The organism is Patescibacteria group bacterium (assembly GCA_041660565.1).
Lineage (GTDB): Bacteria > Patescibacteriota > UBA1384 > CAJBMM01 > CAJBMM01 > JBAZWC01.
On record JBAZWC010000001.1, the window covers coordinates 230686 to 287659 of the forward strand.

Annotated in this window: 66 protein-coding genes, 1 tRNA gene and 1 pseudogene (2 of these 68 running past the window's edge); 12 read left to right on the plus strand and 56 right to left on the minus strand. The window is 42.6% G+C overall.

The window, feature by feature from the left end:
* Window positions 1-370, plus strand: partial view of a serine hydrolase gene (locus tag WC773_01115; GenBank protein ID MFA6082002.1) — the 3' end only. 590 nt of this gene lie to the left of the window's left edge; 370 of the gene's 960 nt are visible here — the last part of the coding sequence; its start codon lies off the left edge, out of view; the stop codon is at window positions 368-370.
* Window positions 371-480: 110 nt separating this feature from the next.
* On the opposite strand, the gene rnc is transcribed toward WC773_01115, so the two are convergent.
* Genes rnc through WC773_01135 form a run of 4 tightly spaced genes read right to left on the minus strand, consistent with a single transcriptional unit; the run spans window position 481 to window position 2457 of the window.
* Window positions 481-1191, minus strand: a complete 711-nt coding sequence (gene rnc / locus WC773_01120) for a ribonuclease III (protein MFA6082003.1) — start codon at window positions 1189-1191, stop codon at window positions 481-483.
* A gap of 4 nt (window positions 1192-1195) precedes the next feature.
* Window positions 1196-1705: a transcription antitermination factor NusB gene (gene nusB, locus WC773_01125; protein ID MFA6082004.1), complete on the minus strand. Its 510-nt coding sequence runs from the start codon at window positions 1703-1705 to the stop codon at window positions 1196-1198.
* A gap of 20 nt (window positions 1706-1725) precedes the next feature.
* Complete coding sequence (gene rpmF / locus WC773_01130) at window positions 1726-1947, minus strand: 50S ribosomal protein L32 (protein MFA6082005.1); 222 nt, start codon at window positions 1945-1947, stop codon at window positions 1726-1728.
* 42 nt (window positions 1948-1989) lie between these two features.
* Entirely contained in the window at window positions 1990-2457 is a 468-nt protein-coding gene (locus WC773_01135; GenBank protein ID MFA6082006.1) for a DUF177 domain-containing protein, read from the minus strand.
* A gap of 125 nt (window positions 2458-2582) precedes the next feature.
* On the opposite strand from WC773_01135, the gene WC773_01140 reads away from it, so the two are divergent.
* The 3 genes from WC773_01140 (at window position 2583) to WC773_01150 (ending at window position 4919) form a co-directional block, all read left to right on the plus strand.
* Complete coding sequence (locus WC773_01140; GenBank protein MFA6082007.1) at window positions 2583-3359, plus strand: hypothetical protein; 777 nt, start codon at window positions 2583-2585, stop codon at window positions 3357-3359.
* A gap of 74 nt (window positions 3360-3433) precedes the next feature.
* A complete protein-coding gene (locus WC773_01145; GenBank protein MFA6082008.1) occupies window positions 3434-4198 on the plus strand; it encodes a C39 family peptidase in 765 nt (254 codons plus the stop codon).
* A gap of 127 nt (window positions 4199-4325) precedes the next feature.
* Window positions 4326-4919, plus strand: coding sequence for a hypothetical protein (locus WC773_01150; GenBank protein MFA6082009.1), 594 nt, complete (start codon window positions 4326-4328; stop codon window positions 4917-4919).
* A 2-nt stretch (window positions 4920-4921) separates the two neighbouring features.
* On the opposite strand, the gene leuS is transcribed toward WC773_01150, so the two are convergent.
* Window positions 4922-7408 (minus strand): leucine--tRNA ligase, encoded by a 2487-nt coding sequence (gene leuS, locus WC773_01155; protein ID MFA6082010.1) that lies wholly within the window; start codon window positions 7406-7408, stop codon window positions 4922-4924.
* A 96-nt stretch (window positions 7409-7504) separates the two neighbouring features.
* Here leuS and WC773_01160 point away from each other — a divergent pair, with 96 nt between their 5' ends.
* The gene (locus WC773_01160) at window positions 7505-8293 is read left to right on the plus strand and encodes an alpha/beta hydrolase (GenBank protein ID MFA6082011.1); all 789 of its coding nucleotides are present in this window, start codon (window positions 7505-7507) and stop codon (window positions 8291-8293) included.
* Complete coding sequence (locus WC773_01165; protein MFA6082012.1) at window positions 8286-9632, plus strand: Mur ligase family protein; 1347 nt, start codon at window positions 8286-8288, stop codon at window positions 9630-9632. The genes WC773_01160 and WC773_01165 overlap by 8 nt, the downstream gene beginning before the upstream one ends.
* Here the strand turns inward: WC773_01165 and WC773_01170 are convergent.
* Entirely contained in the window at window positions 9629-10732 is a 1104-nt protein-coding gene (locus tag WC773_01170; protein MFA6082013.1) for a D-alanine--D-alanine ligase family protein, read from the minus strand. The genes WC773_01165 and WC773_01170 overlap by 4 nt on opposite strands.
* A 189-nt stretch (window positions 10733-10921) precedes the next feature.
* On the opposite strand from WC773_01170, the gene WC773_01175 reads away from it, so the two are divergent.
* Both WC773_01175 and WC773_01180 read left to right on the plus strand, forming a co-directional pair.
* Window positions 10922-11821 carry a hypothetical protein gene (locus WC773_01175; GenBank protein MFA6082014.1) on the plus strand — a complete coding sequence of 300 codons (900 nt, stop codon included), beginning with the start codon at window positions 10922-10924 and terminating at the stop codon, window positions 11819-11821.
* Window positions 11822-11827: 6 nt separating this feature from the next.
* On the plus strand, window positions 11828-13201 hold the full coding sequence (locus WC773_01180) for a HAMP domain-containing sensor histidine kinase (GenBank protein ID MFA6082015.1): 1374 nt from the start codon (window positions 11828-11830) through the stop codon (window positions 13199-13201).
* 37 nt (window positions 13202-13238) lie between these two features.
* On the opposite strand, the gene WC773_01185 is transcribed toward WC773_01180, so the two are convergent.
* The 9 genes from WC773_01185 to WC773_01225 all read right to left on the minus strand — a co-directional run bounded on the left by WC773_01185 (window position 13239) and on the right by WC773_01225 (window position 26290).
* Window positions 13239-13565, minus strand: coding sequence for a hypothetical protein (locus WC773_01185; GenBank protein ID MFA6082016.1), 327 nt, complete (start codon window positions 13563-13565; stop codon window positions 13239-13241).
* Between the two features lie 72 nt (window positions 13566-13637).
* Window positions 13638-13713 (minus strand) — tRNA-Ala (locus tag WC773_01190).
* A gap of 79 nt (window positions 13714-13792) precedes the next feature.
* Window positions 13793-15820: an immunoglobulin domain-containing protein gene (locus WC773_01195; protein MFA6082017.1), complete on the minus strand. Its 2028-nt coding sequence runs from the start codon at window positions 15818-15820 to the stop codon at window positions 13793-13795.
* 177 nt (window positions 15821-15997) lie between these two features.
* Window positions 15998-20029, minus strand: coding sequence for a DUF2341 domain-containing protein (locus tag WC773_01200; GenBank protein MFA6082018.1), 4032 nt, complete (start codon window positions 20027-20029; stop codon window positions 15998-16000).
* Between the two features lie 186 nt (window positions 20030-20215).
* Window positions 20216-21130: a phosphotransferase gene (locus tag WC773_01205; GenBank protein MFA6082019.1), complete on the minus strand. Its 915-nt coding sequence runs from the start codon at window positions 21128-21130 to the stop codon at window positions 20216-20218.
* Window positions 21131-21162: 32 nt separating this feature from the next.
* Entirely contained in the window at window positions 21163-22587 is a 1425-nt protein-coding gene (gene aspS / locus WC773_01210; GenBank protein MFA6082020.1) for an aspartate--tRNA ligase, read from the minus strand.
* A 3-nt stretch (window positions 22588-22590) separates the two neighbouring features.
* Window positions 22591-24861: a phenylalanine--tRNA ligase subunit beta gene (gene pheT / locus WC773_01215; GenBank protein MFA6082021.1), complete on the minus strand. Its 2271-nt coding sequence runs from the start codon at window positions 24859-24861 to the stop codon at window positions 22591-22593.
* 57 nt (window positions 24862-24918) lie between these two features.
* Window positions 24919-25908: a phenylalanine--tRNA ligase subunit alpha gene (pheS, locus tag WC773_01220; GenBank protein ID MFA6082022.1), complete on the minus strand. Its 990-nt coding sequence runs from the start codon at window positions 25906-25908 to the stop codon at window positions 24919-24921.
* 1 nt (window position 25909) lies between these two features.
* Window positions 25910-26290: a hypothetical protein gene (locus tag WC773_01225; protein MFA6082023.1), complete on the minus strand. Its 381-nt coding sequence runs from the start codon at window positions 26288-26290 to the stop codon at window positions 25910-25912.
* A 102-nt stretch (window positions 26291-26392) separates the two neighbouring features.
* Between WC773_01225 and WC773_01230 the strand changes: the two genes are divergently transcribed.
* Entirely contained in the window at window positions 26393-26659 is a 267-nt protein-coding gene (locus WC773_01230; protein ID MFA6082024.1) for a GIY-YIG nuclease family protein, read from the plus strand.
* 39 nt (window positions 26660-26698) lie between these two features.
* Here WC773_01230 and WC773_01235 read toward each other — a convergent pair whose 3' ends face one another.
* From WC773_01235 to fusA, 36 genes and pseudogenes are all read right to left on the minus strand, one after another.
* The gene (locus WC773_01235; protein ID MFA6082025.1) at window positions 26699-27022 is read right to left on the minus strand and encodes a ribosome-binding factor A; all 324 of its coding nucleotides are present in this window, start codon (window positions 27020-27022) and stop codon (window positions 26699-26701) included.
* Window positions 27023-27125: 103 nt separating this feature from the next.
* Window positions 27126-27533 (minus strand): 30S ribosomal protein S9, encoded by a 408-nt coding sequence (gene rpsI / locus WC773_01240; GenBank protein ID MFA6082026.1) that lies wholly within the window; start codon window positions 27531-27533, stop codon window positions 27126-27128.
* Window positions 27530-27955 carry a 50S ribosomal protein L13 gene (gene rplM, locus WC773_01245; GenBank protein MFA6082027.1) on the minus strand — a complete coding sequence of 142 codons (426 nt, stop codon included), beginning with the start codon at window positions 27953-27955 and terminating at the stop codon, window positions 27530-27532. Before rplM ends, rpsI begins: the two co-directional genes overlap by 4 nt.
* Entirely contained in the window at window positions 27952-28368 is a 417-nt protein-coding gene (gene rplQ, locus WC773_01250) for a 50S ribosomal protein L17 (protein ID MFA6082028.1), read from the minus strand. The genes rplM and rplQ overlap by 4 nt, the downstream gene beginning before the upstream one ends.
* The gene (locus WC773_01255) at window positions 28368-29261 is read right to left on the minus strand and encodes a DNA-directed RNA polymerase subunit alpha (GenBank protein MFA6082029.1); all 894 of its coding nucleotides are present in this window, start codon (window positions 29259-29261) and stop codon (window positions 28368-28370) included. The genes rplQ and WC773_01255 overlap by 1 nt, the downstream gene beginning before the upstream one ends.
* A 21-nt stretch (window positions 29262-29282) precedes the next feature.
* Entirely contained in the window at window positions 29283-29876 is a 594-nt protein-coding gene (gene rpsD / locus WC773_01260) for a 30S ribosomal protein S4 (protein ID MFA6082030.1), read from the minus strand.
* A 23-nt stretch (window positions 29877-29899) separates the two neighbouring features.
* Window positions 29900-30298, minus strand: coding sequence for a 30S ribosomal protein S11 (gene rpsK / locus WC773_01265; protein MFA6082031.1), 399 nt, complete (start codon window positions 30296-30298; stop codon window positions 29900-29902).
* A 21-nt stretch (window positions 30299-30319) separates the two neighbouring features.
* Window positions 30320-30706: a 30S ribosomal protein S13 gene (gene rpsM / locus WC773_01270; protein ID MFA6082032.1), complete on the minus strand. Its 387-nt coding sequence runs from the start codon at window positions 30704-30706 to the stop codon at window positions 30320-30322.
* 7 nt (window positions 30707-30713) lie between these two features.
* Window positions 30714-30827 carry a 50S ribosomal protein L36 gene (rpmJ, locus tag WC773_01275; protein ID MFA6082033.1) on the minus strand — a complete coding sequence of 38 codons (114 nt, stop codon included), beginning with the start codon at window positions 30825-30827 and terminating at the stop codon, window positions 30714-30716.
* A 104-nt stretch (window positions 30828-30931) separates the two neighbouring features.
* Window positions 30932-31144 (minus strand): annotated as a pseudogene (infA, locus tag WC773_01280) (translation initiation factor IF-1).
* Window positions 31145-31336: 192 nt separating this feature from the next.
* Window positions 31337-32119, minus strand: coding sequence for a type I methionyl aminopeptidase (gene map / locus WC773_01285; protein ID MFA6082034.1), 783 nt, complete (start codon window positions 32117-32119; stop codon window positions 31337-31339).
* Window positions 32116-32796, minus strand: coding sequence for a nucleoside monophosphate kinase (locus tag WC773_01290; protein ID MFA6082035.1), 681 nt, complete (start codon window positions 32794-32796; stop codon window positions 32116-32118). The genes map and WC773_01290 overlap by 4 nt, the downstream gene beginning before the upstream one ends.
* A 101-nt stretch (window positions 32797-32897) precedes the next feature.
* Window positions 32898-33551, minus strand: a complete 654-nt coding sequence (locus WC773_01295; GenBank protein ID MFA6082036.1) for a LysM peptidoglycan-binding domain-containing protein — start codon at window positions 33549-33551, stop codon at window positions 32898-32900.
* Between the two features lie 275 nt (window positions 33552-33826).
* A complete protein-coding gene (gene secY, locus WC773_01300; protein MFA6082037.1) occupies window positions 33827-35122 on the minus strand; it encodes a preprotein translocase subunit SecY in 1296 nt (431 codons plus the stop codon).
* 46 nt (window positions 35123-35168) lie between these two features.
* Window positions 35169-35591, minus strand: coding sequence for a 50S ribosomal protein L15 (rplO, locus tag WC773_01305; protein ID MFA6082038.1), 423 nt, complete (start codon window positions 35589-35591; stop codon window positions 35169-35171).
* Window positions 35584-36066, minus strand: a complete 483-nt coding sequence (rpsE, locus tag WC773_01310; GenBank protein ID MFA6082039.1) for a 30S ribosomal protein S5 — start codon at window positions 36064-36066, stop codon at window positions 35584-35586. The genes rplO and rpsE overlap by 8 nt, the downstream gene beginning before the upstream one ends.
* 7 nt (window positions 36067-36073) lie before the next feature.
* A complete protein-coding gene (gene rplR, locus WC773_01315) occupies window positions 36074-36409 on the minus strand; it encodes a 50S ribosomal protein L18 (GenBank protein ID MFA6082040.1) in 336 nt (111 codons plus the stop codon).
* A 9-nt stretch (window positions 36410-36418) separates the two neighbouring features.
* Window positions 36419-36955 carry a 50S ribosomal protein L6 gene (rplF, locus tag WC773_01320; protein MFA6082041.1) on the minus strand — a complete coding sequence of 179 codons (537 nt, stop codon included), beginning with the start codon at window positions 36953-36955 and terminating at the stop codon, window positions 36419-36421.
* 14 nt (window positions 36956-36969) lie between these two features.
* Window positions 36970-37368, minus strand: coding sequence for a 30S ribosomal protein S8 (rpsH, locus tag WC773_01325; GenBank protein MFA6082042.1), 399 nt, complete (start codon window positions 37366-37368; stop codon window positions 36970-36972).
* A gap of 9 nt (window positions 37369-37377) precedes the next feature.
* Window positions 37378-37563 carry a type Z 30S ribosomal protein S14 gene (locus WC773_01330; GenBank protein MFA6082043.1) on the minus strand — a complete coding sequence of 62 codons (186 nt, stop codon included), beginning with the start codon at window positions 37561-37563 and terminating at the stop codon, window positions 37378-37380.
* Complete coding sequence (rplE, locus tag WC773_01335; protein ID MFA6082044.1) at window positions 37563-38120, minus strand: 50S ribosomal protein L5; 558 nt, start codon at window positions 38118-38120, stop codon at window positions 37563-37565. Before rplE ends, WC773_01330 begins: the two co-directional genes overlap by 1 nt.
* Complete coding sequence (gene rplX / locus WC773_01340) at window positions 38117-38434, minus strand: 50S ribosomal protein L24 (GenBank protein ID MFA6082045.1); 318 nt, start codon at window positions 38432-38434, stop codon at window positions 38117-38119. The genes rplE and rplX overlap by 4 nt, the downstream gene beginning before the upstream one ends.
* 100 nt (window positions 38435-38534) lie before the next feature.
* On the minus strand, window positions 38535-38909 hold the full coding sequence (rplN, locus tag WC773_01345) for a 50S ribosomal protein L14 (protein ID MFA6082046.1): 375 nt from the start codon (window positions 38907-38909) through the stop codon (window positions 38535-38537).
* Complete coding sequence (gene rpsQ / locus WC773_01350; protein ID MFA6082047.1) at window positions 38906-39202, minus strand: 30S ribosomal protein S17; 297 nt, start codon at window positions 39200-39202, stop codon at window positions 38906-38908. The genes rplN and rpsQ overlap by 4 nt, the downstream gene beginning before the upstream one ends.
* Window positions 39192-39401, minus strand: a complete 210-nt coding sequence (rpmC, locus tag WC773_01355; GenBank protein ID MFA6082048.1) for a 50S ribosomal protein L29 — start codon at window positions 39399-39401, stop codon at window positions 39192-39194. The genes rpsQ and rpmC overlap by 11 nt, the downstream gene beginning before the upstream one ends.
* Window position 39402: 1 nt before the next feature.
* Window positions 39403-39810 carry a 50S ribosomal protein L16 gene (gene rplP, locus WC773_01360; GenBank protein MFA6082049.1) on the minus strand — a complete coding sequence of 136 codons (408 nt, stop codon included), beginning with the start codon at window positions 39808-39810 and terminating at the stop codon, window positions 39403-39405.
* On the minus strand, window positions 39788-40429 hold the full coding sequence (gene rpsC / locus WC773_01365) for a 30S ribosomal protein S3 (protein MFA6082050.1): 642 nt from the start codon (window positions 40427-40429) through the stop codon (window positions 39788-39790). The genes rplP and rpsC overlap by 23 nt, the downstream gene beginning before the upstream one ends.
* Window positions 40429-40779, minus strand: coding sequence for a 50S ribosomal protein L22 (gene rplV, locus WC773_01370; GenBank protein MFA6082051.1), 351 nt, complete (start codon window positions 40777-40779; stop codon window positions 40429-40431). The genes rpsC and rplV overlap by 1 nt, the downstream gene beginning before the upstream one ends.
* Before the next feature lie 2 nt (window positions 40780-40781).
* Window positions 40782-41063, minus strand: coding sequence for a 30S ribosomal protein S19 (rpsS, locus tag WC773_01375; GenBank protein MFA6082052.1), 282 nt, complete (start codon window positions 41061-41063; stop codon window positions 40782-40784).
* A gap of 1 nt (window position 41064) precedes the next feature.
* Entirely contained in the window at window positions 41065-41892 is an 828-nt protein-coding gene (rplB, locus tag WC773_01380; protein ID MFA6082053.1) for a 50S ribosomal protein L2, read from the minus strand.
* Complete coding sequence (locus tag WC773_01385) at window positions 41882-42169, minus strand: 50S ribosomal protein L23 (GenBank protein MFA6082054.1); 288 nt, start codon at window positions 42167-42169, stop codon at window positions 41882-41884. Before WC773_01385 ends, rplB begins: the two co-directional genes overlap by 11 nt.
* Complete coding sequence (gene rplD, locus WC773_01390) at window positions 42162-42857, minus strand: 50S ribosomal protein L4 (protein ID MFA6082055.1); 696 nt, start codon at window positions 42855-42857, stop codon at window positions 42162-42164. The genes WC773_01385 and rplD overlap by 8 nt, the downstream gene beginning before the upstream one ends.
* Window positions 42854-43471: a 50S ribosomal protein L3 gene (rplC, locus tag WC773_01395; protein MFA6082056.1), complete on the minus strand. Its 618-nt coding sequence runs from the start codon at window positions 43469-43471 to the stop codon at window positions 42854-42856. The genes rplD and rplC overlap by 4 nt, the downstream gene beginning before the upstream one ends.
* Window positions 43472-43556: 85 nt before the next feature.
* On the minus strand, window positions 43557-43865 hold the full coding sequence (rpsJ, locus tag WC773_01400; GenBank protein ID MFA6082057.1) for a 30S ribosomal protein S10: 309 nt from the start codon (window positions 43863-43865) through the stop codon (window positions 43557-43559).
* 38 nt (window positions 43866-43903) lie between these two features.
* Window positions 43904-45088, minus strand: a complete 1185-nt coding sequence (gene tuf, locus WC773_01405; GenBank protein MFA6082058.1) for an elongation factor Tu — start codon at window positions 45086-45088, stop codon at window positions 43904-43906.
* A gap of 71 nt (window positions 45089-45159) precedes the next feature.
* Window positions 45160-47232, minus strand: coding sequence for an elongation factor G (gene fusA / locus WC773_01410; protein MFA6082059.1), 2073 nt, complete (start codon window positions 47230-47232; stop codon window positions 45160-45162).
* Between the two features lie 147 nt (window positions 47233-47379).
* On the opposite strand from fusA, the gene WC773_01415 reads away from it, so the two are divergent.
* From WC773_01415 to WC773_01425, 3 genes are all read left to right on the plus strand, one after another.
* Complete coding sequence (locus tag WC773_01415) at window positions 47380-47802, plus strand: hypothetical protein (GenBank protein MFA6082060.1); 423 nt, start codon at window positions 47380-47382, stop codon at window positions 47800-47802.
* A gap of 120 nt (window positions 47803-47922) precedes the next feature.
* On the plus strand, window positions 47923-48333 hold the full coding sequence (locus WC773_01420) for a hypothetical protein (protein MFA6082061.1): 411 nt from the start codon (window positions 47923-47925) through the stop codon (window positions 48331-48333).
* 363 nt (window positions 48334-48696) lie between these two features.
* Window positions 48697-49035 carry a hypothetical protein gene (locus tag WC773_01425; protein MFA6082062.1) on the plus strand — a complete coding sequence of 113 codons (339 nt, stop codon included), beginning with the start codon at window positions 48697-48699 and terminating at the stop codon, window positions 49033-49035.
* Window positions 49036-49219: 184 nt separating this feature from the next.
* On the opposite strand, the gene WC773_01430 is transcribed toward WC773_01425, so the two are convergent.
* The 5 genes from WC773_01430 to rpoB all read right to left on the minus strand — a co-directional run.
* Entirely contained in the window at window positions 49220-49864 is a 645-nt protein-coding gene (locus WC773_01430) for a type II secretion system protein (GenBank protein MFA6082063.1), read from the minus strand.
* A 237-nt stretch (window positions 49865-50101) separates the two neighbouring features.
* Window positions 50102-50584 carry a 30S ribosomal protein S7 gene (gene rpsG / locus WC773_01435; protein ID MFA6082064.1) on the minus strand — a complete coding sequence of 161 codons (483 nt, stop codon included), beginning with the start codon at window positions 50582-50584 and terminating at the stop codon, window positions 50102-50104.
* A gap of 1 nt (window position 50585) precedes the next feature.
* Entirely contained in the window at window positions 50586-51005 is a 420-nt protein-coding gene (gene rpsL, locus WC773_01440) for a 30S ribosomal protein S12 (protein MFA6082065.1), read from the minus strand.
* 150 nt (window positions 51006-51155) lie between these two features.
* Window positions 51156-54971 (minus strand): DNA-directed RNA polymerase subunit beta', encoded by a 3816-nt coding sequence (gene rpoC / locus WC773_01445; protein ID MFA6082066.1) that lies wholly within the window; start codon window positions 54969-54971, stop codon window positions 51156-51158.
* A 10-nt stretch (window positions 54972-54981) separates the two neighbouring features.
* Window positions 54982-56974: the 3' portion of a DNA-directed RNA polymerase subunit beta gene (rpoB, locus tag WC773_01450; protein MFA6082067.1), read on the minus strand. 1400 nt of this gene lie beyond the right edge of the window; only the last 1993 of its 3393 coding nucleotides appear in the window; its start codon lies beyond the right edge, outside the window; its stop codon occupies window positions 54982-54984.

Consider the following 56974-nt stretch of genomic DNA (forward strand, 5'->3'; position numbering starts at 1 on the left):
TTCCCCGTTTGACATTGCCAAACTGCTTAGCTATGCCATGAAATATCCGGCTTTGTCAAAAATTATGACCACAAAGAACTATACTCTTTATAATACCAGTGGGAAGAACGCTCGCATTTTATTAAACTCGAATCGATTTATTCAAAATGATGACAATCGCATTATTGGGGGCAAAACCGGTACCGGGTCAAATATCAGTGTTGGGGGTGCCGGTCACGTGCTGGTAGTAGCGGCAAAACAAGACGGATACACCATCATTGCCATTGTGGACGGTACAACCATAGACAGTAATACTGCGTCATATGACCAGCTGAAGATACTGCTAGATTTTACATTTGCCAACATTGTTCCAACCACCAAAACTTGGTAACGGAGTAAGCACGAAACTCGAAATACGGAGCACGAAACAAGCACCAAAATCTCAAATCACAATTTTTAATTTTTAAATTTCGGATTTATAATTTGTTTCGAATTTCGAAATTAGTGCTTCGAGTTTTCGGAATTGAGGTACTCAATACCGGCAACAGCTGCTTGGATTTGAGCTAACTGTTTAGAGTTCCCCTGGCCGGTACCAATTTGTTTATCGTTTAGGTATACACCAACTGTAAATATTTTTTGATGGTCTGGCCCTTGTTCGTCTAGCACCTTATAGTTTGGCGTAATGCCGTGTTTTTCTTGGGTGATTTCTTGCAGCTGACTTTTAGGATCAATGTGCTGGCCGCTTTGTAAAATTGTATCTAAATGCACTAAGACGAATTTGGCAATAAACTGTTTGATCGGTTCGTACCCCCCATCTAAGAACATCGCCCCAATTAAAGCCTCAAAAGCGTTAGCTAAAATTAGTTGTTTGGCTTTTCCACCGCTTTTTGCCTCACCATGGCTTAAATACATCAAATCGCCAAAACCGATATTTTCGGAAATTTCGGCTAAGTGCTGACCACGAACCAGCGCCGAACGCCAGTTGGTTAGTTCGCCTTCCGGTTTGTTATATTTTAAATATAAATATTCGGTAACCACTAATTCCAAAACGGCATCACCCAAAAATTCAAGCCGCTCGTTGTTCTCCAAACCCAACTGTCTATTTTCATTTAATGCTGAGCGGTGAATAAAAACACGCTGCAATAAATTGCGGTCACTAAAAGTGTAACCAATTTGAGTTTCTAGGGCATCAAAATTACGTTCTGGGAGCATGATATTACCTTATTTCATCATCGGGCATAACGTGGGCGGTTATTGGTAGTGGATCTGGCTCAACTTCGGAGTCAATAGTTTTAAGAATTTCTTCAACTTCCGGTTCTTTTGGAATGTCGCTTGAGCGATATAATGTGCCAAGTACTCCATTAATAAATTTGCTTGAATTATCGGACCCGAACGATTTTGCCAATTCAACCGCTTCGTTAATAACCACTTTTGCCGGCACCGAACGATCGATTATTAGTTCGTATGTCGCAAGGCGCAAAATGGTTTTGTCGATAACCGCAACCTGGTCAAGTGGCCAGTCTGGAGCGGATTTTTGGATCAAATCATCAATCTTCTCGATATTTGCCACAATCCCATTAACCATTGGTACAATATATTCTTTGTCGGTAATAGCATCAAATTGGCTGATGTTTCTTAAAGCGACTTGTTCAATATCTTGGTCGCGACGAAAATCCCATTCGTATACAGATTGCATTACGATGGTTCGGGATAAATGTCGATTCATTTCAAGCCCCTTAAGGTAATTTATTTATCTGTTTTAGGTGCGGTTTCAGTGGCGGCCGGGGTGGCTTCAACTTTCGCTACTACCTGTTTGCCGCGATATTGACCACAATTTTCGCAAACAGCATGAGATTGTCTAGGCGCGTGACAGTTTGGGCAAAACATTACTGTAGGCAGAGTTGCACTTAGCTGGCTGCGTCTGGTGCCTGAGCGCATGTGCGACATTCGTTTTTTTGGCATTGCCATGGTGTTATTCCTTTTCTTCTATATTACATGATTTTGGTTATTTTAGCTAGTTTTGTGAGTGTGATTTGGGTTGCTATTTAGGTCTATGCCGCATTCGGGGCAAAGTCCGCGGCAATCTGTTTTACATACTGGATATTCAGTCAGATCCAAGGCGGTTGTATCAATGATAGCTTGTGTTAGGTTAATAGTATCATCGCTATGAATTTGATAATTTAGGTCATCGTTATTGCGGCTATATTCATATTGATCCGATGAGTCAATTTTTTGTTCAATCTCTTTTTGACATTTGATACAAACAGTTTGATAACTTGTCGTTGTTGCTAATGAAAGATCGAGCACTGGATAATTATTCGTCCACTCGAGGTTGACACCAATTGGGCCAATTAAATCCAATCCAACCAATTTCGAACCAATTAATTGGTTGATCTCAATCTGATCAGCCGCACTCTCACCCTTTGGCAAGCGAGTAAACTGGTTGATGTGATAATGTTCTAATGATTGTTTTACCATAATACCGATATTATAACACAAAATATTCTATTATTACAATAGTAACTCAAAAAATATAGACAAGAGTATAATAATCATATATAATATCATCAGCATTTCACGGCTACGTCTCAAGGGAGAAATGAGTGCGACAATACATCGAAGTGGTTGGGATTTCGTCCGTCGAAGAGGCGCACTGCGTTGTGGAGCATTATCACAACGCACGACCAATTGGTTCGGAGATTATTCTGAGGCTTGGAATAGTGGCAAAACCTAACTTGGTTGGTGTCCAGCGAGACGAGCAGATCACCCATGCCGTCTGCAACCAGTGCTTGTGTTGGTCCGATGTTGACGTGTGCATGCACTGGTACGATCAAACCGGGGCGCCTACCGACCTGATGGCAGTCGTTACCGGTACGTACGCGGTTGCAGGGTTCAACCTCAGTCATTTGCAACTCGACATACCTGAACTTCCTGACCCGGGTTTGCTAGGTACTGCGGTTCACGCGACGCGCAGCAATGGCTTACGGGTGGTGCTGTCACTTGGCTGTAATCAGCTGTTAGACAATGGGTACGACAGCGATGAGCCCGACTACGGCCCGTTGATAGAACGTCTGTCTGAATATGCGACCGATGGTTATGTTGACCAGCTAGTGATAAAGCCCGGGTGGCTCGGAAACAAAGTAAACCTACGTTTACTGATACAGGCTGTTCGGGAGCTATATCCACGGTGGGGTGTCACCATATTCGACGGGCTTGTATTACCGACCGCGATAGGTGAGGTCAGAGAGCTTGCCATGGAGTTCGGCGGTGTCTCTGTCTCCGCGCACCATCAGCTGTTTGCCTGTCCGGGAGGCCCGGAGCTGTCAGAAACGCGGGTATTGTGCTTTATCCAGGAGGGGTTGCGTGTTCTGGGCACCTAGTCGTTACGTCCAATTCGCCGCGAGGATTCTACTCGCGGCGTTTTAAGTATCTATATATGTGATAAAATTAAAGTATGAAAAAAATACTTGTAATTGTTATTGCCGTAGCTGGGATAGTTTTGGGTGCTTTGTATTACCTAAATTCTAGAAAAACGCCAACTGCGCCGGTTGCAACTGCAACTCCAACAGTTATTCCGTCTGCAAGTGTTACTCCATCCACTACGTCAACTCCGACTCCAACCCCAACCTCGGCATCCACTCCAACCGCAACCCCAAGTAAAGTCAGCTCGATCAAATTAGATGTGCCGTTTATTAGTCAGGCGCCATTGTTGGTTTGGGATGCACTTCACGAGGATGCTTGTGAAGAAGCTAGTTTAATTATGGTGCTACATTATTTAGATAAAACAAAAATATCCAGCGCAAATGCCGCAGAAGACGAAATACAAAGTATGATAAAGTATGAAGAATCGGTTGGGCTTGAGAAAAGTATTACCATTTCTCAACTAGCAGACGTGGCCAAGCACTATGGGATAACTAATACCAAAGTCAAAGAAGACGCAACTGCGGCAGATTTGAAAAATGAGTTGACACAAAATCACGTTGTAATTTTACCGGCAGCTGGCAGAGAGTTACACAATCCACACTTCACCGCCCCGGGGCCTATCTATCATATGCTGGTGTTAACCGGATTTGACCAAACCGGTTTTATCACCAACGACCCAGGGACAAAATACGGTGAAGACTATCGGTACACTTTTGATGTACTGATAAACGCTATTCATGATTGGGACCCGGCAGATATTGAAAACGGGGCAAAGAACTATTTAATTTTTGAATAAGTAAGATACAACGACTTTAGCCTTAGGAGTGCTTGGAGGCATAGATCTTTGAACAAATGTCTTACTTTGTATGACAAAAAATTAGAACAAAGATTGTATTATTATTTTTTGTTGCAATAATCAAGGTATGAATGCTAAAATTTTCGATAATTTGGCAAAAATAATATCGATTGTTTTTAGTCCGTACTTAATTAACATGTTTGCGCCAATAATATTGATCTTATTTGTGAACGGCCAAAATATGTCGTCAATTTTTTATATTGAGTTATGGTACCTATTTGATGTAGCATTACCAGGATTATATATTGTTAGAATCCAGGGCAGAAAGTTCATTTCAGATTTGCATATTCAAAACAAAGACAACCGCTTGTTGCCAATGTTAATGATAGTACTGTGTTCCGCTTTACTGGTGATTATATACCAGTATATTGATGCTCCAAAATTGATAATTATTTCAGCGTTTGTGTTTTTCGTTAATACCATCGTCATTTTATCTATAACTATTTTCTGGAAAATCAGTATTCATATTGCTGCATACTCCGGAATTATCTCTATATTGGGATTAGTGATATCCGGACAGGCTTTTTGGCTTATGTTATTAATCCCACTCATAATCTGGGCACGAGTACGGCGCAAAAGACACACGGTCTGGCAAGGAATTTGGGGTGGTTTTGTGCCGTTCGTAATTACATATCTTATACTACTGGTAGTTTCGCCGTAAAATTATTTGGTAACAATATTTACCAGTTTATCCGGAACATAAATCACTTTTAATATTCCTTGGTTTAGCAACGGCGAAATTTTACTATCTTGTTTTGCCGCCGTAACAACTTCTGTTTCAGAAGTATGAATAGGTATGATAATCTTTGATCTTACTTTGCCATTAACTTGCACTACAATGGTGACATTTTCATCAATTGCTAGTTTTGGATCAATTTTTGGCCAACTGGTATTAAATATTGATGTATCGTGTCCGATTTTTTGCCATAACTCTTCGACCAAATGCGGCGCGAATGGCGCGAGTAGCTGTAATAAATATTCATATTGGGTGACGTTGATGGTTTTTAGGGTAGATAAATGGTTGGCAAATATCATTAGTTGAGAAATGGCGGTGTTGAACTGCATTTTTTCAATATCGCTTGTAACTTTAATAACGGACTTAGCGGTAATCAAATCAATTTGCTCTGAACCCTTGTCTTCTAGGAGTTCCGACAGGGATGCTGCTTTATACAAGAACCGCGATGACCCTTGGAGGCCTTGAATATCAAACGAGCACATTTCGTTCCAGCTGCCAATAAACATCATGTAAACTCTTAGCGCGTCTGCGCCAAACTTGGTAATTACATCGTCCGGGCTAACTACATTCCCTTTGGATTTGCTCATTTTTTCAACTTCAACCGTTAATACTTCACTGGTCGATTTATGGAATGCCATTTCACCATCTACTACCACATCCGAAATATGAACGTATCGTCCGGCGGAATCTTTGTAGGCGTTTGCCAAAACTATTCCAACTGATTCCAACCGTTGAAATGGTTCAGATGTGGGCACCAACTTTTGGTCAAACAAAAACTTATGCCAGAATCGCGCGTAAAGCAAGTGTAAAACCGCATGTTCGGCGCCGCCCAAATAACAGTCAACAGGCAACCATTCTTTTAATAACGCTTGGCTAGCAAACTCAGCTTTATTTTGAGGGTCGATAAATCGCAAATAATACCAACACGAACCGGCCCACTGTGGCATGGTGTTAGTTTCGCGCTTAGCTGCCCCGCCACACTTGGGGCATTTTACATTTACCCAATCAGAAATTGCAGCTAGCGGTGATTCACCGGTACCGGTTGGTTCGTACTTTTCAACCTCAGGTAATTTTACCGGCAGGTCTGCATCTGGCACCGGTACCGCGCCACATTTATCACAGTGAATAATGGGAATGGGTTCGCCCCAGTATCGCTGGCGTGAAAATACCCAGTCTCTTAATTTGTATTGAGTTTTTAGTTCGGCTAGATGATTTTGGCTCAATTTCGCCACAATTTTCTTAGTTGCATCGTTAACAGTTAGACCATTGAACTCGCCTGAATTTTCTAATACACCGTCGCCAACGTATGGCAATTGTCCTTCACTATCTTTTGATTTTATTACCGAGATAATTGGTAGTTGATGTTTCTGAGCAAATGCATAGTCCCGTTCGTCGTGTGCCGGCACGGCCATAATGGCGCCGGTGCCGTAATGTGGCAAAACATAGTTGGCAATCCATATTGGAATTTTGGCATCGTTAACCGGATTTATAGCGTAAGTACCGCTAAAAACGCCGGTTTTGGGCTTATCCACTGCAATGCGCTCAAACTCACTTATTTCGGCTGTATCCTTAATGTACCGCTCAACCTCAGCGCGCTGGTCTGGGCTGACTACTGAGCCAACCAGAGGGTGTTCTGGGGCAAGAACGACGTAGGTGGCACCAAACAAGGTGTCTAGACGGGTGGTGAATACTTCGGCCATCTGATTAGATTTTTCGAGTCTAAATTTGATTGTAGCGCCGTTAGATTTGCCAATCCAGTTTCGCTGCATTGTTATGATATGTTCCGGCCAATCTAATTGATCTAAATCTGCTAATAATCGATCAGCATAGGCAGTAATTTTTAGCATCCACTGGCGCATATTGCGTTTTTCAACCAAAGTGCCGCAACGCTCGCATTTGCCGTTAATCACCTCTTCGTTTGCCAAACCGGTTTTGTCTTTGGGGCACCAATTAATTGGAACATCGGCTTCATAAGCCAAACCCGCCTTATACAGTTGGATAAATATCCACTGAGTCCATTTGTAATATTCCGGGTTGGTGGTATTGATTTCACGGTCCCAGTTATAGCCAAAACCTAACTCGGACATTTGACGCTTGATATTAGAGATGTTTTTTGAGGTTGAAACGGTTGGATGAACCGAGTGCTTGATTGCGTAATTTTCAGCGGGCAGGCCAAATGCGTCCCATCCGGTTGGATGCAGCACCGAGTGACCATTCATCATTAAATATTTTGACAACACATCTGACGCGGTATAAATTCGCACGTGCCCAATATGCATGCCGTCTCCGGAAGGATACGGAAACATATCTAATACATATTTTTTACTTTTAGACGAAGTTGGGGCGTTAAATTGCTTGGAGTCAGCCCATATCTTTTGCCATTTATGATCAAGTTGCGGAAAGTCGTATTTCATAAGTTAACATTAGCATAAATATCATGAGCGGTGTAGGGGAGGACCCGTGTGTCCTCCCGCGGGCGGACATGTGAGTCCGCCCCTACGATGCTCGTAATGTACAATGTTGATATGGACTTTTGCCGTCATTTAAGTTACATTTTAATCAAGATGAATCAAACCGATAGCTCAATTTATTCAAAAACTGGTAAGGGGCCAGATTTGATATTGCTTCATGGTTGGCGCAATGATCGATCAATTTTTGATAATATTGTCCCAGAGCTTGCCAAGAACTTCACTTGCTGGACTATTGATTTGCCCGGTTTCGGCAGTAACCCTCGCCCAAAAACCAGTTGGGATATTAAACAATACGCTAACTACGTTAATCGCTTTATTGACGAGCATAACATCAAATCCCCCAGTATTGTGGGCCATTCGTTCGGTGGCCGCGTAGCTATTGTACTTGCGACGCTTAATTCGGATATCAAAAAAGTGGTTCTATATGCTACTCCCGGCGTGCGGCAACCACTGCCCCGTTTTACTTCAATGGCTCAAGCAATGTATCGTAGCCTTGGCCGCACGACCAATATATTGAATAAAACCATGCTAATGAGACGAATTAGAAAAAGTGTGCAATCTGAAGACTATCGTCAGGCACAAGAGTTAAAAGACATATTTATTTCCACCATCAATTTCGATCTTGCTCCTTATATGGAGAAACTCAATCAAACTGTATTACTAGTTTGGGGCGAAGATGACCACGTTGTGCCGGTGAAAATTGCTCAGAGTATGCAGCAAATTATCCCCCATTCAGACATTAAGATTATCCCGAAGGGATCGCACACTGCTCATTTGGAAAACCCCAGGCTGTTTTGTGGCCTAATCAGAAAGTACATTAATGACTAATATTGTCAGTTTAATCTGGCCATTTTTGGATTTTGTATACATTTTACAGCTGGAAGATTACGATACGGCCAGTTACTTTAAATGGGTATACACTCGGTTTTTTAAACGTCAACTTCAATATGTTGGAAAAATTACGTGGACTAAAAAGGCCCAGGCTATTTTAAGCGTAGCCTTGGGTTTGTATTTAGCGCTGATCTACTTCTTTTGGCCGGTTGGGGTGATATATCAATTGGCGGTAATCGTATTCTTTACTTGTCTGATACCACTGATTGTTGGCTTAGCAAATCTAATTTGCTCCCCAATTGATTTATATATAAAACAAAACACCATTAAACTGGCTAAGGCAAAGCTATCACAAATGCCGGATTGTATTGTGGTTGCCATTGCCGGAAGTTACGGTAAATCGACAGTACGGTATTTTGCAAATCAACTTTTAAATCCAGATTTCGCAGTTCATACGCCAAAAGAAAATCACAACACTATGTTTTCGCTAGCGCAGGACATTGTGAATGAACTACCGGTAAAAACCAAATATTATTTGGTAGAGCTGGGTGAATATAATGTTGGTGATTTTAAGCGCTATATTGGGTTGCTTGACCCGGAAATTGTGGTAGTAACGGCAATTGGCCCACAGCACCTGTCTTCATTTGGCTCACAGGCTGCGATTGATTCGGAATTTAATGATCTAATAAGCATTACTAAAAATAAAATCCACCTGTTAAATGCCGAAAACGATGGAATTAAGCGTGTTTTCGGAGACGATGTTGCCCAAATTGGCCAGTATAATCAGCAATACCTCGAAAATAACTTTAATAATGTGAACGCCGATATTATGAGTATTCCGCAACTAAAACAGTGCGCGGCGGCTGCGGTAGTTTTGGCATCCGCGCTTGGCGTTTCAAAAGAAACTATTCAACCGCATATTACTTTACTGCATCCGGTTGAGCGTCGAATGGATGTAACCGAGCAAAATGGTATTACGATTATTGATGATACGTACAACATCAATCCAGAGAGTGCAAAGGCAGCTCTGTCGTATTTGGAAACGCTAAAAGGGCGAAAGATTATTGTTACCGGCGGGATTGTAGATCAAGGACAATCATCTGACAACGCCAACATTGTATTCGCGGATCAAATTTCGCAAGTGTGCGAAATTGCAATTATTGCTCAAACTATTTATGCGCCGTTGATTATTGATACCATCAAAGACCGTAACAAATTGTGTCGCGTTATCGAATCGCCTCACCCAAGCCGAACCCCGTCTATATTAAAAGAGATCTTACAAAGCGGCGACAACGTTTTGTTGCAAAACGAACTCCCAGACCTTTATTGGCACTAGATTTTCTGAAGTATGTCCGATTTGTATTGTCGGACTAGTTTGTGTTTGATTTGATGCTGTTCAACCGCTATTGCGAACAATCTTTTAATTAAATCCGGATAATTTAGGCCGCTAGCTTCCCAAAGATAGAAAGATAGTGAGCCCGGAATAGTGTTTATTTCGGTAACGTAAATATTGCTGTTGCTTTGATCAATCATAAAATCTACTCTGGCTACCCCGCTACACCCGAGCACCTTAAACACGTTCTCAGCGTATGTTTTGATTTTTTTAGACTCTGCCTCCGAAATTGGGGCTGGAATTCGACGGTCTAAACTGGCCATACCTTTTGCGCCCTTTTTACCTTTACCGTTATGCAAATATTTATCGGCATACGATAGGATTTCGCTTGAGGAAATTGGCTGTTCGCACACAGAGGACTCACACGCCTTAGCAGTGCCGAGCACGCTGCAGTTTATTTCTATCATATTTGTTAAATAAGGCTCAACAATTGCTTGAGTATCAAGCTGAAAAATTGTAGCAAAACTTTCGGTCAGTTGCTTCTGGTTATCTGCCTTAGCCACGCCAATGCTTGATCCCAAGTGAGAAGGCTTGGCGATAACCGGAAAACCAATGTTTACTTTATCGGACGGAGAGTTGACGGCCTGATATGGCAATACGGGAATCTTGTTTTCGTGCATAATTGCTTTGAATAAAATTTTGTCCATGCCCAAGGCCGATGCCGAGACATTGCAACCAACGTATGGCACGTCCAGTGCCTCTAGTAGCCCTTGTACCGCACCATCTTCGCCACCTGTGCCATGGAATAACGGGAAGGCAATATCAATTGTTAATGGCTTAATTGAGAATAATCCACTCTTATATAGCAAGTGATTGTTTTGAATTGAAACTTCTACTCCCTTTTTGGCTAATTTAGCCAGTAATTCGTGCGGATTAAGAGGTGGATCATAAACCGTCAAAAACTGACCATCATTTGTCCAATAGAACGGAATAATGTTGTATGCGCTATGGTCGATATACTTTAACGCTTGCATTGCGGTAATCACCGATACGTCATGTTCCACACTTGGACCGCCGAACATTAGCAGTAGGTTTTTCTTCATCACATCCTTTCTTAACGACTTTAGTATACATTATTTTGTGTCTTAAAACACAAAAAAGCACTAAGCACTAAATTATAAATTCGAAACAAATTCAAAAATTGGCGCGGTGGGCTGGTTTTTATATAATTAGAATTTTGAATTTTCTTTACACTCAACAAATCTTTCATTAAGATTATATATAGAGGGCTTATGACAAATAAAAAATTGATTATCTGGGGTGGCGTGATTGCCGCCATGTCTTGTATGGCGATAATATTATTTTTAGTTTCGGAGAACCTTAGTCAAGCATCGACAATAAAATTATCTGCTCCGGTAGATGGCACTCCAATTCCGGATGGTGTTTCTTCGGCTACTCCAACTGCGCTTGTTTCGTCATTACCTTCTTCAACGGCCAGTGTTGCTCCCACCGCAACTAGTTCTGCTACTACAACTGCTACACCTACAACGCGCCCGTCATCTACCGTATCGGCAAATCCCTCGGCTGGTGCCAGCGTTGCCCCTAGTCACTCCCCCTCTGCCGGCCCAAGCTCTGCCGTCAGTAGTAATCCGTCAGCTGGGGTAACAACTTCTCCAACAGTATCAACGTCCACCTCTGCGCCCATCTCAACGCCACAACCGAAAACTACGGAACAGGTAGTGCTATCTACGCTCAAACTTCAAGCCGAACCGGTGGTGGCTACATCAGATCATCGATATAACATTGTTATACAATGCACCGTTCCAACCGGGGTTAGCTTCGTGACGTTTTTGGTAAACTCGGATAATCCCATGACTATTCCGGCCACGCTTAACAACAATACCGCCACCGCTACTATCACCTCACCTCTAGAAAGCGGCAAACATCAAATTACGGTAGCGTTCAAAGATCCAACGAGTAATCAGGTGATGGAAATTAAGCGCGATTTCTTTGTCTCCCCTGTTCTTGCAGCCAGTACCTTGAACGGATCATCGGCTGTAACATCACATTTTACCGATTTTATCCCACTTAAGTATATCTTTACTCTAATTGCGATGATTCTAATTACTACGGTTGCCACCTTTGTTATCTACCGAAAAGCGGCGGTAATCGAGACTAAAAAAACTAAATAGGACGCTATGAGCTCACTGTATTGGCGACAATTTTTGTACTCAGTAGTGATTGTTATTTGTATTCCAGCAATATTAATTGCTAATTTGATTCTGCATAATAACAATTTCACCACGCTACTTAATCAGGAGCTGCAAAGCAAGGCCGAGCTAACCGCTCAAGCGCTAAGCACCACCGTAACCGATTCACTTAGCCAGCCAGATGTAATTAGCGCCAAAATTAGTGCCTTAATTAAAAACTCAGATATCAAAGAAATTACAGTATATAAATATAACAATAACGCGTTTTCTGTGGTATCTACTACTAACCCGGAAAACGAGGTGAAGGTGCTAGACGCGCCATCATCAAACACCGCTTGGAATGAAAAACGCGCTATAGCAACTCAGTTTGGCTCGGCAAACACCAATGATCACGTTTATACCGTAACCACCCCAATTTACGATGCCGATGGAAATGCTGCTGCGCTGTTGGTAAGCCAAATTTCGGTAGCAGACATAGACGCACTGGTAAAAAGTAACAACCAGCAAACCCTGTACTTCTTATTAGCAAGCATATTGGTAATATTTATTTTGCTTATTAACCACTTTCATTTTGTCGGATACGCCAAGCTACTTTATGCTCTTAAAAATGTAAATCAACTAAAAGATCGGTTTCTTAACCGCACTACCATGGACCTGCAAGAGCCGTTAATGAATATCAAAAGTAGCTCCGAATCGTTTAATAAACTCTACTCGCAATCGGTTGATGCCAATGGGCTCAAAATGATCAGCGACATCAACGCCGAATCGGTCAAAATGCTAGAAGTGGTTAAAGAGCTACTAGATTTAAGTAAAATTGAACACAACCAAATAGAACTTCAGCGGCAGCCGATCAATCCAATGAAAATTTGTGCCGATGTAGTGGCAAAGCTTGCGCCGGTTACCATGGCAAAGCAAATAAATATCTCGTTAAATATCGATAAAACTCAGGGGCTTATTTCGGTTGATCAAAGCAGACTAAGCCAAGAAATTTCAATGTTGCTTAATGTATTTATTGAGCATATGGAAAATGGAGAGATTAAGATTGCCTACGAGCAAATCACCAAAAACCGCTGGTCGGTAACTATCTCTAGCGATACTTTTAGATATAAAGATGCAGCTAACGTATCTCAGACCGCAATTTCTAATCCTGCTGATCAGTCAGCTAACTTAACCGAATTTGGGGTAAGTTATTGGATTGTAGAGCAATTGACTCAATTAATGGGTGGGCATATTGAAACTCAGTTTAATCCCCCATCTCAATTGATCTTTAGATTGATTTATCCGGAAGTTAAAGTAGTTGAGTTCCCTAACTCAGCCGAAGCCGTCGCTCCCACTGCCACTACCTCCAATATTTATGCATAGGACGAGCTATACTACGAAATCCGTAGTCAAATACCTATCAAAAACCATTCCACCTGAGTAATAATAAAAATAGTCCGATTCCTAATATTGTACCAAAAACTGGGAAAGTATATCGTGTCCATTTTTCTGGAAAAAAGCTGTCGAATACGTATCCTTTCGTGGCGCCATATTTTTTTGCCATACCGGTCAACGGGCACTTCATACCATTGCCAAAAAACACGATTCCTTCGATAGAAATTAAGCCGAGCGCAACATATAACGCTGGTCCGAATATTTTTGCGATACCACAATATAGAATGAAAAATACTGAGCCAGCCATGAAAATAAATATGATCGTATGTATTGTTTTGATAAGCGCAAGCATTTAGCTGACCTCGTTGGCCTTTAGAATATAGTATTTTAGTACAACCGAATATTAAATTATTTAATACGTAATTGGTGGACCTTAGGAGATTCGAACTCCTGACCTCTTCCATGCCATGGAAGCGCTCTACCAGCTAAGCTAAAGGCCCACTAACATTATTATACACAAAAAAGCATGAATTACCAGATTATTTTGATATAAATCTTTGATCCAGCACGGAATGACGATTAAGGCAGCCGAGTAATGCGGCGGCGGATTAGCCATCCGGCAATTGAGATTAAGATTAACGTAGCTCCACCACCAATTGAAAGATTGGTTGGGGTGAGTAGTTTTTGGGCTTGAGTTTTAGTTTCAGTTGGAACCACAACAGGAGCTTCTTTAAATGACGCTGTAACAGCCGTGGATGGGTTTGAAGTGTTATTGTGAATGTCAGTAGCTTGTAAGGTGAATTGGTAGTCTGTGGCTAATACGAGTTTAGGGTGATTTGCTAGTACAACATTGTAGCTTAATGTTGATTTGGTTAGTTTGACTGTCTCGATGTTAGTACCGGAAGCGTTATTAATATTTAGTATGTATTCAGATAAGTCTGTATCGATATTCGCAGTCCAAGATAGTTTAATTATTGATTTAGAATAGCTAGTTACAACCAGATTAACCGGAATACCCGGAGCTAGGTTATCTACTGAAGCAAAACTAACCGTATTAGAGCTTTTTGATTCAGAGGTACCTTTGTATGCTCTAACGAAGTAATAAAATGTAGTACCAACATCTGCTTTAGTATCGATATACTGTAATACTGTTTTTTCAGTTTTAGCTACGTTTACAAAATCTTTAGTATTATTAGTAGTACTACGGTAAACCATATAACCGTTAATACTAGATGATGTAGATGCCTTCCATTTTAGAGTAGTATTTCCGCCTTGATCTCCGGGAAAATCTTCTGCAGTTAAACTAGACGGTACATTAATAGATGATACCGGAGCAGCTGGTGCAGCACCAGTACCAGCAGATACACCAACTTGAGGTGCGGGGGTATTAGCTACTACAACTTGGGGCGCAGCAGTTGTGCTTGTACCCGTGTTGCCAGTACCGGTATTACCGGTGTTGTTACCGGAACTAGGCGTTGGCGTTGGAGTAGAATCACCGCCCCCAACCGCATTAACCGTTAGTGTTGCCTCGTTGGAGGTTACGTTACCAACGGAATTAGTAACGGTACATTTATATTTGCTACTACTGTCCCCTGTTGCCAATGTCCCGGTGGTGTAACTCGAACTAGTTGCGCCAGAGATATTGCTACCATTTTTCTTCCACTGATACGATAGCGGTGCTGTACCAGAAGCCGCAACGGTAAATGTAGCAGTTTGACCGGCACTGACGGTGATATTAGATGGTTGAGTTGTGATTGACGGGGCGGTATCGCTAGGTGGTGGTGCATTAACCGTTAAAGTTGCTTCGTTAGAAGTAGCACTACCGTAAGCGTTAGTGACGGTACATTTATATTTACTACCACTATCTGATGTAGATAAGGCTCCTGTTGTATATGACGCACTGGTTGCGCCGGAAACATTACTCCCGTTTTTCTGCCATTGATATGACAGTGGCGCGGTACCGGAAGCCGCAACGGTAAATGTTGCCGTCTGCCCGGCCGTCACAGTAGCGCTAGATGGTTGAGTCGTGATGGCTGGCGCAGAACCAGTGATTGTGGATGATATGGTGACATATGAACCACCTGTTGTGGTTGGCGGCTGTTCTGTCGATGGAATTTGATACAGAGTGCTTCCATCGCTTGCTTTGGTTATAGTAATTCGCACTTGACCGTATGTGCCATAAGCAGTGGCTTCTACTCTTACAATAGCTAGCCCATTATAATTATCTCCGGAATAATTGCCAGCATTGCTAGTAACCACACAATGATTGCGGTCAACTCCCCCAATATTAACTTTACTAACAACTACATCAGAATCTGTTACTTCAATGGCAAAGTATTTTGGAGGACTATCTGCTGGGTTTTGACTGCCAAGGGCATTAATCTTACCGAAAGTAGTAATCGTTCCGCCAATATCATACTTCCAGCCGGTTACTTTTACGGCAGCGGTGATATTATCCGAATTTTTATATGTCCATTGAACCGCACATGAAGATGTAGAGTCTGCGCGAGCTAAACGATTTTGGGACAGCGAAAAACTAAGCATCCCAACCATTATCAATACAACTGTCAGTGCCCAAACATAACGAGGTTTTAATCTTATTCTCATATATTAATATTGATGTATAACTGAATAGAACACAATAAAGATTCTAAGGTCGGGGTAAAAAACATTAGTGGTCAATCAAAACTATTTCTTATCAATTATATGTAGATTTTGGTCTTTGAGAATTTACCCAGCAGCGTTTGTGGATGATAATCAAAGTTTTTGAAACTTTTGAACACATTACCTACGAACTTTTTTTCGTCGATTGGAGTAGATTATAAAACCGAGAACGAAAACTAAAGCGATAAAACCGAATGAGACGTATTGCCAAATTCTGGTTTTTTGTTTCTCTATTTCAATATTTCCATTGTCAACGCTCATATTAAAATCATAGGTTTTGCTTTCGTCACCCTCTAGCTCTAAATTACTTGCCAGTTTAATAGATGCGTGAGCAAGAACGGTATGAGATCCTTGTCCCAGAATCTCACTAGCGTTGGCCAACCTGCACGACCAATTACCTTCGTCATCGGCAAGTACTTGAGTGGTATAAGGATCGGAATGGATGGTAAGAAATACAATTGTGTTCGGATCTGAGGTGCCATCAATCAAAAGACTGTCATTTTTAGCTGTAATATCAGTAATGGATGGAGCTGAAGGTCTAATATCAATAATTTGTGTTGATTTGCTCTTGTTTCCTGCTTTATCATAAACGGTCAAAGTAACAGTGTACCTTCCGGGATTCTTATAAACATGATTAACCTTTGATAGATTAGATGTGCTTCCATCTCCAAAATTCCATTCTAAAAGGGTAATTAATATATTGTCTGTGGAACTGCTTGCATCAAATGTAACTGATTTGCTAGTAACAAGCGTCAACGGATCTTGTAGGATACCTAGGGCGGCTATGGGAGATGTAGTGTCTGGCCTGGTTGAGCTTGTGGTTGATGTGCTAGATGAAGGTGATGGACTCGAAGTTGTTGTGGACGCTGAGCTACTAGATGATGATGAGGTTGGTGTTGATGTAGGCGTTGCGGTTGGTGTTGATGTTGCGGTGCTAGGTGTCGGAGTTGAGCTTGGCTCCGGTGTTGGGCTGTCGGATGATGGTGTAGCTTGTGTTGCAGCAGTAGCCGAAACGTAGTTGGAATTTTCTACGTTATCACCATTTACCGAATAAACATAATATGTGTAATCCGTTGAAGCCGAAAGTCCGGTATCAGAATAAGTTAAATCATTTGCAGAATGAACTAAGGTGCCAGAACCTGACAAGCCATTTCGATAAACGTTAAACTTACTTTGAGCTCCGCCAGATGTCCAATCAACTTGAATCGAACTTGCAGATTGAGCGGTGGCGGTAGCAGAGCCGGGATTTGACGCACTAGTGTATTTGGCCGCAGTGGTAGAATATGCGGTTTCGGTGCTGTCGGCATTACGTGCTTTGACTTCTAAAATGTATTGAGTGTTGGCAGAGAGCCCGGTATTAACAATTCCCAATGCTCCACCCCAAGTGGTGTAATCCTGCCAGACTGCGGAAGCACCCAGAGTACCATTTGCTTGGATATACTGTGTCGTTGATGTTTCGTAGATAGCGTACGTTGTGCCAGCCGGATTCGAGTTTTGATTAATAATTGCTGTTAAAGAAGTCGCGGATGTTAAGGTGACTGTTGGCGCAGACGGAACGTTAGCAAGAGTATATTTGGACGCGGTTGTGGAAAAGCTTGTTTCGGTGTCATTGCTATTTTTAGCTTTTACCTCAAATGTATATTGGACATTGGGAGATAAACCGGTATTCGTTACACCCGAAGCTCCACCCCATGTAGTATAATCCTGCCAAACCGCCGACGCGCCGAGTGATCCATTTGCTTGAATATACTGTGTCGTTGATGTTTCGTAGATAGCGTAGGTTGTTCCGGCTGGATTAGAATTTTGATTGACGGTGATTTTTAGTGAGGTGGCAGCCGGTGTATTCACTGTTGGCGCAGACGGTACGTTGGCTAAGGTGTAAAATGCAACACATGCCCCATATGCGGAACCAGATATGTTTGTGGCATAAGGTTTGTATGAATATTGCGTATTTACGCTTAGACTTGATTGTGAGAGCGAAAAAGCTCCAGTGCCGTAGTCACCGTTTTGTGATAAGTCGTTAATAGCTCCAGTACAATCTGATGATTGATAGTATTTAAAACCTCTAACAGTAGCATTTTGAGTGCCAACATCCTCAATTGTCCCATGCAGAGAAGCGGAGGTAGCCGTAATATTATCTGCAGCCTGAGCAGTCACAGTTGGGGGTGTTAACGCCACTTCCGCTCCAACACTTGTTGACGGCTCAGGCAAGGAGTATTGGCGTAGTCTAAAATCGTCAAGATACCCGGATGTTTGTACAGCACTGTCAGTAGTAAATGTAATTTTATTAATTGCTCCTACAGCTCGTGAGATATCGTCCTGTCTAACAATTTCGTTATAATTTGTGTCATATACAACAAAATTATATTTATCCAAATCTGTGTTAAATTCTAGAGTTACCAGATACCAAGTGTCTGCAGTGTATGTTACCGCAGTGTTGTGGAATGAACCATCCCAGTAATGAAAATATGTAGCACCAAGACCAGCCACTGCCCCTATTGTATCTCCGCTATAAAGATATGCGTCAAATCCTCCACCTGTGGTATTACTCCTTCGCATCCATGCTCCAATAACTCCCGTAGTCTTCGGAACAAATGAAGAAGTGTAAAACTGAGTTCCGGCGATTGCAGATGTGTCAGATTGTCTGATAGATCTACTTCCGTGTCGTATTGGCGTGTCTACTACTGTCACTGTGCCCCCAGAACCAGCGCCCGTCCAGAAAGGAGCTACTCTACTAAGAGCAGACACAAAGTCTGTCTCTATTGTTAATCCTGTATACCACGTATCAGTTCCGTTAGGTGAACCCGCAAAATAAGTCCATATTTGATTATTTGTAAGATTAAAACTGTTTCGGTAAATATCATCAGTTAGCACTACCGGCGTGTCTTGGTCTGAATCATTCCATGCAGCTGCTGCTCCAAAATTGATCGCATTTCTTATGAATTCTCTGCTGGCTGGATAAAATGTTGGGCTGGTATCTCTATAAAGTTCAATCTGTGCCTTATCTGACGATACGGTATAGTGTGGCACAAGCATATAATAATAATCCCCATACTTAAATGGAAAAATACAAAACCGACCACCGGTAAAAATCGGATTGTTAGCATCTTTTGTCCAATGAATTAGGTCAGTTGAGGTGGCAAGACCAACCGCTCTGGTTCCAGAAATTGTACTATACCACATATAATAGAGCGAACCTACTTTCATAACCCCCCAAGGGTCTAAAGCGGCATCATCCCATTGCCCTGATGTTCCTGATAAAACAGGGTTTGAAGCATATTTAGTCCAACTTACTCCATCTGATGAAGTGGCCAAACCGATTTTGTTAGGAGTTCCGCCTCGGTACAACATATACCATACCGTATCTTCTTTCCATACCATTGGCACACCTACATTAGTAGTTTCCCATGCAACTGTCGGGCTTAATATGGGGTTGTGTTCCGAGTCCACTGTCCAACTCAACCCATCCGAAGAAGTGGCATGCAAAGCTGTATCCCAACTGTAATACATGTGGTATGTGTCGCCATCTTTAAAAACTGACGAAAACCCATCTTTACTAGTAGTGTTTAAAACAGGGTTACTGGCGTATTCACCCCAGAATGCGGAGTCTACTCCGTCTAAAGACCCGGTATTACGAGATTCAAAACCATCAAAGCCGCCAGCTTCAAACGTTTCTAATCCATCGCCTGCATCGCTAGCGTTAGCGTTACCATAATACATGTAAATTGTTTTTGTTGTAGAGGCGGGGATACTTGGAACTTTAGACCAGATGATTGCAGTTTCTCCGACTGAATCATAATAATCAATCCAATAATCGATTAGTGATACGGCGTCGGCATCGGAAAATCGGATATCCGAGCCATCAGAATTCGCTTTTGTGAAATCAAAGTTTGTATCATTTAGAGTAACTTTAACTTGATAGTTCGATAAGACATTAGCATTCCCAGAATTATCAACTGTAATTTCTTTGCGATATTGCCAATCGCTATCATACCATGAAGCTGCTTGAACCTGTTTTTCCGGGATACTAAAACTGCTAAAAATGAATGAACCGGCGCAAAAAAGTATCACAGCCGTTCTGATGAAATGTGAGTGACTATATTTATAGTGGCTAATTAGTCTGCCGAATTTTTCAAAGTAAGCATTGCCCATTACTGTCCCTCGCTTAATACCAGATACAAACAAATCGTATCGCTCGTTAACAAGCCATTATAATTAGTTTAATGCTCTTCATTATCAATGTCAAAAATTTACTTCTTGGATACCTTTTGCAGGTGTAGGTCTTTGAGTAGTTCGGGAGATATTGATATCATCATCCAATTGCCTGTTCCAAAGTAATTATAACCCGAGTCCTGAGCGACCTTGGTTTAACCAATATTCATTTTCTGCGCTAGCGTTTCCGTAAATATCTCGCTCTCTCACCGCTCCAATAATATGCATGGCATGTGCTAAATCCACAAAAAGCGGGAATAGTTCCTTTTCGCGGTCGGTTAAAGGATTGTGCCGTCCATATTCCTCTAAAATATAAGCATGATCGTAGTCCGCGAGTAAATTACAGGCTATCACCGCTAGTTCGAGTAATCTTGGGTAGTAATTTGCGCAAGCAAAATCGATAACATAAATACCCCCAGTGCTGTTTCTAATCACGTTCGTTGTTATTATGTCCCCATGAACGAAACAATGAGGAAGTGTCTCTGATTTAATCTCTATAAATATTTTGACCAGTGGCTCGATTTTTGATTTTTCCGCGGTAGAAAGATAATTTTTTACAATCTGATATTGATCAGCGGCGTTAACAATCGCCCATTCATCATAAACATAGGTAGGCTTAAAGTTAGTTCCATTTATTTTGGCTGCTTCGCTCAGAATAACTTTTGCTTCACTTTTCGTAGGTTTTTGCTTTAGCTCGTAAAAAGTTTTTCCGTCAACAAATTCAAAAACTGATAAATTTCTGCCATCAATGATATTCAGACTAGGCGGATACATCTTTGGCGTTTTTATATCAGCTGTGCACGCCTTTTGGATAATCTCTACGTATCGACGGCATTCATTAATGTCTCGATATAATCCGAATATCTTGACGAAATAAGTGCCAATGGTCGTCTCGAGAATGTAGTTGTCATCCTCGTAGCCAATTTCGACCTTTGAGAATCTTGTTAATTTTCCAAAATGATAATCTTGTACGACATGCTCGAAAAAGCCTACCTTATCTCCGCTAAGACATTTTTTATCACGATAATTTAATTCTCTCATCGTCTAACTATGCCTGCCAATTTTTGAGGTAATTATTTTTTCTCTATTTTTTGCAAATGGAGGTCTTTGAGTAGTTCGGGAGATAGTTCTGCGGGGGCGTTCATCATCAGATCTCGCCCATCACCGGTTTTTGGAAACGCAATTACTTCTCTAATACTTAAACCGGTAATTGCCATAATTAAACGATCAATCCCAGGCGCCATGCCGCCATGAGGCGGGCATCCATATGAAAACGCCTCTAGCATGTGACCAAAACGTTCTTTTATTTGAGTGTCGGACAACTCTAAAGCTTTGAATATCGCCTCTTGCTGATCAGCGCGATGGATACGAATTGATCCTGACCCTAACTCTAATCCGTTGGCCACTAAGTCGTAGGAATTCGCTTTGATTTTAAGCAACTTTTGAATATCAACTTTCTCACCCTTGCGTACTTTTTCCATTAACTCATCGTTTTCTGGGGTTGGCTGCCAGCTGGTGAATGGATGATGAGCCGAGGTAAGTTTGCCTTCTTTGGTAAGCTCAAACAACGGGAAATCTACCACAAATGCCAACGCCACCTCGTCCCAGTTAGATTTGTCTTGGCGTAGGTCTGGTTTATCGGAATGGTACTTAGTCATCGCCTCATCGTAAGACAAGCGTTTGAAGGGTTTGAACGTCAATTTTTTCTCCGGGCAAACTGATTCAAGAGTTGTAGTATAGAGTTCTTCGATCATTTGCAGAATTTCTTCTTGATCTACAAAGCTCATTTCAATATCCAATTGAGTAAATTCCGGTTGTCGGTCTTCTCGCGGATCTTCATCTCGCATGCATTTTGGAAACTGAAAATACTTTTCAAATCCAGCCACCATTAGCAGCTGCTTGAACTGTTGTGGAGATTGTGGGAGCGCGTAACCTTTACCCGGGTGCACACGTGACGGCACAATGTATTCGCGCGCGCCTTCGGGCGTGTCTTTGGTTAAGAACGGGGTTTCTACTTCAATAAATCCGCGCTCGGTTAACCAGTTTCGCATATTTAGCATCAGTTGCTGACGTAATTGCATCCGTTTTAGCATGCTGGGGCGGCGCAAATCGAGATAGCGGTAACGTAAGCGTACTTCCTCATCAATTTTAATATTGTCATCAATTTCAAACGGCGGGGTTTGTGATGAGTTTAGAACCGTAATTTCGGCGCTTTGCATTTCTACGGTTCCGGTTGGTAATTGTGGATTAGCCATTTTATCACCGCGTTTAACAATTTCTCCGGTAATTTGCAACACCCATTCGCGCCCAACGTTCTGTGATTGCAGTTTTTCGACTAATTTAGGCTCGGCTACCACCACTTGTAATAAACCGGTTCTGTCACGCATATCTAAAAAGATAATTCGCCCGTGATCGCGGCGGGTTTGCACCCATCCGGACACAGTAACGGTTTTTCCAACGTGGCTAACGGTGTCTAGGTTATAAATTCGGTCTTTCATTTCTTACCTTTGTGTAATTTGATATTTTTCTATTAATTTTGATTCAATTTTGGCCATTTCGGTATTTACCTGATCCTCGATCAATGTTTTTTCCGGATCTTGGAATAATAAGTGAAATGATAGTGACTGTTCGCCTGATTTCGATTTATCCACATAACGATCAAATAGAATAATCGGCAGGAGTAATGGTGTTTGATTTTGAATAAAGCGAGATATTTCACCGATGGCGTAGCGCGTGTTTACGGTAAACGATAAGTCTCGTTTTACCACCGGAGTTTTGGCGTATGGTTGGCAAGATATGTTATTCGGAATTAGTGAGACGATTTTTTCAAAATTCAGTTCGAATCCGTATAGCGTAACGGTAGATTGACGGGTTTTTATGTGACCAATTTTAGTGTCGCGATACAAAATCGTGGCAGAGTCTGGCGTAGCTTGCTCAAACTTGATCTCGGTGATATTCAAATGTAGCTGGTGCAGTAAAACAGCCAAGAACTGTTTAAGATCTGCCTCACTGGTTTGGAATACGGCGCTAAGATACAACGGCTGTTGTGGTAATTTTTCCGCCGTCTTGGTGGAGTGGTACACCGTGCCAAATTCAAAAATATTAAAGTTGGTGTGGCCATTCTTATATTGATAACCGGCCAAATCAAACAGTTGCGGCAGTAATGATGTACGCAGGAACTTTAGATCACCAATTGGGTTTTGAATTTCAACCGACAATTCATCCTTCTTCGCAACCATTACCGCGGTTTCCACCTCATTAGCTATAATGATGGCGGCATTACGCATTTTATTAAGCGCGGCTTCTCTATCGTTTACTGATCTCGCTGTTTTAACCAGTGGCAGACTAATATCAATTTTGTTGTATCCGTATATTCGGGCGATGTCTTCGGTAACGTCGGCCAAAGCGTGAACATCGCTACGCCACCATGGCGGTGTAACAGATTTATTTGACATTTGATAATGAAGCAAAGATAGAATGTTGATCATTTCATTTTCAGATAAGTTGGTGCCGAGTATTTGATTTACTTGTTTAGCGTCAAACGGGATTGTGATCAACTTTGAGTCGGTATCCCCCACTATCTGACAAAATGATACTTTACCATCGGACTCTTTTAATATTAATTCTAGTACCGAGTTAAATCCGTTTATGACCGTAGATTTAGTTAGCCCGCGTTCAAACCTGGCACTGGCATCGGTGCGCAAACCCAAACGACGTGAGGTTTGTCTAACTGATACGGGCGAAAATTGGCCGGCGGTTAAAATGACCGAACTATCATCGTTTTCCGATTTTGTTTCTGAACCGCCAATGATACCGGCGATATCTAATGCTTGTTTGTTACTAGAAATTACCAAATCGCTGCTTGATAGTTGATAAGATTTTCCATTTAATACGGTAATCTTTTCAGAATCCTTGGCAAATTCAACGCTAATTTGGTTTTTGGTAATACATTTGGCTGAAAAAACGTGTGTTGGCATACCTTCTTTGAGCATAATGTAGTTGGTAATGTCGGTAACCAAATTGATTGGATTTACGCCGTGATCGGTCAAAAACTGGGTGAGCCACGCTGGGGAGTGGTGTTTACGCATATTATCAATTTTAGCCACGCAGAACGTGCTACAGTGGCTTGCAGAGGCCACAGAGACGTGAATATTCTCAGCATTTACTGTTTTTGGCGTATTTGGGATGATATATGGCGTTTTGAGCCCAAAACAGGCATCTAAATCGGCTTCTAAGCCGCGATATGATAGCAGTTCGGGGCGATGCCCGGTACCTTTATCATCGGTTTCAATAATCACTTGAGTTGGTATTATAGATTCAGCCGGCACGCCTAATTTTGTATCCTCTGGAAATATATGAATTCCTTTAACCTCAACATTTTCCAAACCCAGCTCGTCTGGCCCGCACAACATCCCATTTGATAAGACGCCGCGGATGGTTGACGATTTAATTTGCATTACAGTTTCGCTGCCGTCAGTTAGCGATAACACTTCGGCGCCAACCAGGGCAACCGGAACAATTTGGCCAACCTGAACATTCGGTGCTCCGGTGACGATATCTAGCATTTCTCCACCCAGATCGATACTACAAATAACCAATCGGTCAGCATTGGGATGTTTTTGGATATCGCAAATTTTTCCGGTAACCACGCCTTTGGCTCGAATACCGCTAGACTGAACTCCCTCAACCTCTTGAATGTGATCACTAATAATTTCGGCAAGCTTGCTTGCTGAGGTGTTGTATTTGTCTAAATATTTATTGATGAATCTCATTTTCCGCTTTCAAAATTGGATTGATTGGCACAATTGGACTAATTGGAATCTTTTATATTAATATAAACCTTGTTCTAAAAATCTGGGGTCGTTTTTGGTTAACTCACGAATGTCGGTAATGCCGTACTTTGCCATGCAAAGTCGCTCTACACCCACCCCAAAGGCAATCCCACGGTAAATTTTCGGATCTAAACCACCATTGGCAATAATTTCGGGATGAGACATGCCACAGCCTAGAAGCTCCAACCAACCTTTGTTGCCGCAAGACTTACAACCCTTGCCCGCACAATGTTTGCAGGCGATGTCTATTTCGGCGCCCGGTTCAACAAATGGAAAATAGCCGGGTCGAAAACGAGTTTTAGTGTCTTCACCAAATAGTTTTTTAGTGGTGTGGAGAAGTACGCCACGTAAATCGGCAAAAGATAACTTATCCGTAACCGCAAAAATATCAAATTGGTGAAATGCGGACAGATGAGTAGAATCGTCTGCCTCGGCTCTAAACACCCTTCCGGCTTGCATCACCGCAAATGGCGGTTTTAGCTGAGCCAATACGCGTTTTTGAAAAGCGGTGGTTTGGGTACGCAAAACGTCTTTATCAACTGTCCAAAATGTGTCTTGCATATCACGTGCTGGATGATCTTTGGGTACACGGAGAAAATCAAAGTTATCAAATTCTAGCTCAATATCGGGCGTTTTGAACTCGCTAAATCCTAGTTCACCAAAAATATCATACAAAGTATGAATCATCGCTTGCACCGGGTGCTGATGACCATGCGCATTAAGTTGCAGCGGAGATGTTAGATCAATCGAATTGGATTGTTTGTTTGAGTTAGTCAACAATGATTCAAGCTTAATTTTGGTTGCATTAGCAACGCTACCAATCTCTTTACGCAAATCACCCTGCAAAGACGGGATTTCTTTAACCAAAGCATTGTACAGCCCTTTTCGGCCAAGATACTTGGTGCTTAAAACATCAAATTCAGTACCAGATTTAATATCTGATTCACAGGTAATGATTAATTTTTCGAAGTCTTTAGTTGATATCATTTTACGCTCGTAATTTTAACGGAACTCTAACCCAGAAGAATAGCTCAAACAGAAACGCGGATGAAAAAATCATTAAACAATCAAGCAGCGAGAGTACTCGCAGAGATTGCATCACCAGAATAATACATGCTACTGCGGCAATAATTGCGCCTTGTCGCATGACCAAGAATATATGATTTGTGACTGTTTCAAGGCCAATGCTTTTAATTGAAAGCAGTCTGAAAAACGATGTGCTACTGAATATCAAACAAAAAATGGCTAAATAAAACAACCATTTTAGCTTTGTGCTAGCGGTATACGGATCAGAATTGGTGATGATAAGATAAACCACAAATGCCGAAAAAGCCAGCACAAGCAAAAGTAAGAATTTGATTCGTTTCATATCATTACTATAGCACTATTGAGCAGATGAGGATAGGGCAATCCTGTTCTTGTTCGAGGATCTAGGCGTCCGAGAACTATATTTCGGTGTTATAATATATGTATGTATAAACAATGGCACTGGTATGTCTATATAATTAAATGTAGTGATGGACTATATTATACTGGTCTAACGTGGGATTTGCACAATCGATTTGAGCAACATAAATCAGGCAATGGCTGTCGATTTACTGCAAAACACGGCGCGGGAGAGCTGGTCTATGCCGAAATCATTGATGATTTAACTGCCGCGAGATTTCGAGAAAAACAAATAAAAGATTACAGTAGGGCAAAAAAAGAAATTCTGATCAAGAATTTCAAAGGACTTTAACTAGGTAGTTCTCGCTACGCTCGAACAAGAAAAGTTGAATTATCTCTTGTTCTCGTCGAGTAGCTCGGTTATATGAGAGGCATATTCGATGCCGGTATCAAGCAGTAGTTCAATTCTGGGAATATAGCGTAGTTTTAATCTTTTAGATAACTCATGGCGTAGTTCCGGTACCCGTTTTTGCATCGATTCCAAATTAGAGCCACGTTTATTGATAAAACTAACCCATACCTTAGCGTTGTTTAGCTCTGGGCTTATGTCTACTTTGGTAATAGAAAAAAAGTTATCCGCAAGATCGTCCATATAGAACTGACTGATCTCTTGCATGAACAATGAGTTAAGTTTGTCGATACGATTTGTTGACATAATTCCTTTGTCATTCCGGGCTTGACCCGGAATCTATATACAAAGTCTTTTATAGACTGGATTCCCGCCTTCGCGGGAATGACAGTGCTGATATTCGATATATTTAACGTTTGGAGAACTGAGGACCACGACGGGCACCGTGTAAGCCGAATTTCTGACGCTCTTTTTCACGAGGATCACGAGTTAACAGGCCGAGTTTTTTCAATGTTGGTCTAAAAGTAATATCAAAATCAATTAATGATCGGGCTAAGCCATGGCGAATAGCGATGATCTGACCAATTTTTCCGCCACCAGATACGTGCGCAGAGATATCAACCTTATTAGTTAATCCTACTTGATCTAAAACATTAGATAATTCCGGATATAACTCAACTGGTTTGTCGTTTACTAAGAAACGGCCGTTCCCGGTCATTAAACGTACTTGAGCAACCGCGGTTTTGCGTCTGCCGGTGCCGTAATTGTATTTTTCGTCAGTTGATTTTGTATCAACTTTTTCAATATTTTCGCTCATTTATTATCCTTAGCCTTTTCAACTTTTCCGAAGTTAGCGGCGTGTGGGTGATTACTATCTGCATAGATGTGTAATCTTTTTAACCAAACATCTCGTTGCAGAGTTTTTGGTAACATGCCGTTCACGGCGTTGTAAATAATTTTACTTGGGTCTGTGTCTTTAAGTACTGAATAAGGCATGGTGCGCAAGCCGGTTGGCCAGCCGGTGTGATGGATATATGATTTAGTATTAGCTTTATTGCCGGTTACCACAATTTTAGCGGCATTTATGACCACTACCATATCACCAACATCGTTGTGGCGTCTAAAATCGACTTTATTTTTACCACGTAAATGACCAGCAATTTCGGTGGCTAATCTGCCTAAAACTTTACCTTCGGCATCAATTAAATACCATTTTCGTTCAATATCGGCGTTATTCATTTTTTACTCGACTTTTTGGTTTTAGGTTTTTCTTCAACAACTTCTTCTTTTACAGTTTCAGTTTTTGCTACAACCGGCTTTGCTAGCTCTAATTTAGCAATCGGAGCAGCATCACCCAAGCGGCTACCGAGTTTGGTCATTTTGACCATTCCACCGGTAACATTTTTAAACTGCGCATTGTAAACTTCAAAAATTTTACTGACAGCCATGTCGTCGAACAAGAATTGTTTGGCGCGGCGACGTGCGGCCAATGTTCCAGATTTACAATCAGATAAAATTGAATCAACTTCTGCTTTAACTAATTTACCTTTAGGCACAGTCGTAACTATCGCTTCGTGTAAGATTAACGAGGTGCACAAGTTGCGAATTAAATGATCGCGATTAGCTTTTTTACGACTGAGTTTTCCTGGCATTATTGCTCCCTAACTGCCACGATTTCGGTGATGGCTTTGGCGCCTAATCCACCAATTTGTGACAGAACATCTAAATCAGCATTTTTAATTGATTCAAGTGTGTTATAACCATTTTCGATCAATACTTTGATGGTGCGAGCTGACAAACCGGAGTCGGCCAAATCAGATTCTTCTGCATTGGCTTCGGCTACAGCTGGAGCTGCTTTTGCATCACCAAATGTGGCTAGCAAGTTGAACTGATCAACTAATATCGCAGATGATTCTTTGAACGCGTCTTTAGGCGAAACCGAACCGTCGGTGGTGATAGTTAAGGTTAACAAATCGTAGTTAGTCATTTTACCAACACGAGTGTTTTCAACTTCAATGCTGACTGCTTCAACTGGATTAAACAAACTATCAATTGCAATTCTACCAAGTTCTTTGGTGGATGCTTCGCGTTTTTCCACTACATCGTAACCGCGTCCAAATTCAACAGTGGCTTCAAGATGTAAGCTAGATTTGGCGCTTAATGTGGCAATAAACTGGTCTGGGTTAACCACAGTGACGGAGCTAGAGGCCTTAAAGTCTTTAGCGGTCACTTTTCCCGGGCCTTTGGCATCAAGTGTGATAACCACTGGTTGGTCGGTTTGGTGTAGAGTAACACGCACTAATTTTAGATTTAAAATTAGCTCAACCACATCTTCTTTTACACCTTCTACGGTGGTAAATTCATGCGAAACGCCATCAATTTTAACTGATGTAATAGCAGCGCCAGGCAAAGATGACAATAAAACGCGTCGTAAGCTATTTCCTAGTGTTTGGCCGAATCCTGGAAATAGCGGATTAATCTTAAAGACGCTCTTTTTAGCGTTAATAACTTCTTCTGTGACTTCGGGTAAGATAATTTGATCCATAATGTCCTTTCCTTCTCCTTATTATCGAGAATAATACTCGACAATCAACTGTTCGTTGATATCTTGATCGCTATGAGCACGCTCTGGTTCGCTCACCACTGATCCATTTTTCGTCTTTTTGTTGTAGCTTAACCATGATGGGATTGTATCGACAGACTCTTCATTTACCGGTTCAAACTTTTTGTTAAGGGTAATTTTATCACCCGCAGATACTTGATAAGACGGGATGTTTACGGTCTGATCGTTTACCTTAAAGAATTTATGCGATACCAGCTGTCTGGCGTGAGCGCGAGTGGAAGCGTATCCCAATCGATAAACAACGTTATCCAATCTTTTTTCCAGCAAACGAAGCATCAATTCCGCGGTGTTGGCAGATGATTTGGCGGCTTTTGCATAGTAAAGTTTAAACTGTCCTTCATTAATACCATACAAACGTCTAACTTTTTGCTTTTCTTGCAACTGACGTGAGTATTCTGAGCCATATTTTGAAGCAGCAGAAATGGCAGCAGAAACTGATACTAATGACGGGTTTTTAGACTTAATACTTTTTTCACGCAAAAATAATCTTTGTGCAGATTTACGGTAACGTGGACTGGTTGGTTGTTTACTTGGCATTATGTACTCTCATTAATCTTAATTTATACTCGTCGTGGCTTTTTGGCCCGAACGCCGTTATGAGCAATTGGAGTAAGGTCTTTAATAGCTACGATGTCAATTCCAGAGTTACCAAGGGCGCGAATAGCTGACTCTCTGCCGGTACCAACGCCGGAAATGTGAACAGATGCCTCAACCATACTCATCGCTTTAACCCGATCTAACACGGCAAGCATAGCGGTTTGGGCGGCGTATGGAGTAGATTTTCGTGCTCCCTTAAACCCAGCAGATCCGGCAGTAGCCCAAGCTAAAACGTTACCAGATGTATCTGAAACCGAAATAATAGTGTTATTAAAAGTAGATTGGATCGAAATAATTCCTTTAGGAACGACTTTTCGAACTTTACTTTTCTTGACAACTTTTTTGGTGGAATTTGTGGCCATAATTTTCTCTGTTTCTTAATTTTAGGTTTTTTGAGCGGTAGGTTTGCGACCAGATCCAACAGTCACCTTTTTACCACGTTTGCTTCTGGCGTTGGTTTTGGTGCGCTGACCCCGAACTGGTAGTGATTTGGCATGTCTGGTGCCACGATACGCCCCAATTTCTTTTAAGCGCTTAATATTCTGCTGAATTTCTTGACGTAAATCACCTTCAACTTTGATGGTTTTATCAATAATTTGGCGAATACGTTCAATATCTGCTTCAGAAAGCTCGCTCATTTTTGGATTGTCAGTAATTTTAGCTTGAGTCAGTACCTTTTTAACATTTGAAGGACCAACACCAAAAATATAACTTAAACCAATTTCAGCGCGCTTGTTATCTGGGATATTAATTCCAGCAATTCTAGCCATAATTCTCCTAGCCCTGTCTCTGTTTATGTTTTGGATTTGTGCACAGAACACGAACAACACCGCAACGTCTAATAATACGGCAATTTTGGCACATAACTTTTACTGATGATCTAACTTTCACTTTACTTCCTCGTTGTCTTTAACACTTTCATCTATGGTTTCGATAGGTTTAGCGACCACCGGTTCTTCTACTACGGGTTCAGGAACGTTTTTGTTTATCGGTAAACGGCGGATAATCCGACCTTTAGATAAATCGTACACGCTCATTTCAATTAAAACGCGGTCACCGGGCAAAATTTTGATAAAATTAACCCGCATTTTGCCAGATAAATGACAAAAAATAACCTGTCCACCATCTAGAATCACTCTAAAAGTGGCGTTTGGTAAAGACTCTTCTACCAAACCTTCAACTTCAATTACGTTTTCCTTTGAACTCAAGTGTGGTTGTCCTTAATACTAACTAATAAAATATTAACATATTCATTGCGATTATGCAAGACTTTTGTCAGTGTAAACGTCACGAGCATTGTAGGGGCGGACTCGAATGTCCGTCCGCCCGACACTTTGTGAAGAAATGATGTGGAATATATTTCTATATAGATTCCGGATCAAGCCCGGAATGACAGATCGTCATATTAATGTTAAGATCTCGCAGCCGTTCTCGGTCACGACAACGGTGTGTTCAAAGTGTGCTGCCCACGATTGATCACGAGTACGCACTGTCCAGCCATCATTATCCTGTTTTACATGCCAATCTCTCATTGTCAGCATCGGCTCAATAGCAATAGTATCGCCGGTATGCAATACATCACCGCTACCAGCATTACCGAAATTAGGTACGTTCGGCTTTTGGTGAATTGCCTCCCCTACCCCGTGTCCAACCAAATCACGCACCACCCCAAAATGGTTTTCTTCTGCGTAATTTTGAATAAAGTGACCGATATCACCGGTAGTAACGCCGTTTTTGATCGTGTTTATCGCTTTTGATAAAGAATAATAGGTTACATACAAAAGCCGTTCACTTTCGTATAATTTTAAATTCTTATCAATTTTATCGTCATAGATGTCTCTTAACGTTTTACAGCCAGTTTCGGTTGCAATGACCGTTACAGCGGCATCGGTAAAATAGCCTTGATATTCCACTCCCAAATCCAAACTGACTAGATCGCCGGTTTTAATTGGAACGTTGTCTGGTATGCCGTGCACCACTTCGTCGTTTACCGAAACGCACAAACTAGCCGGATATCCTTCATATCCTTTAAACGCCGGCTTGCCTCCCGCTTTAACGATTTCTGACTCCGCATATTTATCCAGTTCGATTCCGGTTATGCCGGCTCGTACTTGATGAGCGGTTTCATCCAAAACTCGGGCGAGGATTTTTCCGCCCAAACGCATCGCTTCAATTTTGGTCATTTTAGCTTCTCAATTAATGCGGTTTTAACAGAATCAGCAACGATTTCGATTTCTGGTTTGGCGTCTACATTTATCAAGCAGTCAATCTCATCAAAGTATCTGATAACCGGGTCGGTTTCGTGATGAAATTGGGCCAACCGTTGCTTAATGGCGGATTCATTGTCATCAGATCGTTTTACCAATTTTCCACCACAATGTGTGCATCTGTTTAGCAGTTTGTAAAAATATTCTTGTGCATTTCTGACCACGTGTTTAGGATAAACAATGTCACCACATTTTGAACAAATTAATCTCATTTCTAATCGTTTAATACTCTCAGTATCTTTTAGTTGTAAGTTTATTACAACTAATGGGTGATTATATTTTTTGAGCTGAGCAAACAAATGCTTAGCTTGTGGCAGCGTTCGGGGATATCCATCAAATAGCATGCCACGACCAAAGTGCTTGGAAATTTGATGATTCACTTCGTCGTTTAATATCTCGTCAGGTAGTAAAATACCTTTGTTAATTAGATCTCGCGCCAAAATACCGGCGTGATTATTGTGTTTGGCGATTGCGCGGGAGATATCACCACCGGATATGACCGACAAATGATAACGTTTCTTTAATATGGCCGCTTGCGTGCCTTTGCCGCTTCCCTGCGGACCGATTAGTATAATATTAAATGATTTTGCGATGTTAACCTCTCGCTCTCATTCTAGCACAAACTAGCTGATCTGGATATAAATAAAAATTTCCATCATTTCAAATTGTAAATTTCAAATTTCAAATTTTGTGTCTAATAAGCTACTGTCACTGGCGTCCACACTGTCTTCTCGCCCTTATTTGGCTGATACGCGTGTAGTGTAACGGTATGAAGCTTGCCTAGGTGCGTTACCTCTACCACCGCCACACCGGTAGAGATATCTTTACTCTTAAGAACGTACAAATCATTTGATGAAAAACTGTACTTTGCCAGTAGCGGAGACTGTTCTACTACCATCACCGGGTTTAGGCGATACGCCAACTGTCCGGTGCCCGCATCGGCATATTGCTGCGCAGAGGCCAAACCGTCTGTTTCTTCCTGGGTAGATCTAACAGTGTCAGTTGTAGCCTGAACGGTGGCGTTTTCGTTTGCGGTCGGAATTTTTAATTTATCCCCTACTTTTAATACCGAAGTTTCTTCCAACCCGTTAATTTTAGCTAACACCGTCCATTGAATGTTGTATTGTTTGCCAATAGTGTAAAGAGAATCACCTTGTTTTACGGTGTAGATCTCGTTCACGTCTGTGGGCGTGGGGGTGGCACTTGGTACAGGAGTCGAAGTTGCGTTTGTTGATATGGCCGACGCCGATGACGTGCGGTGGGTCAAATTTTTGTATATCAAAAACGCACTACCGATAATTAATATCAAATAGACCAAAATCAATCGTTTTGATAATCGATGGACCATATAGTTAGTATGAGAGAACATTGCTAAAAACTCAAGATCGCATCGTCAACTCTAACGAATACGAGAGATCCTGTATCGTTCAGTAACTTGGGGATCTCTCGCCGTTCGACGCCGCTCATGGTGTCGGGTGGAGCGCCCACGTCAGTTATCTAAATAGATTCCGGGTCAAGCCCGGAATGACAGCTTCTAAAAAATCATTTCAAATTTCAAATTGTAAATTAGATGCTTCGCATCGAAATCACTCACACAGTGCTCGTGATTATCAAATTGGTACTTTAGTACTTATCGTAACTAGTCATTACCAATTGCGCATCAATTTGGCGCATGGTTTCAATTACAACCGAAACGACGATTAAAATGCCGGTGCCACCCAGAATCAAAGTCTGGTCACCAGTCATCAGCGGTACAATTACCGGCAAAACAGCCACTAGCCCTAAGAATATTGAGCCAACAAATGTTACTCTGGAGACAATTTTACCAATATAGGCGGCCGTTTCTCCGCCCGGGCGAATTCCGGGAATAAACCCAGACTGTTTTTGCAGATTTTCGGCAATTTGTTTTGGGTTAAAGATAATAGACGTATAGAAAAATGTAAAGACAATCACCAGCACAAAGTACAAAATCCCATAAAGCGTGGGGTTACCGGTTGATGATATGTTGGCAGTGATCCAGCCTGCCGCTTCTCTCACCCATTCGGTTTTAGCGTTACCAAAAAATTGCCCAATAATTTGAGGAAACATAAGCATAGAGATAGCAAAGATGATTGGAATAACTCCAGCGGTGTTAACCTTGATCGGTAGAAACGAATTTACCGAATCATTGCTTGTGCCCTGCAATCGCCTAGCATATGTTACCGGAATTTTGCGCAATGCATCATTCATTAATACAATCACCGCAATTAGTATCAGCGACGCCAAAATAAATGCGGCAAAACTAAATAATTCTTTCATATCAATAGAACCACCCGCCACTACCAAGCTGTATTTTTGATAAAAAGTGTTTGGGATGGACGATAAAATACCGATCGTGATGATTAAAGAAATTCCGTTTCCAACGCCGTTTTCCGAGATTATCTCGCCTAGCCACATTAATAAAATGGTCCCGGCGGTAGAAACGATTAGCATTTCCAATAGCTGCGGCGTGTTCCAGCCGGAAATAATTCCTTCGCTACGCAACAGTATAAGCGTGGCGTATCCTTGGATAACTGCCAGCGGAATTGTCAGGTATCGAGTGTATTGATTGATGCGCTGTCGTCCATAGTCGCCTTCTTTTTGCAGCGCTTCAAGTGAAGGTACAATAATGGTCATTAATTGGATAATGATCGATGCGGTAATGTATGGTCCAACTCCCATCAAAATAATGGAGAATTTAGATAATGAACCACCGGAAAAAATATCCAGCAAGCCAAATGCCGAATTAGAATTGTTGCTAAAAAAGTTACGTAAGCTATCAGTAGAGACCGCAGATAGCGGGACATGAACCAATAATCGGGTAAGAAATAGCAAACCAAGCGTAATTAAGATGCGGCGTCGCAGTTCTGAGTTCTTAAATAGTCTGGTAAAATAATTCATTCGATCCTTATGCTATAAGATATAACATGACCCACCCCAACGGATGCTATGAAGTTTTGTTTAGATCCAATCCGAGTTTTTTTGTAAGTATAATGCCATCATCAAATTTAAATTTCTTTGTGAAACTACTTACACCAATAATTTTAGCACGTTTGTTAGCAGCTTTTATCAATTTGCTTTCGAAAAGCATGGTAGGAGTAATTTCGGCACCATCTTTAAACATCCGCTCAAGCGCAATATAAGATACAACTTGTGGCTTTTGAATATGACTTTTGGTTCCGTGGATTTTTGGCAAGCGCTGCATTAACGATGATTGTCCACCTTCAAATCTACGTGGAATGTTATATCCCGAGCGAGATTTTTGACCTTTTGTACCACGTCCGGCGGTTTTACCTTGCCCGGCGGAAATACCGCGGCCAACTCGAGATTTTTTAGTTGCGGTTTTAGATAGTTGATGCAGTTCAGTCATTGGAAACCTCTTTCTTAACCGAAGTGGTCTTTAACTGTTTCAAAGCTTCAAAAGTAGCGGCCACAACATTGATGGCGTTACTTGAGCCAAGAGATTTACTTAAAATGTTGCTAATTCCGGCCATTTCAATAACTGATCGAACCGCGCCACCGGCAATAACCGACGTTCCTTTTCCGGCTGGTTTTAACATTACAATAGCACCGGTGTGTTTGGCGGTTACTTCGTGCGGAATGGTGTCATTTTTAATTGGCACAGTGATCATATTTTTCTTGGCAGCATGAACCGCTTTTGCCGTAGCTAATGACACATCGTCGGATTTACCGATACCAAAGCCAACTCGTCCTTTTTTATCACCAATCACTATCAAGATACGAGAGCGCATGCGTCGGCCACCTTTAACCACACGTGAAACGCGGTCGCGGCTTACGACTTTCTCTTCAAACTCTTTGGTTCTGATTTCGGTGTTATTACTCATCTTTCTCCTAAAACTCTAATCCGTGGGCTTTTGCAGATTCTGCAAGCTGTTTGATTCTGCCATGATATTGAAATCCGGAACGATCAAAACGTACTTTTTTGATTTTATTCTTTAATGCCACTTCGGCAATCATCTGACCAACCAAATCTGCTCGCTGCGATTTTGATTTCTTTTCGATTTTAACATCACTTGCAGATACACTAGTCTTGCCAATAGAATCATCAATTACTTGAGCATAAATGTGCTTGCTAGATTTATATACCGCAAGTCTAGGCTGAGCTTTATCGCCCTTAACCTTTGGGGTAATTCGACGTTTAATTGTGTTTAATTTTTGTTTGTCCATATTATATCCTTATGCTTTCGCCGTTTTGCCGGATTTACGTCTAACTTGTTCACCAACGTAACGGACACCTTTACCCTTGTAAGGCTCTGGCTTGCGTTTGTCGCGGATTTCAGCGGCCGCTTGGCCTACTTTAACGTTGTCAATTCCGGAAATAGTAATGATGTTTTTGTTTACGGCAAAGCTGATACCATCAACCGGGGTAATGATGATCGGATGTGAATAGCCAAGGCTAAGCGTTAGATCGGCCCCGTTTAAGATAGCTCTGTAGCCTACGCCTTGAATTTCAAGCTGTTTGGTGAAGCCTTCGCTTACCCCGATAACCATATTGTCAATTAACGTTCTGGTTAACCCATGCAGCGCTCTGGCTGACAACGAATCATCTTTTCGCGTGACAATGACTTCATTATCTTTAATATCTACAATTGCACCGTCTTTGATCTCTCTAGTGAGCGTCCCTTTGGGTCCGGTTACAGTTAAAATGCTATCAGCTAATTTAACACTGACGCCTGCAGGAACTTGAATTGATTTTTTACCGATTCTTGACATAATTTCTTCCTATCTTACCATAGCTCACAAATAACTTCGCCACCAAGCCCGCGTTTGAACGCTTCTTTGCCGGTTACCACTCCGGATGAGGTGGATAATATGACGCATCCCAATCCGCGTTGTGGGCGTGGAATAGCGGTTTTATCTACATAAACACGCTGACCAGGCTTGCTAATGCGTCTGATATGCGAAATCTTAGGCAAATTGGCACCATCATAGCTAAGTGATACTGAAAGCTGCTTATGATTGGTAGGCAATGTATCAACTGAAACTGTTGATAAATAACCTTCTTTTTTCAAGATTTCTGCGATTTCAAAACGCATATTTGAATGCGGACTATTAACTACTCGCAATCTGGCGATTGACGCGTTACGGATTCGAGTTAAAAAGTCTGCAATTGGATCTGTTAACATATTATTCTCCTACCAGCTGGATTTCGTAATACCAGGAAGCTGTCCTTTATTGGCCAATTCGCGAAAACAAATTCGACAAATTTGAAAATCGCGCATATATGCTCGTGGACGTCCGCATAACTTACATCGATGAATGGTTCGACTAGAAAATTTGGGCTTACGGTTGGCTTTAACAATCATTGAACGCTTGGCCATTATTGCTCCTTATGTTCTAGTTTTGTAAACGGAAATCCGAGCATTTCTAACAATTTGATGCAATCTGCGTCGGTTTTGGCGGTAGTGGTAACGCAGACCTGAACGCCATGGACGCGAGTATTGGTATCGTATGGGATTTCAACAAAGACTGTGTTTTCTTTAAAACCAAAGTTGTAGTTGCCATGACCATCAACCGCTTTGCGTGATAATCCTCTAAAGTCACGTAGGCGTGGAATAGTAATGCTGATTACTTTGTCGATAAAATCGTACATTCGCTCGCCTCTAAGGGTAACTTTCAAACCAACAGCGTTGCCTTCGCGGATCTTAAAAGCCGAAATAGCTTTTTTGGCGTTGTTGACCACCGGTGATTGACCGGTAATTAGCTTTAAGCTTTTAGAAATTGACTCAACGATAGATTTGTTAGTATGAGCATCACCGGCACCAACATTAATGGTTACTTTGGTGATTCTAGGAATTAACTCTACGTTACTTAAACCTAACTCTTTTTTAAGAGCCGGTGCAATTTCGTTGATGTATTGTTGTTGTAATCGGTTCATATTTGATCCACTGTTTCTTTACATAATTTACATATTCTGACATTTTTATTTTCGCCGGTAATTTTGTGCCCAATTCTGGTTGGTTTGGAGCAATGAGGGCAGACTACCATGATCTTGCTAATACCAATGGGCATTTCAATCTCTTTAATACCACCGTGAGGCGCTGAATTGGTTGGTTTAAGATGTTTTTTGCTGACATTGATCTTTTCTACCACTACCTTTAATTCCGCCGGATAAGCTTTTAGTACCTTGCCTTGCTTTCCTTTGTCCTTACCGGTAATCACGATTATATTGTCATTTTTATGAATTTTCATATTCTTCCTTACAGCACTTCTGGCGCGAGAGAGATAATTTTCATAATGCCTAGGCTGTAAGCCGTAGCATTTCGTAAATTATTTCGCAAATTTGATTTCATTATAAAACCTCCGGTGCTAGCGAAATAATTTTCATGTATCCATCTCGAAGCTCACGTGGGATGGGGCCAAAAATACGGGTACCCTTTGGCAACCAACCGGTTTTTTCTTTTGTAATGATTACCGCAGCGTTCTGATCAAATCGAATATATGACCCGTCTTTGCGGCGATAAGGTTTAACCTGTCTAACGATGACCGCTTTTACCACTTGTTTCTTTTTTACCACGCCATTAGGTGTAGCGGTTTTAACTGACGCGGTAACGATATCACCAATTTGAGCGGCGGTTCGGGGTACATTGCCCATAACCGTAATAACCTGAAGCTCTTTAGCTCCGGTGTTATCGGCTACTTTTAATCTTGTCTGAGGCTGAATCATTCTTGTACTTCCTTGGTGTCATCATCTAATTTGGTTAAAACTTTGGCTGGAGTGATTACTTTACTAACTTTCCATGATTTGTTTTTGGAAATTGGTCGGGTTTGAACCATCTCAACCACATCACCCACATTTACCGCGTGACCAGTGGTATCTACCATGCGCGTTGAAGTTTTGGAATAACGCTTTTTGTATTTGGTATTCAAGGCGTCGCGCTTAAGCTCAACGGTGGCGGTGTGCACATCGGCAATTCTAATGACTCTGGCGGCGTTTGATGCGAGTTGATTATTGTTCATAGTATTTTTCCTGTAATATCGTATTAATTCGGGCGATATTCTTTTTAATTTTATTAACTTGGCTGGTATTCTTTTCTTTTTGCAAGCTAATGCCCATTCCAACCTTGTGTAAATCTGCGGATAGATTAGCTAAATCTGCCCGAAGTTGTTTGTCGGTTTTGGCTCGTAATTCAGTTAATTTGGTTTGAATTTTTTTCATCTTAATCTTTGGTAATAAATTTTGTATCAACCGGTAATTTGTAGCTGGCTAGGCGCATTGCCTCTTTGGCCACAGATTCGATCACCCCATCCATTTCGAACATTACTGTGCCTGGTTTGACCACGACTGCAAAGTGGTCTAGCGTGCCTTTTCCACCACCCATTGGGGTTTCAGCAGCAGATTTGGTGATTGGTTTGTCTGGGAAAACTCGAATAAATACTTTTCCGCCTCGTTTGATATATCGGGTCATGGCACGACGCGCTGATTCAATCTGACGCGATGTTAACAACCCACGCGAGGTGGCTTTTAAGCCAAAGTAACCAAAAATTACTTCACTGCCACGAGTGGCGTTACCCGGCATTTTGCCGCGCTGTTGCTTTCGATGTTTAATTTTCGCTGGTATTAGCATCGCTTACTCCTAAATAAATCCATACCTTAACGCCAATTACACCAAAAGTGGTATTTGCGGGAACACAAGCATAATCAATATCACTGCGTAGCGTAGCCAGGGTAACCGGGCCTTGGACCAATTTTTCGCTACGGGCAATTTCGGCGCCGTTTAATCTTCCACTAACCATAATTTTAATGCCTTTGGCACCAGCCACAATTGATTTTTCCACCGCTTGTTTCATGGCGCGGCGATACGATACGCGGCGTTCAATCTGGTTTACAATACTTTGGGCAATTAAATTGGCTTTCAAATCTGGTTTTTTAATTTCTTCGATGTTCAAGCGCATTTTTCCGCTAACAATCTTCTCTAACGAAGCTTTCAAATCATTCACTCCGCTACCGGAACGTCCAATGATTAAACCGGGTTTGGCGGTAGAAATGGTGATGATGATTTCGTTAGTGCCACGGGCAATATTAACTGAATCAACGCCGGAATTACGATATTTTTTGGTAATTAAGTTACGAATTTTAATATCCGCATGCAAAAGCTCGGCATAATTTTTGTCGGAAAACCATATTGATTGCCATTTATGGTTTAGGGGTAATCTGAAGCTTAGTGGATTAACTTTATGACCCATTATGACTCCTTAACCGTTTTTGCGGTGGGTGTTGAAAGTGATAAGTGAATGTGTGACATCTGTTTGTTGATTCCGCGGGCGCGACCGTGTGATATCATAATCCGACGTTTGATACGTGGGCCTTCATTACAAAATGCCCGAATCACGATTAAGTTATCTGTGGTCAAACCATTTTCCTTGGCTGTGGCAACCGCTGAATGTAAGGTGTTGTAAATGTCTCTGGCGGCGGTATTTGGCATAAACTGTAATTTAGATAAAGCAACCTCTGCATTCGTACCTCGAATAGCGTCTAAAATTAGACGAATTTTTCGCGGGGCTGTTTTAACAAATTTGTTTGTTACATTAACCATGGTTACTCTTTTCTACCAGCTTCTGCTTTTTTACCGCTATGGCGTCGGAATTTACGGGTAGGTGAAAATTCACCCAATTTGTGTCCAACCATATCTTCTACCACGTAAACCGGAATATGTTCTTTGCCATTATGGACGCTAAAGGTCATTCCCACCATTTCCGGAAAGATGGTGCTTGAACGGCTCCAGGTGCGAATATTAACTTTTTCGCCCGGTTTTACGGCTTGAACTTTTTTCAATAATTTCGGATCAATAAATGGTCCCTTTTTTAATGATCGGCTCATCTTATTTATCCCTTCGTCTTACAATCATTACGCTTGAACGATTGTTTTTATCTCTGGTGCGTTTGCCCAATGCCGGTGCGCCCCAAGGAGTTTTTGGATATTTCATACCAATCGATGTGTTTCCCTCACCACCACCATGTGGGTGAGTATTCGGGTTCATTGCTTTACCACGGACGGTTGGTCTAATACCCAACCAGCGTTTGCGGCCGGCTTTAGCGTAAACAATGTTGGCATGTTGTGAATTTGATACCTCACCAATAGTGGCATAACAGGTGGAATCAAAGCGTCTTAGCTCGCCACTAGGTAGTTTTACAATTGATTTATTGTTTTCGTGCGCCAAAACAGTAGCAGATAAACCGGCGCTACGAACCATGGTGCCACCCTGATTTGGCAATAGCTCGATATTATGAACCTGCAAGCCGGTTGGAATGTTCTTAAGCATCATTGCATTGCCGCTAACTGCTTTAACTTTATCACCAGCTTCGAGTTTTTCACCCACGGTCAATCCTTTTGGTGCCAAAATGTAGCTTAAGGTGCCGTCATTGTGCTCAAGTAAGGCAATGTTAGCAGATCGGTTTGGATCGTATTCAATTGATTTTACTTCTGCTGGAGCATGATTAGCGCGCTTAAAATCAATCATTCGGTATCGACGTTTGTGTCCACCGCCAATGTGTCTAACCGTGATTCTTCCACTATGATTACGACCACCGGTTTTAGTTAAAACAGATAGTAACGATTTTGTTGGGGTGGTGGTGGTAATTTCCGAATAATCACGCTTGGTGGAGCCACGCTGTCCCGGTGAGGTTGGTTTAATTAAATTACTTTTCATTGGTCTCACCTACGTTAAATTCCGCAATTTTTTGCTTGGCGTTAAGTCTAACAATCGCCTTTGAAATGTTGGCGCGTTGACCAGACTTTTGACCTTGACCCTTAACTTTACCCTTAATATTAACAATATTGACTGAAATTGGATCTACTTTGTACATTTTTTTCACAAAGCTTTTAACCTGACCTTTAGTGGCATCTTTAGATACGCTAAAAGTGTACTGGTTTTCTTCAACCAATTTCAGACTCTTTTCGCTAATATGAGCGGTGATATTATTCATGTTTAGCCTTGCTCTTTGACTTTACTTCGTCAGATGGAGTAACAGCGGTGGTATCTTCTACGATTTTTTTGGATTTTGCTTCTTCTAGGGGTAAGATTGACTTAATTATTTCGCTGTCAATTACAATTTTACGGGCAGACATTACGTCAATGATGTTAAAATGCTGGCCAAAGACGATTTTGACAAACGGAATATTGCTTAAACTAAGGGCAATCTCGGCTTTTTCCGGCAATACTACCAGAGTTTTAACTCCATCAATTCCGATTGATTTTAACCAACTAACTGCTTCTTTGGTTTTAGTAAAAGTTGGATAATTTTCTATCGCAATTACGTTACTGTGATCAATTTGTTGATACCACGCCTTTAAACTGGCTAGCTGGCGCACTTTTTTAGGCAAACGAGTGGCAAATGAGTTAATAGATAGCGGACCAAAGGTTACACCACCACCGCGCCACAATGGCGAACGGCTTGAGCCGGCTCTAGCACGGCCAGTACCTTTTTGTTTCCAAGGTTTAATTCCACCACCACTAACCGCACCGCGATCTTTGGTGTGCGCTACCGGTTGTCTAAGTGAATTCTGAATAAATCTAACCGTATCGGTTACCACCGCATCAGATACTTCTGACACGTCGGCCATAACCAACTCTTTAACCGATTTACCCTGATTATTTATAACTGCTAACTTCATTGCATAATTCCTGTAATTTCAACGGTGCCGCCCTTTGGCCCTGGCACTGAACCGCGAATTGAAAATAAATTATTTTTGGTATCAACTGCCACTAATTCTAATTTTTTAACCGTGGTACGCACATGACCCATATGTCCGGGCAGTTTTTGACCTTTCAAAACACGCTGTGGGAACATTCCACCAATGGAACCAGGGGCGCGGTGATGATCTGAGCCGTGAGTTTCCGGACCGCGACTAAAGTGATGACGTTTGATAACGCCGGCAAATCCTTTACCTTTACTAACCGCAGAGATTTCAACTTGTTTGATCTCGGTAAAAGAGGTTGAATCAACTTTAGCACCAACTTTTACTTTTTGGTCTTCTTCATCAATTCGAATTTCAGACACGATTTTTGGTTTGGTCTCGGTGGCCTTGAAATGACCGGTTTGAGCTTTGTTTAACTTTGCACCATCACCAAACCCAATTTGTGCAGCCATATACCCATCTTTAGCCATGGTTTTAACTTGGGTAACCACGCCTTTATAGGTTTCAATTACCGTAACCGGAACTACCGTTCCATCAGTTAAGAACAGTTGGGTCATTCCGATTTTTTTTCCGATAATATATGGCTTCATTTTTGCACCTATGATCCTAGCCCTTAGACTTTGTCCCACTTGGGGACTAGTTTCCGAAGGGCGAGGTAACTACTGTTAAACTTACTTACATTTTAATTTCTACGTCGACGCCAGCGGGTAAATCCAAACTCATTAACGCGTCGATAGTTTTACTGGTGGGTTCAATAACATCAATTAATCTCTTGTGAATCCGCATTTCGAACTGTTCTCGGGAATCTTTGTGCACATGAGGTGATCGAATAACGGTGATTGATTTTTTATCAGTTGGCAATGGTACTGGCCCGATAATACTGGCTCCGGTACGCTCGGCTGTCTGAATAATCTGACTTGACGATTTATCGATGATTCGATAGTCGTACGCCTTCAGTCGTATTCGGATGCGCTGTTTTGTAATGTCGGGTGTCTTTGTCATGTCTCAATCAATAGTTTAATTTATTTGTTAATTTTGGTAACCATTCCGGCGCCAACAGTGTGTCCACCTTCACGAATGGCGAATCTCATGCCCTCTTCCATGGCAATAGGAACAATCAATTTAACTTCAATCTTTACGGTATCACCAGGCATAACCATTTCGGTGTCGGCAGGTAAAATAACTTCGCCGGTTACGTCTGTGGTACGAATGTAAAACTGTGGTTTGTAACCCTTGAAGAATGGAGTATGACGTCCGCCTTCCTCTTTGGTTAAGATATACACTTCAGCGTTAAATTCGGTGTGAGGAGTGATGGAACCAGGCTTGGCCAAAACTTGCCCGCGTTCGATGTCGTCTCGCTCAATACCGCGTAGCAATACACCAACGTTGTCTCCGGCACGACCTTCATCTAGTAATTTCTTGAACATTTCTACACCGGTAACCGTGGTTTTCTTGGTTGGACGAATACCGACAATTTCAATTTCTTCGTTTACTTTAACTTGTCCGCGTTCGATACGACCGGTGGCAACGGTGCCACGACCTTTGATTGAGAAAACGTCTTCTACCGGCAATAGGAATGGTTTGTCTAATTCGCGCACTGGCTCTGGGATGTATTCGTCAAGCGACTTCATTAGGGCCATAATATTGTCTTCTTCTTTGGCATCACCTTCTAAGGCTTTTAAGGCTGAACCGCGGATAATAGGCGCGTTATCGCCATCATATTCGTATTTGGACAATAGTTCGCGAACTTCCATCTCTACTAAATCAAGTAGTTCTGGGTCGTTAACCATGTCGCACTTGTTCATAAACACTACAATACGAGGCACACCAACTTGGTGAGCTAACAAAATGTGCTCACGAGTTTGTGGCATTGGGCCGTCGGTGGCAGCAACCACTAGGATAGCGCCATCCATTTGAGCAGCACCAGTAATCATGTTTTTAACGTAGTCAGCGTGACCCGGACAGTCAACGTGGGCGTAGTGACGCTTTTCGGTCTCATACTCTTGGTGAGAGGTGGCAATGGTAATACCACGTGCCTTCTCTTCAGGAGCGTTATCGATCTCGTCAAACTTACGGGCGGTGGCTAAACCTTTTTTAGCTAACACATGGGTGATAGCAGCGGTTAAGGTTGTTTTGCCGTGGTCAACGTGTCCAATGGTACCCACATTTACGTGTGGTTTGGATCGTTCAAATTTCTCTTGAGCCATTTTGCTCTCCTTATTAACTTTACTATTTAACTATAACTTATATTGATTAAAACGTCAACACTTTTAGACTTTTACTTAACTTTACCGGAAATAATGTCTAGTTGGATGTTAGCTGGGACTGATTCGTAATGGTCAAATTCCATCGAATATGACGCTCGGCCCTGAGACATCGATCGCAATGTGGTGGCATATCCAAACATGCTTGAAAGCGGCACGGTTGCATCGACAATTTTGGCGGTGCCACGCTCGGTCATCTGCTGAATTTGACCACGCTTGGCGTTCAAATCACCAATCACATCGCCCATAAAATCTTCCGGAGTAGTCACTTCAACCTTCATAATTGGCTCCAAAATGGTTGGATTTGCCTTTTTAACCGCATCTTGCAATGCCATTGAACCGGCAATTTTGAATGCCATTTCAGACGAGTCAACTTCGTGAAAAGTACCGTCAAATAAGGTAACGTGTAGGCCTTCAACCGGATATCCGGCAATAACGCCTTTTTCCATCGCTTCTTTAACGCCTTGCTCAACCGCCGGAATGTATTCTTTAGGAATAGCACCACCGACAATTTTATTCTCAAACTCCAGACCTTGGCCGGATTCGTTAGGTTTGACGCGCAAATAAACATGCCCGTACTGGCCACGACCACCCGACTGACGGATAAACTTGCCTTCTTGCTCTACTTCGCTGCGTACGGTCTCTTTGTAGGCCACCTGAGGCTTACCAGAGGTTACCTCTACCTTAAACTCGCGGCGCATTCTATCTACAATAATTTCCAAATGCAGCTCGCCCATTCCGGACAAAATTGTCTGGCCGGTTTCTTGGTTAGATTTAACTCTTAATGTTGGATCTTCCTCGACTAATCGAGCAATAGCCACACCCATTTTTTCTTGGTCGGCTTTGGTTTTTGGCTCAACTGCCATATCGATAACCGGCTCTGGGAAGGTTATGGATTCCAATCTAACTTGATTATCGCTGTCGCACAACGTATCACCGGTTCGAGTGGCTTTTAAGCCAACCGCAGCGGCAATATCACCGGAATAAACTTCGTTTACATCTTCGCGATGATTGGCGTGCAAACGCACAATGCGACCAATACGTTCTTTTTCACCGTTAGTAGTGTTAACCACGTATGATCCTGATTTCAAGATGCCACGATATACGCGGAAGAAAATTAATTTACCCACAAACGGATCTGCAGCAACTTTAAAAGCCAAGCCCACAAATGAACCGTTATCATCGGTTTTAACTTCAATGTCGGCATCGGTTTTAAGATCTACACCCTTAACCTGCGCAACATCATGAGGAGATGGCAAATAGGCCACCACAGCGTCTAGCAACGTTTCTACGATCACACCGCGGCCATCTCCACCCATCACCGGGTAGAAATCACCTTTAATGACGCTTTTGCGAATGGCTGTTTTTAATTCGTCGTCGGTTAGCTCTTCGCCATTTAAATATTTTTCCATCGCCGTGTCATCGGCTTCAACCGCTTTTTCTAGTAGTTCGGTACGATATTTCTCTACTTCATCTACCATACTAGACGGAATTTCGGTCTCAACCAACTCGTGATCGGTATAATCTTTATAGGTATAAGCTTTTCGCGCCACTACATCTACCACACCGTTAATGCTTTGTTCAAAGCCAATTGGCAGCTGAATTGGAAAAGTGTTTTTAGATAAGCGTTCGCGAATAGAGGCCAGTGATTTATAGAAATCGCCGCCGGTTTGGTTAATTTTATTGATAAAGCAAATACGCGGAACGGTATATTTGTCTGCTTGACGCCAAACAGTCTCGGATTGTGGCTCTACCCCCATTTTGCCATCAAAAATGACCACTGCGCCATCTAGTACGCGCAATGATCGTTCTACCTCAACGGTAAAGTCAACGTGTCCCGGGGTGTCAATAATGTTAATACGATGATTTTTCCAATAACAGGTGGTGGCAGCAGAGGTGATGGTAATACCGCGCTCGCGCTCTTGCTCCATCCAGTCCATGGTTGCTTCGCCTTCATGCACTTCGCCGATTTTATGCACTTTACCGGTACGATACAAAATACCTTCGGTAACAGTAGTTTTACCGGCATCAATATGGGCGATGGTGCCAATGTTACGAGTTAATTCAATTGAAACTTCGCGTGCCATTATCTCTCCTCAGGTGTTATTTACACAAAATCCCCTCTTAAGAGTAAATAATAACACACCCGTGTTCAAAAGTCAAAATGTTATTGACAATTTTATAAATAGTTCTATACTTATCATCAGTACGCTACCTGACCGGAGGTGGATGAGATGAGCATTATGGAGGGCAAGATCGTATGGCACCTCGATTCGAATCTGCAGACTCGTCGGATCATCTGCAGTAACCTAGAGCGATTGGGATGCATCGTAGTCGGGTTTAATAACACCGACGAGATAATCGATCGCCTTGGCGCAATTGAAGCCAATCAGTTGCCGTCAGCGGTTATCACCGAGGTTGCCGGTACCACCGGCAAAGCCGATTTCGCAATTCTCTCGATGTTGCGTCGAAACCAGCTTACTCAGAATGTCCCAATCCTGGTGCTGACCGAATGCACTAATGACCAAGACGTGTCCGACGGCTGGCAACTTGGCGCTGACTGTATCTTGTCGAAGCCGTTCAACCCGATGGAGGTGTCGGCTGTCCTCAGACGGTTCTTCAAATCGCTCGAGGAGTACCCGCCCGAGCCTGTATGACCAGCCCCAGCTCCGCAGACGCGCGCCGTTTGCGGAGATGTTTTATATTGACAAATTACATAATAATCCTATACTGGTGTCATCTGGCTGTAGCGCACCACACAGGGGAGGTAAGGCAAAATGGCCGTGAACCTTAAGGGCAAGCAAGTGCTGTATGTCGTCAACGGCGTTGATATACAATACGCCTGGATTCTCAACTACGTGACGTCTGAACTCGGCGCGGCCACGTTGCTGTCGTTTCAGGACGCGGTGAGTATGATCAATCACTCACCTGACCCCGAAAGAGTGGGGGTGGTATTCTACCTAACCGGACCGTCAGACTTCCCCGGCATGAACACGGTGCGTTACCTGGCGCAACTGGGCTACCGGGTCATTGTTATCGGGCAGTCTTCCGAGGTGATATATGGCGTGTGGGCTGGCCTTGCTGGCGCTGTCGCTTTCATCCCAACTGGACACTTGGACTGCGCCTGCGTTAAAGAAGCGATTAGGGTCGCTTTCATGACCGAGATCGCAACGCCTGTTCCGGCCTGACCCACGCACACCCATCTCCACCTCGTCTCCGCACGCGCCAGTCGCCTGCGGAGATGTTTTTTATTGACAAAACGCAACATTACTCTATAATTAATGCCATCAACCGTACCTGCACAACCTAGGTCTTCCGTTCTGGACCAGAGAGGATATCGCGCGATGGGGTCATTTCGGATCAGTCAAGCAGACGCCGAGGAAATGCATCACCTTCTCGAATCGCTAATCCGGCTACATGATAACAGACCGCTTCCGAATGGCGTGTCACTGGACACTATTGTCAGACGAGCCAGATCGGTTCACGGTCGCATCGGCTGCCTGCGCAACAGGAAAAAGGCGCTGCTAAACGCGCCGATATTCTCGAACTTGATGGTGGTCGAACACCCGTTTAGCGGCCGAACGGTGGTATTGGCGGAGCGCTCCAATATGGTCTCACGCGAAACGTCGCTTGAGTCCACGTTGGACCTTGCCAATGAGATCTGCATGATCTACCGAATCCCCCTCGATCAGCTAGACTGGTACGAGCGGGATCAGCCGGTAACATCGGGTCAGACCCCCAAGCAAGCGGACGTCCGCTGCTTCTCGGTCATCTTCCAGATTGTGGACGGGCGGCTGGATAGTTTCTCCCGTGTTGCGCTATCCAGCGACGAGCTCGCAACTCGCACCCTGGGCCTGGAGTTTGCCAAGCGGCTCTCGCCAGTGTTCTAGGACACATCAACCATATCGTGCCGAGACGATCACCACCAACCAACAACCCTCCGCGACGGGCAACCGTTTCGGAGGGTATTTTATTTATATAGATTCCGGATCTAGTCCGGAATGACACAAAAAAAGTCCGTGTTACGCTCGAACAAAAAATCCGTCACCCGTCATCTGTTTTCCATTATCCGCTTCACTGTTTTTCGGGGCAGATTGGGGTTAGCCCGGCGGCAACTCGAGTAGCTTGCGTGGCCGCATCATACTGACAGCCAATTGTATAATAATGTGTATTCACGTAGCTATCAGCACTTAAAACATACGTTTCGCGTGCGAGATCATGGCAGCCACCATTGGAATATGTTGTAGCGCAGCTAACCGAACTATTATTTATCTCTAGTACTGACAAAATTCCATAGGCCATACTGTTGTTGGCGTTCGTTTTTTGAGTATAAACCCAATAATCATAGACATCGTTGGGATTTTTAGTGGCATCATTGGCTTTTGATACCAACAAACCGCCATTACATTTTCCGATTGGGTCAGATGGCAGAGTTGACGCAAATGCGGCTAGTGCCGGTAGCAATGTGGAAGTCCAGTTACTTGGTGCGCCACCCTGTGATGCACAGGAATAAACATTAGACGCGCCAGCCCCCGGATAAATCGAGTTAGCCTGTTTATAATTAACCATATTTAGACGAAGCGTCTGCATATCGTTTTTACGAGTAGCATCACGCGCTCTTAAGCGTGCAGATTTAGCGTAATTTAAAGTCATCGCGGCCAAAATGCCAATAACCGATACGACAATTAATATCTCAATTAGATTGAATGACTTACGCATACAATTATTATAATCTGTCTCGGACAGATTACAATAAAAATTCGAAATTCAAAGCACCAAGCACTAAATAAATTTGAAAAAAGTTCTTCTTGTCATTCCGGGCTTGACCCGGAATCTATATAGAAGAACTCTTTCATATACTGGATCCCGGATACTCCTTACAACCTTGCGATTGAAGTCGTTAGTTTCTATCGAAACAATCAAGTCCGGGATGACAGCAGAATGTGTTTATTTCGTTTACCCGGTAAACTTGGCAAAGTGAGCAAAGGCCTTGTTGGCGTCTGCCATGCGGTGCATATCGTCTTTTTTCTTCATCGCTGCGCCGGTGTTGTGATAAGCATCGGTAATTTCTTCGGCCAGAAACTCTGACATTGGTTTGCCTTGTTTGCCGCGAGCAGATGCAATCATCCACTTCATCGCTAAAGTTTGACGACGAGCGCGAGGCACTTCAAACGGGATTTGATAGTTTGCGCCACCAATACGTTTACCTTTAACCTCTAACACCGGTGAGGCATTTTTGATAGCGGTATCAAACACTTCCATTGGGTCTAGGTTGGTTTTTTTGCCAATTTGCTCAAGCGCAGTATAGACAATTTTTTGGGCGACTGATTTTTTGCCATCTAGCAAAATATAGTTGATAAACTTACCCAATGCGACGCTTTGATAAACTGGATCAGGTTGGACAATATTAATTTTAGGATGATTTCGGCCTCTTGACATATTACTCTTTCGGTTTCTTGCTGCCGTATAAGCTACGACCTTGTTTGCGTTTCTGTACGCCTTGAGTGTCTAATTTACCACGAATGATGTGGTAGCGCATACCAGGCAAATCTTTAACTCGGCCGCCTCTAATTAAAACAACAGAGTGCTCTTGCAAGTTATGACCTTCACCAGGGATGTAAGCGTTTACTTCCATGCCGTTGGTTAATCTAACACGTGCAAATTTACGCAAAGCGGAGTTTGGCTTTTTTGGGGTCATTGTAGCCACTTTAATACAAACACCACGTTTTTGCGGGCAGCCGTCAATAATATTAACCGGTTTGTTTTTCTTAAAGTTAAAGCTACGCTTCAAAGCCAGCACTTTTGATCGGCTGGATTTGATTTTGCGCGGGGTTTTTAATAACTGTGAAATTGTTGGCATTCAGGTCCTTATGAATTAGATATTGTTTACATTTTAACAGGTTGAAGGTCCAAAGTCAAACACCAATTCTTGTTCGAGCGATAGCGAGAACTACGCTATAGATAGTTCTCGTCAACGCTTGCAGCGGTTCCTCGAACAAGAACAATGGAACTAGGCGGACTTAACCACCTCATCGCGTACCGGTTTTACCACTGGCATATCTGTCGGTTCCAACTCGGCTTTATCTATTAAAGTATTCTCTTCGGTAACCGCTAATTCAACCACTGTGTCCAAACCGGTTCCGGCCGGGATTAGCTTACCAATAATCACATTTTCTTTTAATCCACGTAGGTGATCAATTTTACCGGTGGTGGCAGCGCCAATTAACACCGATGTGGTTTCTTGGAAACTGGCTGCGGACAAGAAGCTATCGGTCAAAATGGCTACGCGGGTAATACCTAGAATCATATCTTCGGCAGTGGCCAACGCGCCTTTTTTGGCTTTGGCTTCTTTGTTTTCGTTGTTTAGGCGAATGCGGTCGGTAATTTGGCCCGGCAATAGCGAAGTTGAGCCGGAATCTAACACGCGCACTTTAGATGACATTCGTTTAACAATCACTTCAACGTGCTTGTTGTTAATGCTTTGTCCTTGAGATGCGTAGATAGACTGTACTTCTTCAATGATATATTTCTGTACCGCACTGAAACCAATAATGTCAACCGCGGATAACAGATCCAAGTGGCCTTCGGTAATGCGATCACCCATTTTAACTTTATCACCATGTTTAACTAACACGTTAATGACCGATGGAACACGATATTCTTTGGTAACTTTGTCACCGGATTCAACAAAGACCGCGGTCTTGGTGAATCGTACATTTCCGGCAATTCCGGATCTAATAGCCACACCGTTTGGATTGGTAGCTAAAATGCGTTTTGGTTTTACCGCTTCGCCATTTTCAACCACCACGGTGTATTCCGGAGTTAGTTTGTGTTCTTCTTGTTTCTCGTGATCTGAGGTAATTTTAATTAATTTGTCTTCTTTGTCTTCGGTAATTGATACTTTACCATCTACCTCTGCCAATACGGCGGCGTTTCTAGGCAAGCGACATTCTAACAGCTCTTCAACTCGTGGCAAACCAGAGGTAATGTCTGCAGCCGAAGCTACACCACCCATGTGGAAGTTTCTCATGGTTAGCTGAGTTCCCGGCTCACCAATGGCTTGGGCGGCCATAATACCAATTACTTGGCCTTTTTCTACCATTTTTCCGGTAGCTAGGTTTTCACCGTAGCACAGCTGACAAACCCCAAAATCGGCTTGGCAATGCAACAGCGTTCTAATAGTAACCGATTCTACTCCGGCCTCTACCAGCTGATCGTAAACTGATTCGGTAATTAAGGTGTTACGTTTAATTTTACCGGCATTTTTAGCCAAAACACGCCCAATAATCGCTTCCTTGGCACCAACGCCAAAGTCGGTTGAGTAGCTGAGCGAGATCTCCATGCCTTCTTCGGTTTGGCAATCTTCGGCGGTAATAATAATATCTTGAGATACATCTACCAATCTTCGGGTTAGATATCCCGCTTCAGAAGTTCTAAGTGCGGTGTCAGCACGTCCTTTTCTGGATCCGTGAGACGAGTTAAAGTATTCAAACACCGACAAACCTTCTTTAAAGTTGCTAATCATTGGCAATTCGATAATATCTCCGGATGGGTTCACCACCAATCCTTTCATACCAGCCATCTGAGTCAACTGAGTATTTGAACCACGAGCACCACTGGTAATCATGGCGTAAATTGGGCTGTTTTTGTCAAATTGTGATAACATTTCTTTCTGAATTTCGGCCACCACGTCTAACCATAACTGAACTACGCTCTGATAACGCTCTTGTTCGGTGATCAAACCGCGATTAAACTGTTTTTCGATCAATTCAACGTTATTTTCGGCAGTTTTGATAATTTCACCCTTATTGGCCGGCACTTGAACATCGCTCATAGAGAATGTCATACCGGAAAGGGTGCTGTGTTTAAAGCCTAATGATTTAACGCGGTCCACAAAACCGGCGGTCTCGTCGGTGCCGCATTTTTCAAACACTTCTTTAACCACTTTGCGCAAAGCGCGTTTGTCCATCACTTCGTTTTTGAACGCCAAGTTGGTGGGCAAAATATCGTTAAAGATAATGCGTCCAATACAAGTTTCAATGATTTCATCATCAATTTTGACTTTAATTTTAGAGTTAATGTCTATTACTTGATGATAAAATGCCATGCGCGCTTCATCGCGGCTGGAGAAGATTTTACCTTCGCCACGTTTGCCTTCTTTAATGGTGGTGATGTAGAAACAACCAAGCACCATATCTAGCGATGGGGTCACAATTGGCTCACCAGAGGATGGTTTTAGCAAGTTGTGGCTGGATACCATAATGCTGCCGGCCTCGGCTTGCGCTTGAGCGGATAGCGGAATGTGCACAGCCATTTGGTCACCATCAAAGTCTGCGTTAAAGGCGGAACAAACTAAAGGATGAATCTGAATAGCCTTACCCTCAATCAAAATTGGTTTGAAGGCTTGAATACCCAATCGGTGCAAGGTGGGGGCGCGGTTTAGCAATACGTAGTGCTGAGACGTAATTTCTTCCAAAATATCCCACACAAACGAATCACCTTGCTCAATTAACCGGGTGGCGTTTTTAACGTTATGAACGTAACCATCAGAAATCAGCCGGCCAATAATAAATGGCTTAAATAGCTCTAGCGCCATCATTTTTGGCAAACCACATTCGTTTAGTTTCAAGTTAGGTCCAACCACAATCACGGATCGTCCAGAGTAGTCAACCCGTTTTCCAAGCAAGTTCTGGCGGAAACGGCCTTGTTTGCCTCGTAACAAATCGGACAGTGAACGCAATTTACGTTTTGATCCAACAGAAGCGACAGCTTTCCCGCGGCGGGCGTTGTTGTCAATTAAAGCATCAACCGCTTCTTGCAACATGCGTTTTTCGTTGCGAGCGATAACTTCTGGCGCACCTTGCGATAGCAATTTCTTTAAGCGATTGTTGCGGTTTAACACGCGACGATACAAATCATTAAGGTCTGAGGCGGCAAAACGGCCACCATCTAGCTGCACCATTGGGCGCAAATCTGGTGGAATAACCGGAATGCGAGTTTGCACCAACCAAGTTGGGCTAATACCGGCTTCTCTAAGATCGATGAGCAATTTTAAGCGTTTCACCATCTTGCGTTTGGCGGTACCGGTAGCGGTGCGAGCATCGTCGGTAATTTGGGTGATAATAGCGTTAACATCAATCCGTTTTAGTAACTCCAAAATGGCTTCGGCACCAATGCCCACGCGCACAATGTGCCCGTATTTCAATGAAATATCGTGATATCGGCTTTCCGAGATAATCTGGTTAGAACCTAAATTATTTAATTCGGTTTTAGCAGATTTGTATGCCGCTTCTACTTCGGCTGCCGAGGCGTCGTTTTTACCTAAACTGGAGTCTTTATACTCTTTAAATTCCAATTCAAGTTGTTCTAATGTTTGCTGGCGAATAGTTTCGTTCACTTCAATAATGACAAAACCGGCAAAGTAAATTACCTTTTCCAGCTCGGAAACTGTCATATTTAATAACGTGCCCAAAATGCTTGGAATACCGTGAATGTACCAAACGTGAGCTACCGGCACTGCTAAATCAATATGCCCTAAGCGCTCTCGTCTAACGGCACTACGCGTTACTTCTACGCCACATTTATCACAAACCACACCTTTATAGCGGATTTTACGATATTTGCCACAGTAACATTCCCAGTCTTTGGTTGGTCCAAAAATGCGCTCGTCAAATAAACCGTCGCGCTCTGGTTTTTGGGTGCGATAGTTAATAGTTTCCGGTTTGGTAACTTCACCGTGTGACCAAGCTAAAATTTCGTCCGGGCTAGCAATAGCAATACGAACAGCGGCGAATAAATCTTGACTTTGAGTGTCTTCGTACTTCATTTCTTCTCCTTTATGCTTCTTCAGCAGCTGCGACAGGCTCTGACAACTCGTCATCACTGCCAATTTCGGTTACTAATTTATCCACTGCTTCTTCGTCTTCAATCATGCCGCCAACCGGCTCGTTTAAGATTTCTTCTAAGGTTTCACCAGTGTCAGAGACCGGCGCCATCGCCTTTTTGGCCTCTTCCAAATGAATTTCAAAGTTTTTGGCGTCTTCATCGCTTAACAACTGAACCGACAAGCCTAAGCTTTGCAACTCTTTAACCAACACGTTAAACGATTCCGGAATAGATGGTTTTTGAATTGGATCGCCCTTAATAATGGCTTCGTAAACTTTGCTTCTACCCACGGTGTCATCGGATTTAACCGTCAACATTTCTTGCAAAGTATGAGCGGCACCATAAGCCTCTAATGCCCAAACTTCCATTTCTCCGAATCGCTGGCCACCAAACTGGGCTTTTCCACCCAATGGCTGCTGGGTGATCATGGAGTATGGTCCAACTGAACGAGCGTGCATCTTGTCATCAACCAAGTGAGACAATTTCATGATGTAGTTAATACCGGTGGTAGTAGTGTGATCAAAACCGGCGCCGCTGCGGCCATCAAACAACTGAATTTTGCCGGTCTTAGGCAATTTGGCTTTCTCTAAGTAAGTTTGAATCTGCTCCCAACTTAAACCTTCAAATACCGGGCTGGCTACTTTGATGTTTAAGGTGTTGGCGGCCCAGCCTAGGTGAGTCTCTAAAATCTGACCCAAGTTCATACGGGAAACCACACCCAGCGGGTTAAGAATGATGTCTACCGGCGTGCCATCTGGCATATACGGCATATCTTCTACCGGCAAAATGGTAGAAATAACACCTTTGTTACCGTGACGTCCGGCTAATTTATCACCAACCGCAATTTTACGTAACTGAGCCACCGAGATTTCTACTTGCTGATAAACACCGGCTGGCAACTCATCACCCTGATCTTTATTAAATAATTTAATCTCAACCACTTTACCGCGTTCGCCGTGAGGCAAGCGCAAAGAGGCGTCTCGGACGTCTTTGGCTTTTTCACCAAAGATGGCGCGTAACAATTTTTCTTCGGCAGACAACTCGGTCTCACCTTTAGGCGTAATTTTACCCACCAAAATGTCGCCGGTCTCTACCTCTGCACCAATGCGCACAATACCGCTTTCGTCTAAGTTAGACAGCGCTTCTTCGGACACGTTTGGGATATCTTGAGTGATTACTTCTGGCCCCAATTTAGTGTCTCGTACTTCACAAACGTATTTTTCGATGTGAATAGAGGTGAAACGATCTCGATGTAACATGCGCTCGGAAATAATGATAGCATCTTCAAAGTTACCACCACCCCAGCTCATAAACGCCACCAAAACGTTCTGACCCAAGGCCAGCTCGCCTTTATCGGTGGCAGAGCTATCGGCAATCACCTGACCCTTAACCACGTGTTGCTCAACATCTACAATTGGACGTTGGTTAATACAAGTGGCCTGGTTTGATCGCACAAATTTCTGTAATTTATAAACTTTTTTCTCTTTAGTATCGTCTTCCAACACGGTAATGTGATGGGCGGTTGATTCCAAAACCGTACCAGACTCATCGGCAATAATAATCTGACCGGAGTCGTAAGCGGCCTCGTACTCCATACCAGTACCCACCACCGGAGATTGCGGCACAATAACCGGCACAGCTTGACGTTGCATGTTTGCACCCATCAACGCGCGCGCGGCTTCATCGTGTTCAATGAACGGGATCAAGGAAGCCGAAATACCCAAAATCTGTTTCGGCGAAACATCAATATATTGAATTTTCTTAGTATCTTCAACCGCCGGCTCACCAAATCTACGCACCAAAGTACGAACTTCTGTAAAGTAGCCGTCTTTGTCAATTGGAGCTGAGGCTGGAGCAATGATGTGACGCTCTTCGGTGGCGGCATCTAAATAATCAATTTTATCACTAACCTTGGTCTTGCCATCAATCTGCTCAACTTTGCGG

Excerpts from the sequence above, each read along its gene's own strand:
- WC773_01420 (MFA6082061.1), top strand. The coding sequence starts at position 47,923 with ATGGCCGTGAACCTTAAGGGCAAGCAAGTGCTGTATGTCGTCAACGGC.
- fusA (MFA6082059.1), bottom strand. The coding sequence starts at position 47,232 with ATGGCACGCGAAGTTTCAATTGAATTAACTCGTAACATTGGCACCATC.
- rplM (MFA6082027.1), bottom strand. The coding sequence starts at position 27,955 with ATGAATAACGCCGATATTGAACGAAAATGGTATTTAATTGATGCCGAA.
- rpsS (MFA6082052.1), bottom strand. The coding sequence starts at position 41,063 with ATGAGCCGATCATTAAAAAAGGGACCATTTATTGATCCGAAATTATTG.
- rplD (MFA6082055.1), bottom strand. The coding sequence starts at position 42,857 with ATGAAGTTAGCAGTTATAAATAATCAGGGTAAATCGGTTAAAGAGTTG.
- rpsD (MFA6082030.1), bottom strand. The coding sequence starts at position 29,876 with ATGCCAAGTAAACAACCAACCAGTCCACGTTACCGTAAATCTGCACAA.
- tuf (MFA6082058.1), bottom strand. The coding sequence starts at position 45,088 with ATGGCTCAAGAGAAATTTGAACGATCCAAACCACACGTAAATGTGGGT.
- WC773_01385 (MFA6082054.1), bottom strand. The coding sequence starts at position 42,169 with ATGAATAATATCACCGCTCATATTAGCGAAAAGAGTCTGAAATTGGTT.
- pheT (MFA6082021.1), bottom strand. The coding sequence starts at position 24,861 with ATGAGATTCATCAATAAATATTTAGACAAATACAACACCTCAGCAAGC.
- WC773_01180 (MFA6082015.1), top strand. The coding sequence starts at position 11,828 with ATGAGCTCACTGTATTGGCGACAATTTTTGTACTCAGTAGTGATTGTT.
- rplC (MFA6082056.1), bottom strand. The coding sequence starts at position 43,471 with ATGAAGCCATATATTATCGGAAAAAAAATCGGAATGACCCAACTGTTC.
- WC773_01425 (MFA6082062.1), top strand. The coding sequence starts at position 48,697 with ATGGTGGTCGAACACCCGTTTAGCGGCCGAACGGTGGTATTGGCGGAG.
- rplB (MFA6082053.1), bottom strand. The coding sequence starts at position 41,892 with ATGAAAAGTAATTTAATTAAACCAACCTCACCGGGACAGCGTGGCTCC.
- WC773_01235 (MFA6082025.1), bottom strand. The coding sequence starts at position 27,022 with ATGTCAACAAATCGTATCGACAAACTTAACTCATTGTTCATGCAAGAG.
- rpoC (MFA6082066.1), bottom strand. The coding sequence starts at position 54,971 with ATGAAGTACGAAGACACTCAAAGTCAAGATTTATTCGCCGCTGTTCGT.
- WC773_01205 (MFA6082019.1), bottom strand. The coding sequence starts at position 21,130 with ATGAGAGAATTAAATTATCGTGATAAAAAATGTCTTAGCGGAGATAAG.
- WC773_01195 (MFA6082017.1), bottom strand. The coding sequence starts at position 15,820 with ATGAGAATAAGATTAAAACCTCGTTATGTTTGGGCACTGACAGTTGTA.
- pheS (MFA6082022.1), bottom strand. The coding sequence starts at position 25,908 with ATGATATCAACTAAAGACTTCGAAAAATTAATCATTACCTGTGAATCA.
- rplF (MFA6082041.1), bottom strand. The coding sequence starts at position 36,955 with ATGTCAAGAATCGGTAAAAAATCAATTCAAGTTCCTGCAGGCGTCAGT.
- rplN (MFA6082046.1), bottom strand. The coding sequence starts at position 38,909 with ATGATTCAGCCTCAGACAAGATTAAAAGTAGCCGATAACACCGGAGCT.
- rplE (MFA6082044.1), bottom strand. The coding sequence starts at position 38,120 with ATGAACCGATTACAACAACAATACATCAACGAAATTGCACCGGCTCTT.
- WC773_01225 (MFA6082023.1), bottom strand. The coding sequence starts at position 26,290 with ATGAAACGAATCAAATTCTTACTTTTGCTTGTGCTGGCTTTTTCGGCA.
- rpsI (MFA6082026.1), bottom strand. The coding sequence starts at position 27,533 with ATGAGCGAAAATATTGAAAAAGTTGATACAAAATCAACTGACGAAAAA.
- aspS (MFA6082020.1), bottom strand. The coding sequence starts at position 22,587 with ATGAAAGACCGAATTTATAACCTAGACACCGTTAGCCACGTTGGAAAA.
- WC773_01165 (MFA6082012.1), top strand. The coding sequence starts at position 8,286 with ATGACTAATATTGTCAGTTTAATCTGGCCATTTTTGGATTTTGTATAC.
- rpsQ (MFA6082047.1), bottom strand. The coding sequence starts at position 39,202 with ATGAACAATAATCAACTCGCATCAAACGCCGCCAGAGTCATTAGAATT.
- rplX (MFA6082045.1), bottom strand. The coding sequence starts at position 38,434 with ATGAAAATTCATAAAAATGACAATATAATCGTGATTACCGGTAAGGAC.
- WC773_01200 (MFA6082018.1), bottom strand. The coding sequence starts at position 20,029 with ATGGGCAATGCTTACTTTGAAAAATTCGGCAGACTAATTAGCCACTAT.
- WC773_01430 (MFA6082063.1), bottom strand. The coding sequence starts at position 49,864 with ATGCGTAAGTCATTCAATCTAATTGAGATATTAATTGTCGTATCGGTT.
- rpsL (MFA6082065.1), bottom strand. The coding sequence starts at position 51,005 with ATGCCAACAATTTCACAGTTATTAAAAACCCCGCGCAAAATCAAATCC.
- rpmC (MFA6082048.1), bottom strand. The coding sequence starts at position 39,401 with ATGAAAAAAATTCAAACCAAATTAACTGAATTACGAGCCAAAACCGAC.
- WC773_01185 (MFA6082016.1), bottom strand. The coding sequence starts at position 13,565 with ATGCTTGCGCTTATCAAAACAATACATACGATCATATTTATTTTCATG.
- rpsC (MFA6082050.1), bottom strand. The coding sequence starts at position 40,429 with ATGGGTCATAAAGTTAATCCACTAAGCTTCAGATTACCCCTAAACCAT.
- rpsG (MFA6082064.1), bottom strand. The coding sequence starts at position 50,584 with ATGTCAAGAGGCCGAAATCATCCTAAAATTAATATTGTCCAACCTGAT.
- WC773_01175 (MFA6082014.1), top strand. The coding sequence starts at position 10,922 with ATGACAAATAAAAAATTGATTATCTGGGGTGGCGTGATTGCCGCCATG.
- secY (MFA6082037.1), bottom strand. The coding sequence starts at position 35,122 with ATGAATTATTTTACCAGACTATTTAAGAACTCAGAACTGCGACGCCGC.
- map (MFA6082034.1), bottom strand. The coding sequence starts at position 32,119 with ATGACCAAAATTGAAGCGATGCGTTTGGGCGGAAAAATCCTCGCCCGA.
- nusB (MFA6082004.1), bottom strand. The coding sequence starts at position 1,705 with ATGAATCGACATTTATCCCGAACCATCGTAATGCAATCTGTATACGAA.
- WC773_01170 (MFA6082013.1), bottom strand. The coding sequence starts at position 10,732 with ATGAAGAAAAACCTACTGCTAATGTTCGGCGGTCCAAGTGTGGAACAT.
- rpsE (MFA6082039.1), bottom strand. The coding sequence starts at position 36,066 with ATGAGTAATAACACCGAAATCAGAACCAAAGAGTTTGAAGAGAAAGTC.
- rpmF (MFA6082005.1), bottom strand. The coding sequence starts at position 1,947 with ATGGCAATGCCAAAAAAACGAATGTCGCACATGCGCTCAGGCACCAGA.
- WC773_01230 (MFA6082024.1), top strand. The coding sequence starts at position 26,393 with ATGTATAAACAATGGCACTGGTATGTCTATATAATTAAATGTAGTGAT.
- rplP (MFA6082049.1), bottom strand. The coding sequence starts at position 39,810 with ATGCTAATACCAGCGAAAATTAAACATCGAAAGCAACAGCGCGGCAAA.
- WC773_01255 (MFA6082029.1), bottom strand. The coding sequence starts at position 29,261 with ATGGATCAAATTATCTTACCCGAAGTCACAGAAGAAGTTATTAACGCT.
- rpsH (MFA6082042.1), bottom strand. The coding sequence starts at position 37,368 with ATGTTAACAGATCCAATTGCAGACTTTTTAACTCGAATCCGTAACGCG.
- WC773_01160 (MFA6082011.1), top strand. The coding sequence starts at position 7,505 with ATGTACAATGTTGATATGGACTTTTGCCGTCATTTAAGTTACATTTTA.
- rplO (MFA6082038.1), bottom strand. The coding sequence starts at position 35,591 with ATGACTGAACTGCATCAACTATCTAAAACCGCAACTAAAAAATCTCGA.
- rplR (MFA6082040.1), bottom strand. The coding sequence starts at position 36,409 with ATGGACAAACAAAAATTAAACACAATTAAACGTCGAATTACCCCAAAG.
- WC773_01135 (MFA6082006.1), bottom strand. The coding sequence starts at position 2,457 with ATGGTAAAACAATCATTAGAACATTATCACATCAACCAGTTTACTCGC.
- WC773_01295 (MFA6082036.1), bottom strand. The coding sequence starts at position 33,551 with ATGGTCCATCGATTATCAAAACGATTGATTTTGGTCTATTTGATATTA.
- rpsK (MFA6082031.1), bottom strand. The coding sequence starts at position 30,298 with ATGGCCACAAATTCCACCAAAAAAGTTGTCAAGAAAAGTAAAGTTCGA.
- WC773_01150 (MFA6082009.1), top strand. The coding sequence starts at position 4,326 with ATGAATGCTAAAATTTTCGATAATTTGGCAAAAATAATATCGATTGTT.
- WC773_01145 (MFA6082008.1), top strand. The coding sequence starts at position 3,434 with ATGAAAAAAATACTTGTAATTGTTATTGCCGTAGCTGGGATAGTTTTG.
- WC773_01330 (MFA6082043.1), bottom strand. The coding sequence starts at position 37,563 with ATGGCCAAGCGTTCAATGATTGTTAAAGCCAACCGTAAGCCCAAATTT.
- rplV (MFA6082051.1), bottom strand. The coding sequence starts at position 40,779 with ATGGTTAATGTAACAAACAAATTTGTTAAAACAGCCCCGCGAAAAATT.
- rpsM (MFA6082032.1), bottom strand. The coding sequence starts at position 30,706 with ATGGCTAGAATTGCTGGAATTAATATCCCAGATAACAAGCGCGCTGAA.
- leuS (MFA6082010.1), bottom strand. The coding sequence starts at position 7,408 with ATGAAATACGACTTTCCGCAACTTGATCATAAATGGCAAAAGATATGG.
- rplQ (MFA6082028.1), bottom strand. The coding sequence starts at position 28,368 with ATGCCAGGAAAACTCAGTCGTAAAAAAGCTAATCGCGATCATTTAATT.
- rnc (MFA6082003.1), bottom strand. The coding sequence starts at position 1,191 with ATGCTCCCAGAACGTAATTTTGATGCCCTAGAAACTCAAATTGGTTAC.
- WC773_01415 (MFA6082060.1), top strand. The coding sequence starts at position 47,380 with ATGAGCATTATGGAGGGCAAGATCGTATGGCACCTCGATTCGAATCTG.